The sequence below is a fragment of the Bacteroides sp. D1 genome, from assembly GCF_000157095.2.
Lineage (GTDB): Bacteria > Bacteroidota > Bacteroidia > Bacteroidales > Bacteroidaceae > Bacteroides > Bacteroides xylanisolvens.
Genome location: NZ_JH114350.1, coordinates 300844 through 358514, shown reverse-complemented (window position 1 = coordinate 358514; position 57671 = coordinate 300844). Strand labels below are relative to the sequence as shown.

General features: G+C 42.4%; 46 protein-coding genes and 1 tRNA gene (1 of these 47 running past the window's edge). 15 read left to right on the top strand and 32 right to left on the bottom strand.

What is annotated here, in order from left to right; all coding sequences use genetic code 11:
- Nucleotides 1-49 precede the first annotated feature (49 nt).
- Genes BSAG_RS03515 through BSAG_RS03525 form a run of 3 tightly spaced genes read right to left on the bottom strand, consistent with a single transcriptional unit; the run spans nucleotide 50 to nucleotide 3506 of the window.
- Nucleotides 50-793 (bottom strand): ABC transporter ATP-binding protein, encoded by a 744-nt coding sequence (locus tag BSAG_RS03515; protein ID WP_004313363.1) that lies wholly within the window; start codon nucleotides 791-793, stop codon nucleotides 50-52.
- Nucleotides 794-841: 48 nt separating this feature from the next.
- Nucleotides 842-2062, bottom strand: coding sequence for an efflux RND transporter periplasmic adaptor subunit (locus tag BSAG_RS03520; protein ID WP_004313362.1), 1221 nt, complete (start codon nucleotides 2060-2062; stop codon nucleotides 842-844).
- Nucleotides 2063-2108: 46 nt separating this feature from the next.
- On the bottom strand, nucleotides 2109-3506 hold the full coding sequence (locus BSAG_RS03525; RefSeq protein ID WP_008770963.1) for a TolC family protein: 1398 nt from the start codon (nucleotides 3504-3506) through the stop codon (nucleotides 2109-2111).
- Nucleotides 3507-3724: 218 nt separating this feature from the next.
- On the opposite strand from BSAG_RS03525, the gene BSAG_RS03530 reads away from it, so the two are divergent.
- Genes BSAG_RS03530 through cydB form a run of 3 tightly spaced genes read left to right on the top strand, consistent with a single transcriptional unit; the run spans nucleotide 3725 to nucleotide 6705 of the window.
- Nucleotides 3725-3961, top strand: coding sequence for a DUF4492 domain-containing protein (locus BSAG_RS03530; RefSeq protein WP_004313359.1), 237 nt, complete (start codon nucleotides 3725-3727; stop codon nucleotides 3959-3961).
- A gap of 20 nt (nucleotides 3962-3981) precedes the next feature.
- Nucleotides 3982-5529 (top strand): cytochrome ubiquinol oxidase subunit I, encoded by a 1548-nt coding sequence (locus BSAG_RS03535; protein WP_004313358.1) that lies wholly within the window; start codon nucleotides 3982-3984, stop codon nucleotides 5527-5529.
- Nucleotides 5530-5562: 33 nt separating this feature from the next.
- A complete protein-coding gene (gene cydB, locus BSAG_RS03540) occupies nucleotides 5563-6705 on the top strand; it encodes a cytochrome d ubiquinol oxidase subunit II (protein ID WP_004313357.1) in 1143 nt (380 codons plus the stop codon).
- 248 nt (nucleotides 6706-6953) lie between these two features.
- Here the strand turns inward: cydB and BSAG_RS03545 are convergent, their stop codons facing one another.
- The 4 genes from BSAG_RS03545 to wecB all read right to left on the bottom strand — a co-directional run bounded on the left by BSAG_RS03545 (nucleotide 6954) and on the right by wecB (nucleotide 13364).
- A complete protein-coding gene (locus BSAG_RS03545; RefSeq protein WP_008017346.1) occupies nucleotides 6954-7910 on the bottom strand; it encodes a D-2-hydroxyacid dehydrogenase in 957 nt (318 codons plus the stop codon).
- Nucleotides 7911-8057: 147 nt separating this feature from the next.
- Complete coding sequence (locus tag BSAG_RS03550) at nucleotides 8058-9329, bottom strand: replication-associated recombination protein A (protein WP_004316871.1); 1272 nt, start codon at nucleotides 9327-9329, stop codon at nucleotides 8058-8060.
- Nucleotides 9330-9335: 6 nt separating this feature from the next.
- Nucleotides 9336-11912 (bottom strand): DUF5686 and carboxypeptidase-like regulatory domain-containing protein, encoded by a 2577-nt coding sequence (locus tag BSAG_RS03555; RefSeq protein ID WP_008770964.1) that lies wholly within the window; start codon nucleotides 11910-11912, stop codon nucleotides 9336-9338.
- Nucleotides 11913-12278: 366 nt separating this feature from the next.
- Nucleotides 12279-13364: a non-hydrolyzing UDP-N-acetylglucosamine 2-epimerase gene (gene wecB / locus BSAG_RS03560; RefSeq protein ID WP_004311581.1), complete on the bottom strand. Its 1086-nt coding sequence runs from the start codon at nucleotides 13362-13364 to the stop codon at nucleotides 12279-12281.
- A gap of 92 nt (nucleotides 13365-13456) precedes the next feature.
- On the opposite strand from wecB, the gene BSAG_RS03565 reads away from it, so the two are divergent.
- Nucleotides 13457-14080, top strand: a complete 624-nt coding sequence (locus BSAG_RS03565) for a trimeric intracellular cation channel family protein (protein ID WP_004316870.1) — start codon at nucleotides 13457-13459, stop codon at nucleotides 14078-14080.
- 198 nt (nucleotides 14081-14278) lie between these two features.
- On the opposite strand, the gene BSAG_RS03570 is transcribed toward BSAG_RS03565, so the two are convergent.
- From BSAG_RS03570 to BSAG_RS03580, 3 genes are all read right to left on the bottom strand, one after another.
- Entirely contained in the window at nucleotides 14279-14776 is a 498-nt protein-coding gene (locus tag BSAG_RS03570) for a DUF4251 domain-containing protein (RefSeq protein ID WP_008022096.1), read from the bottom strand.
- Between the two features lie 182 nt (nucleotides 14777-14958).
- On the bottom strand, nucleotides 14959-15921 hold the full coding sequence (locus BSAG_RS03575; protein ID WP_008770966.1) for a M48 family metallopeptidase: 963 nt from the start codon (nucleotides 15919-15921) through the stop codon (nucleotides 14959-14961).
- A 45-nt stretch (nucleotides 15922-15966) separates the two neighbouring features.
- Nucleotides 15967-16527 (bottom strand): LemA family protein, encoded by a 561-nt coding sequence (locus tag BSAG_RS03580; protein ID WP_004313396.1) that lies wholly within the window; start codon nucleotides 16525-16527, stop codon nucleotides 15967-15969.
- A gap of 239 nt (nucleotides 16528-16766) precedes the next feature.
- Between BSAG_RS03580 and BSAG_RS03585 the strand changes: the two genes are divergently transcribed.
- Nucleotides 16767-17270, top strand: a complete 504-nt coding sequence (locus BSAG_RS03585; RefSeq protein ID WP_004311586.1) for an RNA polymerase sigma factor — start codon at nucleotides 16767-16769, stop codon at nucleotides 17268-17270.
- A 270-nt stretch (nucleotides 17271-17540) separates the two neighbouring features.
- Here BSAG_RS03585 and mtgA read toward each other — a convergent pair whose 3' ends face one another.
- The 3 genes from mtgA to BSAG_RS03600 form a co-directional block, all read right to left on the bottom strand.
- Nucleotides 17541-18284, bottom strand: coding sequence for a monofunctional biosynthetic peptidoglycan transglycosylase (gene mtgA, locus BSAG_RS03590; RefSeq protein ID WP_004311587.1), 744 nt, complete (start codon nucleotides 18282-18284; stop codon nucleotides 17541-17543).
- The gene (locus BSAG_RS03595; protein WP_008017353.1) at nucleotides 18262-18978 is read right to left on the bottom strand and encodes an OmpA family protein; all 717 of its coding nucleotides are present in this window, start codon (nucleotides 18976-18978) and stop codon (nucleotides 18262-18264) included. The genes mtgA and BSAG_RS03595 overlap by 23 nt, the downstream gene beginning before the upstream one ends.
- 162 nt (nucleotides 18979-19140) lie before the next feature.
- Nucleotides 19141-20493, bottom strand: coding sequence for an MATE family efflux transporter (locus tag BSAG_RS03600; protein ID WP_004315934.1), 1353 nt, complete (start codon nucleotides 20491-20493; stop codon nucleotides 19141-19143).
- Between the two features lie 91 nt (nucleotides 20494-20584).
- Here BSAG_RS03600 and BSAG_RS03605 point away from each other — a divergent pair, with 91 nt between their 5' ends.
- Nucleotides 20585-21970, top strand: coding sequence for a GDSL-type esterase/lipase family protein (locus BSAG_RS03605; protein ID WP_004315933.1), 1386 nt, complete (start codon nucleotides 20585-20587; stop codon nucleotides 21968-21970).
- A 192-nt stretch (nucleotides 21971-22162) separates the two neighbouring features.
- Complete coding sequence (locus BSAG_RS03610) at nucleotides 22163-24034, top strand: PAS domain-containing sensor histidine kinase (protein WP_004315932.1); 1872 nt, start codon at nucleotides 22163-22165, stop codon at nucleotides 24032-24034.
- A gap of 73 nt (nucleotides 24035-24107) precedes the next feature.
- Here BSAG_RS03610 and BSAG_RS03615 read toward each other — a convergent pair.
- Nucleotides 24108-24180, bottom strand: a tRNA-Lys gene (locus BSAG_RS03615).
- A gap of 121 nt (nucleotides 24181-24301) precedes the next feature.
- Between BSAG_RS03615 and ettA the strand changes: the two genes are divergently transcribed.
- On the top strand, nucleotides 24302-25993 hold the full coding sequence (ettA, locus tag BSAG_RS03620) for an energy-dependent translational throttle protein EttA (RefSeq protein WP_004311592.1): 1692 nt from the start codon (nucleotides 24302-24304) through the stop codon (nucleotides 25991-25993).
- Nucleotides 25994-26209: 216 nt separating this feature from the next.
- Nucleotides 26210-29455 (top strand): TonB-dependent receptor domain-containing protein, encoded by a 3246-nt coding sequence (locus tag BSAG_RS03625; RefSeq protein WP_004311593.1) that lies wholly within the window; start codon nucleotides 26210-26212, stop codon nucleotides 29453-29455.
- Between the two features lie 47 nt (nucleotides 29456-29502).
- Here the strand turns inward: BSAG_RS03625 and BSAG_RS03630 are convergent, their stop codons facing one another.
- From BSAG_RS03630 to BSAG_RS03685, 12 genes are all read right to left on the bottom strand, one after another.
- On the bottom strand, nucleotides 29503-30600 hold the full coding sequence (locus BSAG_RS03630; RefSeq protein ID WP_008017354.1) for an endonuclease/exonuclease/phosphatase family protein: 1098 nt from the start codon (nucleotides 30598-30600) through the stop codon (nucleotides 29503-29505).
- Between the two features lie 45 nt (nucleotides 30601-30645).
- Nucleotides 30646-33303 carry an ATP-binding protein gene (locus BSAG_RS03635; RefSeq protein ID WP_008770968.1) on the bottom strand — a complete coding sequence of 886 codons (2658 nt, stop codon included), beginning with the start codon at nucleotides 33301-33303 and terminating at the stop codon, nucleotides 30646-30648.
- Nucleotides 33304-33373: 70 nt separating this feature from the next.
- Nucleotides 33374-34588 carry a glycosyltransferase family 2 protein gene (locus BSAG_RS03640; protein WP_008770969.1) on the bottom strand — a complete coding sequence of 405 codons (1215 nt, stop codon included), beginning with the start codon at nucleotides 34586-34588 and terminating at the stop codon, nucleotides 33374-33376.
- Between the two features lie 8 nt (nucleotides 34589-34596).
- The gene (locus BSAG_RS03645) at nucleotides 34597-36237 is read right to left on the bottom strand and encodes an LTA synthase family protein (RefSeq protein WP_008997725.1); all 1641 of its coding nucleotides are present in this window, start codon (nucleotides 36235-36237) and stop codon (nucleotides 34597-34599) included.
- A 166-nt stretch (nucleotides 36238-36403) separates the two neighbouring features.
- The gene (locus BSAG_RS03650) at nucleotides 36404-37495 is read right to left on the bottom strand and encodes a hypothetical protein (RefSeq protein WP_004315926.1); all 1092 of its coding nucleotides are present in this window, start codon (nucleotides 37493-37495) and stop codon (nucleotides 36404-36406) included.
- Nucleotides 37496-37499: 4 nt separating this feature from the next.
- Nucleotides 37500-38351, bottom strand: coding sequence for a glycosyltransferase family 2 protein (locus BSAG_RS03655; protein WP_004315925.1), 852 nt, complete (start codon nucleotides 38349-38351; stop codon nucleotides 37500-37502).
- On the bottom strand, nucleotides 38348-39514 hold the full coding sequence (locus BSAG_RS03660) for a glycosyltransferase family 4 protein (RefSeq protein ID WP_008770970.1): 1167 nt from the start codon (nucleotides 39512-39514) through the stop codon (nucleotides 38348-38350). The genes BSAG_RS03655 and BSAG_RS03660 overlap by 4 nt, the downstream gene beginning before the upstream one ends.
- 4 nt (nucleotides 39515-39518) lie before the next feature.
- Nucleotides 39519-40664 carry a hypothetical protein gene (locus BSAG_RS03665; protein WP_004315923.1) on the bottom strand — a complete coding sequence of 382 codons (1146 nt, stop codon included), beginning with the start codon at nucleotides 40662-40664 and terminating at the stop codon, nucleotides 39519-39521.
- Between the two features lie 43 nt (nucleotides 40665-40707).
- Nucleotides 40708-42159 (bottom strand): lipopolysaccharide biosynthesis protein, encoded by a 1452-nt coding sequence (locus tag BSAG_RS03670; protein WP_004315922.1) that lies wholly within the window; start codon nucleotides 42157-42159, stop codon nucleotides 40708-40710.
- Entirely contained in the window at nucleotides 42152-43120 is a 969-nt protein-coding gene (locus BSAG_RS03675) for a glycosyltransferase family 2 protein (protein WP_004315921.1), read from the bottom strand. Before BSAG_RS03675 ends, BSAG_RS03670 begins: the two co-directional genes overlap by 8 nt.
- A 41-nt stretch (nucleotides 43121-43161) precedes the next feature.
- Nucleotides 43162-44277 (bottom strand): hypothetical protein, encoded by a 1116-nt coding sequence (locus tag BSAG_RS03680; RefSeq protein ID WP_008770971.1) that lies wholly within the window; start codon nucleotides 44275-44277, stop codon nucleotides 43162-43164.
- 74 nt (nucleotides 44278-44351) lie between these two features.
- Nucleotides 44352-44690: a hypothetical protein gene (locus BSAG_RS03685; protein ID WP_008017359.1), complete on the bottom strand. Its 339-nt coding sequence runs from the start codon at nucleotides 44688-44690 to the stop codon at nucleotides 44352-44354.
- Between the two features lie 148 nt (nucleotides 44691-44838).
- On the opposite strand from BSAG_RS03685, the gene BSAG_RS03690 reads away from it, so the two are divergent.
- Together BSAG_RS03690 and BSAG_RS03695 are read left to right on the top strand one after the other, a co-directional pair.
- On the top strand, nucleotides 44839-45807 hold the full coding sequence (locus BSAG_RS03690) for a Lin1244/Lin1753 domain-containing protein (protein ID WP_008022120.1): 969 nt from the start codon (nucleotides 44839-44841) through the stop codon (nucleotides 45805-45807).
- Nucleotides 45808-45988: 181 nt separating this feature from the next.
- Nucleotides 45989-47782 carry a bifunctional DNA primase/helicase gene (locus BSAG_RS03695; protein ID WP_008997724.1) on the top strand — a complete coding sequence of 598 codons (1794 nt, stop codon included), beginning with the start codon at nucleotides 45989-45991 and terminating at the stop codon, nucleotides 47780-47782.
- Between the two features lie 96 nt (nucleotides 47783-47878).
- Here BSAG_RS03695 and BSAG_RS03700 read toward each other — a convergent pair whose 3' ends face one another.
- The gene (locus BSAG_RS03700; protein ID WP_004315917.1) at nucleotides 47879-48136 is read right to left on the bottom strand and encodes a DUF4248 domain-containing protein; all 258 of its coding nucleotides are present in this window, start codon (nucleotides 48134-48136) and stop codon (nucleotides 47879-47881) included.
- Nucleotides 48137-48316: 180 nt separating this feature from the next.
- On the opposite strand from BSAG_RS03700, the gene BSAG_RS03705 reads away from it, so the two are divergent.
- The 4 genes from BSAG_RS03705 (at nucleotide 48317) to BSAG_RS03720 (ending at nucleotide 51420) form a co-directional block, all read left to right on the top strand.
- Complete coding sequence (locus BSAG_RS03705) at nucleotides 48317-49876, top strand: ATP-binding protein (RefSeq protein ID WP_004315916.1); 1560 nt, start codon at nucleotides 48317-48319, stop codon at nucleotides 49874-49876.
- Nucleotides 49877-50061: 185 nt separating this feature from the next.
- Nucleotides 50062-50604, top strand: coding sequence for an HU family DNA-binding protein (locus tag BSAG_RS03710; RefSeq protein ID WP_004300374.1), 543 nt, complete (start codon nucleotides 50062-50064; stop codon nucleotides 50602-50604).
- Between the two features lie 56 nt (nucleotides 50605-50660).
- A complete protein-coding gene (locus BSAG_RS03715; protein ID WP_004300375.1) occupies nucleotides 50661-50966 on the top strand; it encodes a hypothetical protein in 306 nt (101 codons plus the stop codon).
- A 4-nt stretch (nucleotides 50967-50970) separates the two neighbouring features.
- Entirely contained in the window at nucleotides 50971-51420 is a 450-nt protein-coding gene (locus BSAG_RS03720) for an N-acetylmuramoyl-L-alanine amidase (RefSeq protein ID WP_008017365.1), read from the top strand.
- Between the two features lie 94 nt (nucleotides 51421-51514).
- Here BSAG_RS03720 and BSAG_RS03725 read toward each other — a convergent pair whose 3' ends face one another.
- The 5 genes from BSAG_RS03725 to BSAG_RS03745 form a co-directional block, all read right to left on the bottom strand.
- A complete protein-coding gene (locus tag BSAG_RS03725) occupies nucleotides 51515-52657 on the bottom strand; it encodes a glycosyltransferase family 4 protein (RefSeq protein ID WP_004315914.1) in 1143 nt (380 codons plus the stop codon).
- A 109-nt stretch (nucleotides 52658-52766) separates the two neighbouring features.
- A complete protein-coding gene (locus BSAG_RS03730; RefSeq protein ID WP_004315913.1) occupies nucleotides 52767-53960 on the bottom strand; it encodes a glycosyltransferase in 1194 nt (397 codons plus the stop codon).
- 27 nt (nucleotides 53961-53987) lie between these two features.
- Nucleotides 53988-54914 (bottom strand): glycosyltransferase family 2 protein, encoded by a 927-nt coding sequence (locus BSAG_RS03735; RefSeq protein WP_004315912.1) that lies wholly within the window; start codon nucleotides 54912-54914, stop codon nucleotides 53988-53990.
- Between the two features lie 9 nt (nucleotides 54915-54923).
- Nucleotides 54924-56222, bottom strand: coding sequence for an O-antigen ligase family protein (locus tag BSAG_RS03740; protein ID WP_004315911.1), 1299 nt, complete (start codon nucleotides 56220-56222; stop codon nucleotides 54924-54926).
- Nucleotides 56212-57671: the 3' portion of a GumC family protein gene (locus BSAG_RS03745; RefSeq protein ID WP_004315910.1), read on the bottom strand. Its footprint extends 766 nt past the window's final position; only the last 1460 of its 2226 coding nucleotides appear in the window; its start codon lies beyond the right edge, outside the window; it ends in the stop codon at nucleotides 56212-56214. Before BSAG_RS03745 ends, BSAG_RS03740 begins: the two co-directional genes overlap by 11 nt.

Below are 57671 nucleotides of genomic sequence, written 5' to 3'. Positions count from 1 at the left end.
ATGCTCTAAGCATATCATCTTATAACTTCATTACTCCTTATCACATTAATTAATCCTCGTCATTCTTCGGCAATGCCGCCAGTGCTTCGGCGGCAGACAGAATTTTCGGATTGGCAGTATCCTCGATAACCTGCCCGTCACGCAGACGGATATTCCGGCTGCTATATTGCGAAAGTTCGGGATTATGTGTCACAAAGATAATCGTACGTCCCTCTGCATGAAGTTTCTGAAACAGTACAAGTATCTCGAAGGAAGTACGGCTATCGAGGTTTCCGGTCGCTTCGTCGGCAAGAATCACTGCCGGGTTGTTGACCAACGCACGTGCAATGGCTACCCGTTGCATCTGTCCGCCGGACATCTGGTTGGATTTGTGTTCCAGACGATCCCCCAATCCTACAGCCTGTAAAGACTCGATAGCGCGGCGACGACGTTCGGAAGCACTGACGGCAGAGTTATACATCAGCGGTAGTTCCACATTTTCCACAGCCGTTGTTTTAGGCAACAGATTGTAGCTTTGGAACACGAATCCAATCTTCCGGTTTCTTAGTACCGCACGTTGAGGCTTGCTCATCGTACGTACGGGAATATCGTCGAGCAGATACTCTCCGCTGGTCGGGGTGTCTAGGCAGCCTAATATATTAAGCAGCGTAGACTTCCCCGAACCGGAAGTACCCATGATGGTGACAAACTCCCCTTCATTGATATTGAACGAAACGCCCCGCAATGCGTGAACGGTCTCGTCGCCTACCTGAAAGTTACGTTTGATATTTTGTATTTCAATTACTTTTTTCATCGTCAATAATGTGCTAATGCGCCAATTCGTTATTGGCACATTGAATAATTATTTTTTCTTCTTACTTCCCGGAGGACCCGGCATGAACGGACTTCTTTCTCCGCTATTTTCCATATTTCCTTCAGGTCCCATGTTTTCACCGGGCATTACACCTATAGTAGCTTCGGTTACCACCTTTGTCCCTTCGGGAATACCACTGATAATTTCGGTGGATATGCCGTTGCTGATTCCCACTTCTACCGGATGAGCGGTGAATGTAGTTCCTTCGCGCGTCCAAAGTTTATGTTCGCCTTCGCAATCTTTTACGATGTCATTATTGCCGATTAACGGTTTTTCCGGTGTGAATCGTAAGGCTTTGTTTGGAACGGACAATACGTCTTTTTTGTCAAGGATATAGATCGTGACATTAGCCGTCAAACGCGGCTTCAGTTTCAAGTCGGGGTTGGGGGCAGAGATGACTACTTCGTAAGTGACTACTGTTGAAGTGCTGTTCGTGCTGCTCGTACTGCTTGCGTCGCCCAAACGAATCTGGGTAACGATCCCTTCGAATACATCATTCGGATAAGCATCTACCGTGAAGCTGGCACGTTGGCCTTCTATGATACCACCTATATCAGCTTCATCTACGTCGGCTACTACTTGCATCTGTGTCAGGTCGGCAGCAATGGTAAACAGTGTCGGAGTTTCGAATCCGGAAGCAACGGTTTGTCCTGCTTCTACATCACGGCTGATGACTACTCCGTCAATCGGTGAAGTAATGGTAGCGTAAGATAGGTTACGCTCCGCTTTCGCGAGCGATGCCTTACTGCTGTCATAGCTGCTTTTCGCTTTCTGATAATTGTAGAGTGCCTGTTCGAAATCCGTATCACTAATCAGTGACTTTTCGTGCAAGCCTTTGCTGCGTTCATAATTCTTTTTCTGATATTCATATTCAGCTTTCGCACCATCGTAAGTTGCCTGCTGTGAGGCCAGTTCACTTTGCAATGTGACGCGGTCCATCTCAGCAATCAGTTGTCCTTTGGTTACTACCGAGTTGTAATCTACGTAAATTTTGTCGATGATACCGGACACCTGCGTACCGACTTCTACTTCCGTCACCGGTTCGATCGTTCCGGTAGCAGTCACCGAATTTGAAATATCGCCTTTACTGACAGTAGCGGTGGCGTACGTCACTTTGTGTTTGGCGGGTGAACCGGCAAAGAGCCATATTCCTGCTCCTACAACCACAACGACTACTACGGCGATTAGAATAATCTTTTTCGTTTTCATTCGTTTATTATGCTTTTACTTATTTATAATGCTGATTTTATACTCTTTATAAAGCTAATTGATCTCCCTGATAGAACTTCAGCAACTGTGTATTCAGTATAGCCATATATTTAGCCTGAAGCTGTTCCTGCTGTGCTTGCAGCAAATTATTCTTTTCAGTAAGGAGTTCTACGGTATTCTTCATTCCCAGATTAAACTGTTCGCTAATCAACTCATAGCTGATTTGTGTACTTTTCAGCTTTTCGTTTGCGGCAGCATAACGCTGTTGCGCGCTGTTGGCATCCAGCCAAAGGCTTTCAATGGTTTTGTACAGTGCCTTTTGTTCGTCAAGCAAGGATAATATGCTCGTTTCGTACTGCAATTTAGCTTTTTGTACGGCACTTTTCGTTTGACGATTATTGAAGATAGGCACACTGACAGACAATCCGATAGAGTTGTTCCATCCGTTCTTCACTTGTTCTCCGAAGGTAAAGTCGCTGCCGCTGGTATGGTTGGTTCCGATTCCTGCGCTAAGGCTGATGGTAGGGAAATAGCTCGATTTAGCGATATTGATACCCAGTTCAGAAGCCTCTACATTCAGTTTGCTCGCTTCAATCTCCGGACGAAGGCTCAATGCGCTGATGTACACATCTCTTTTGGTAGGCAGCGGAGCCAGCACATTTTCGTCGGACAGGGCAGGGAGGTAGATGTTCATTTCATTCTCCCCATCCAGTTCGAGCAGTTGTTTCAGTTGCAATTTGTAATCTTCAAGAGTGGCTTGCGCGGTGACAAGTTGGTATCGGTCGGTGCTCACCTGTGCTTCCAGTTGCGCGAGGTCACTTTTGGCAATACTTCCGGCATTCAGAAGTTCCTGTCCTCGGTCGCGCTGCGCAATGGAAACTTGCAGGGTGTTTTCGTTTACTTTCACAGATTCGGCTGCATAAAGAATCTGGATATATACTTGAGCGATGGACTCCTGAATATTATTTTCGGAAGTCGCCACATCCAGCTCGGCCATCTGATTATTCAACTTCTCCTGTTGGATGGTTTTCAACCGTTTATTACCATTATATAGAGTCCACGAAGCATTCAGTCCATAATTACCGTTGTAGCTCGTTTTGCTGTTGCTACTGATAATCTCGCTACCGCTCACCCGGCTACTTGTCTCCTGATACGGACGATTCACCACCTGTTGGCCGGTAGAAAACGAAAGGCTGGGAAACAAGGCAGCTTTAGCTGTCTTCACATCAATCTGCGTGCTGACCGCAGTGATCCGGTTTTTGCGAATTGTAATGTTCTGCTCCTTTGCATAGTCGATGCATGACTGCAAGTCCCATTGATCCGGGATTTTCGTTTCTTTCAGCGTATCGACTTGCAGCGGAGAAACCTGGGCAGATATGCCGGACAGCATACTTGCTCCAAGAAATGTCATCACTGTCAATCTTCTTACATTTATCATATTCATACTTCTATTGATTTACTGTTAGCGAAGGTACGTACATATTATATATGCCGCAAAAACGATAGACGGATGACGTTATTTCGCCGTTAAATGATTTTTTTCTGTCGATAGGTCGGTTTTTGAAGAAAAACACGACAAATCTTGCAACTTTTTTGACTACTTGTTTGTTTTAATTATAAAAAATGTATATTTGTACTCATTACAAATTATAACGTAAACATATGAAGAATACACTGCTTACGATCTGGAATTTCTATTTGGAGGGCTTCCGTAGTATGACCTTAGGACGTACTCTATGGGTTATTATTTTGCTGAAATTATTCGTCATGTTCTTCATCCTCAAAATGTTCTTTTTCCCTGATTTCCTCGGCGACCACCCAACGGATGCCGACAAAGGTACATACGTGGGAAATGAACTGATAGAACGTGCCATCCCCGATAAATCTACTGATTTTTAACTCTTAAACTACATAGGATTATGATTGAAAGTATTGACACCTCGCTGATCGATTGGTCGAGAGCCCAATTTGCGATGACAGCCATGTACCACTGGATTTTTGTTCCCCTCACACTCGGACTGGCAGTGGTGATGGGAATCATGGAGACGCTGTATTATAAAACAGGCAACGAATTTTGGAAAAAGACTGCCCAGTTTTGGATGAAACTTTTCGGTATTAACTTTGCCATCGGTGTGGCAACGGGGTTGATTCTGGAGTTTGAATTCGGTACGAACTGGAGCAATTATTCGTGGTTTGTAGGGGATATCTTCGGTGCTCCGTTGGCTATTGAAGGTATTTTGGCATTCTTTATGGAAGCTACGTTTATCGCGGTTATGTTTTTCGGATGGGGAAAAGTAAGTAAACGTTTCCACTTGGCTTCCACCTGGCTGACGGGATTGGGAGCTACGATTTCTGCCTGGTGGATTCTCGTTGCCAACGCATGGATGCAGCATCCGGTAGGCATGGAATTCAATCCTGACACTGTCCGTAATGAGATGGTTGATTTTTGGGCGGTGGCTACCTCGCCTGTAGCAGTCAATAAGTTCTTCCACACGGTACTGTCCGGCTGGGTGTTGGGTGCTATTTTTGTAGTCGGTATCAGTTGTTGGTACTTGTTGAAGAAACGTAATCGTGAGTTTGCACTGGCCAGCATCAAGATTGGTGCAATCTTCGGACTGGTAGCATCGTTGCTTTCTGTTTGGACGGGCGATGGTTCCGGTTATCAGATTGCCCAGACACAACCGATGAAACTGGCAGCAGTGGAAGGTCTGTATGAAGGCGGAACGAATGTCGGTCTTGTCGGAATAGGAGTATTGAACCCTGAAAAGAAGACTTACAACGATGGAAAAGATCCTTTCCTCTTCCGTTTTGAAATCCCGAGTATGCTTTCTTTCCTTGCCGAGCGTAATGTGGACGGCTACGTTCCGGGCATTACGAATATCATCGAAGGTGGGTATCAGTTGAAAGACGGATCGAAGGCTCTCTCTGCTGCCGAGAAGATAGAACGTGGTAAAACGGCTATCGGCGCATTGGCCGCCTATCGTGCTGCAAAGAGTGCCGGACACGAGGAAGATGCGAAGATTGCATATAATGTATTGCAGGAAAATATTCCCTATTTTGGCTACGGATATATCAAAGATGTGAACCAACTGGTTCCGAATGTTCCTCTCAACTTCTACGCATTCCGTATAATGGTAATCTTGGGCGGATATTTCATCTTGTTCTTTATAGTCGTTCTTTTCTTTATCTATAAAAAGGATTTGAGTAAGATGCGCTGGATGCACTGGATTGCTCTGCTGACAATTCCTTTGGGTTACATCGCCGGACAAGCCGGATGGGTGGTTGCCGAATGTGGTCGTCAGCCGTGGGCTATCCGCGATATGTTGCCTACGATGGCTGCTATCTCCAAACTGGATGTAAGCTCCGTGCAAACTACGTTCTTTATCTTCCTGCTCCTGTTTACAGTGATGCTGATTGCAGGTGTCGGAATTATGGTGAAAGCTATCAAGAAAGGACCGGACGCATAATACTTAATACTTATTACTTAATACTTGAATTTTATGTATATATTTTTGCAACAATATTGGTGGCTTGTCGTTTCCTTGCTGGGAGCCATACTCGTGTTCTTATTGTTTGTGCAGGGAGGTAATTCATTATTGTTCTGTCTGGGTAAAACCGAAGAGCATCGTAAGATGATGGTGAATTCTACCGGGCGTAAGTGGGAGTTTACGTTTACTACGTTGGTGACGTTTGGAGGAGCTTTCTTTGCTTCTTTCCCGTTGTTCTACAGTACCAGTTTCGGTGGTGCTTATTGGCTTTGGATGATTATACTTTTCAGTTTTGTATTGCAGGCTGTCAGTTATGAGTTTCAGAGTAAGGCAGGAAATCTGTTAGGTAAAAAGACATATCAGACTTTCTTGGTGATTAATGGGGTAGTGGGTCCTGTGTTACTTGGCGGGGCGGTGGCTACTTTCTTCACCGGTTCTGATTTCTATATTAATAAGGCCAACATGACAGATACCATTATGCCGGTAATCAGTCATTGGGGAAATGGCTGGCACGGGTTGGATGCGTTGACGAATATCTGGAATGTAATTCTCGGATTGGCTGTCTTCTTCCTTGCCCGTGTATTGGGAGCACTCTATTTCATTAATAATATTGATGACAAAGAACTGACTGACAAATGTCGTCGTGCAGTACGCAATAACACAGTCTTGTTCCTTGTATTCTTTTTGTCGTTTGTCATTCGTACATTGGTGTCCGAAGGCTTTGCCGTTAACCCGGAAACACAGGAGATTTATATGCAGCCATACAAGTATCTCACAAACTTTATCGAGATGCCAGTAGTGCTGGCTTTATTCCTGATTGGGGTGGTACTGGTTCTTTTCGGTATCGGAAAGACATTGCTTAAAAAGACTTTTGATAAAGGTATCTGGTTTGCAGGAATCGGTACGGTGCTGACTGTTTTATCTTTGCTACTGGTAGCAGGGTACAACAATACTGCCTATTATCCGTCATATACCGACCTGCAAAGCTCATTGACATTAGCCAATAGCTGCTCCAGTGAATTTACACTGAAGACAATGGCTTATGTTTCCATTCTTGTTCCGTTCGTGATTGCTTATATTTTCTACGCTTGGCGTAGTATCGACCGGCATAAGATTACCGAGAAAGAAATGGATGAAGGAGGACACTCATACTAATATATTATTTGTATATTAGTCTTGTGTCTGTGTACTAATAACTTTGTCCATACACTCATACATTGTCCATATAGAATTTCGAAATAGAGATTCTAGTCGGAATAAATAAACTCCCCTTATTTAACATCACTCTAAGTCATGGTAGAGAGATAAAATAAGGGGAGCTTTTTATATATTTTATACTTAACGTGTGTGCCTAAACACTTCGGGCATTATGACACCCTCGTTATGAATTACACTAATGCTAATTATTTATTGACTACATTCTCTGGTTTGCCAGAAATGTAAGCCTGAAGATTGCTGATTGCAATATTCATCAGACGTTCACGAGCCTCTATGGTTGCCCAGGCAATGTGCGGAGTGATGTAGCAGTTCTTTGCTGTCAGCAATGGATTGTCGGCACAAGGCGGTTCGGTAGAAAGCACGTCTACACCGGCTGCATAAATCTTACCGCTGTTCAAAGCATCTGCAAGATCTTGTTCGTTGATAAGCGGTCCGCGACCGGTATTGATTAAGATAGCTGTCGGCTTCATCATAGCAAGACGGCGTGCATTCACCATTTCGCGTGTATCCGGTGTAAGCGGGCAGTGCAAACTGATAATATCGCATTCGCTGAACAATTGATCCAAATCCATCTTTTTGATTTCCGGTGGCAACTGAAAGTGAGATTTAGAAGTCAATGCGTACACTTGCATACCGAATCCGATAGCAACACGCGCTGTGGTATATCCGGTGTTTCCCAATCCTACCAGACCGATTTTCTTATCCCGAAGTTCCATCAACGGAGTGTCCCAAAAACAGAAATCTTTGTTGTTTGTCCAACGGCCTTTGTGCACTTCTTCGGAGTGGTGTTGCACTTGTTGAGTGATGTTCAGGATATGCGAAAATACCATTTGAGCAACGGAAGCGGTGCTGTATGAAGGAATATTAGTAACGACGATTCCCCGTTCTTTGGCAGCAGCTGTGTCTACCACGTTGTATCCGGTAGCCAATACACCGATATATTTCAGTTCGGGCAGTGCAGCCATGTGGTCTGCATTGATGATTACCTTGTTAGTCAGAATTGCTTCTGCACCGGCTGCACGTTCTAATACCTCTTCCGGAGCTGTACGATCATAAATTGTACATTCTCCAAGAACTTTCATACCTTCCCAGGATAAATCTCCGGGATTGGCGGCAAAGCCGTCTAAAACTACAATCTTCATTTCAATTTCAATATTAATAATAAGTTATACGTGTTTTCTTAACAACATATTGATATTATAGGCGCGGATTACACGGATTTCACGTTTTCTTAAAATATGCTTTGCATGAAGCATCTGCGTAATCCGTGTAATCTATGCCTGAAAATATCATTTCTTGAATTTGTCTCCCCACAACTGTATCATCCGTTCGGCATGCTTCTGCTCTGCCGGATTGTTTTGCGGTTGCCATATCCGTTTGTCTTTCAGTTCGTCCGGAAGGAATTGCTGTTTGACAAAGTTACCTTCATAGCTGTGTGCATATTTATATTCCTGTCCGTAGCCCAGTTGCTTCATCAGTTTGGTCGGAGCATTGCGCAGATGCAAGGGGACAGGCAGATTACCGGTTGAACGGACTAACTCCAGTGCGTCATTGATCGCGCTGTATGCCGAATTACTCTTCGGACTGGTAGCCAGATAAATCGTTGTTTCAGCCAAAGGAATCCGTCCTTCGGGCCAGCCGATTTTCATCAATGTTTCAAAGCAGGCGTTAGCGAGAAGCAGTGCGTTCGGGTTTGCCAAACCAATGTCCTCGGCAGCCGAAATCACCAGTCGGCGGGCAATGAAAGCAGGATCTTCGCCTCCTTCCACCATACGGGCAAGCCAGTAGATCGCTCCATCGGGATCACTGCCACGAATAGATTTGATGAAAGCGGAGATAATGTCATAATGCATCTCCCCATCCTTGTCGTATGCCAGCGGATTTTGTTGCAACCGTTCGGTCACCATTTCATCGGTGATGACGACAGTCTCTTCCGTTTCCGATTGCACAACGAGTTCCAATATATTAAGCAGCTTGCGGGCGTCTCCACCGGAGAAGCGCAACATGGCTGTTGTTTCTTTCAATTCAATTTTGCGCTCTTTCAATACGGCATCCGTGGTGATGGCACGTTGCAGAAGTTCCAATAAATCTTCTTTCTCCAAAGATTTGAGCACATAAAGCTGGCAGCGGGACAGGAGAGGGCGGATGACCTCAAACGACGGATTCTCCGTTGTTGCGCCAATCAGCGTGACTGTTCCGTTCTCTACCGCTCCCAACAGAGAATCCTGCTGCGACTTGCTGAACCGATGGATTTCATCAATAAACAGAATTGGGCTGGACTGTGAAAAGAAGCGGTTGCTCTTGGCACGTTCTATCACTTCGCGCACATCCTTCACACCGGAAGTCACGGCACTTAACGTATAGAAAGGTGTTTCCAGTTTGTTGGCAATGATTTGCGCAAGGGTTGTTTTACCCACTCCGGGAGGTCCCCAGAGAATAAACGAAGAGATGCGTCCTGCGTCAATCATTTTCCGCAAGATAGCCCCCGGTCCAACTAAATGTTTCTGACCGATATAATCATCCAAAGTCTTTGGCCGTAACCGTTCTGCTAGTGGTTGCATAATTTTTTAGAATACCATTAATACCATGAAGCGGATACCGTTTTTGTTGATACCCGGATTATCACGATAAGTGAAACGATGTACATACTCAACGTGCAGCAACTTGAAAATGTTGTAGATACCTACACTTGCTTCGACATACGGCACTTTCGGGTCCATCACGAAACTGGTGAACTTACCGTCACGTGTCGGGAAACGGAACAAATCGGGATTGTTGCTCTTGAACGGATTATTCTTGTCCGTCAATGTTCCCCACAAAGCACGTACACGGAACATTTCCCTCCATTTCAGGTTCTTGATAAGAGGAATACGGTTGAAGAGTTTTCCATTCATGTCGTAGGATAATGACATGGAAGCGTAACGGTCGTTCAGGAATTCCATGTTATTAATCAAGTTGAACGTTTCGCGCTGGGTGATGTAGGACAAGTTGGCTTCCGGCAGGATTAACAACGGGAAAGGAACTGTGTTCCATTCTGCACCTGCTTTCACGCTGCAATCAATCTTTCCCCAGGAAGCCGGGAGCCAGAAACGTTTCCACACACTTGCTTCCGTACGGTTAAAGTTGTAATCCCCACCCAATACTCCTTTGAAACCCATGGCATGAGTGATCGTAAAGATAGGAGCGTCCAGCGACACAGGCACGCGGCGTTGCTTGGAGTTGACAAATGATTCGCCCGGCGCATAGCGCAGCGTCAGACTAGCTTCGGAAGTCGTGACATCGTGCACACGGGTTTGTGCAGCATCATTACGCAGATATTCCAGTTTGCCGGTAGGCTCGTCGTTACGGTGTCGCAACATGGCTTTCACTCCGAATCCGGTCAGCGTTTCGAGTTCATAATTAATGGTGGCGTCGCGCATATACGACATTTGGTCTACTGTCGTTGTCTTGACCGACAGGAAGATATTATCTTTATCCGTAAACAGGAATTTGTCCATCGGAGACATTACGTCATAACTGTACGTTGCCGAAAGATAATGTTTCGGGAACTCCCAAACCACATAATCGCGTTTGTTGAACGAATAAGTCACCGTTCCGCTATATTTCCAGCGTTCGTCTTTCAGACCGTACGCTCCGTATCCGCTCAAGAACCAGTGCTTGTCGAAATGAGCCGTAGTCATACCGCTCAACCGGAAACGGGTACCATCAATGTAATTGCTCGAAATCATGGTGTTGATAGGGCCGATGTCCACTTTGCTCGGATGCTCTTTGCTTCCTGTCTCTACAAAGTTCTCAATCAGTGCTTTCGCTCCGAAGATGATGTATTTGAATCCCGGAATCTGTTCGAGACGGTTGACGAATACGTCCATCGAACTTTCTTTCTTTGTCAATGGTACTTGACGGACACTCGCCCAGTACTCATCGCTTTTCGAGAGCATATCCGCTTCTTTTATCACGCTGCCTTTCAACCGGAACAGTCGTTGTTCAATAGGATCGAATTTATAGTTACTATATTTCGTGGTTCGTTCCACCTGCAATCCACCTGCTGTTTTGTTAGAATTCCAGGAAAGGTCTACGGTCATGTCATCATCCGCCAACACCCAGTTGCCGTTGGGCAGTTGCTCATACTGTTGCGTGATGTCCATGCGGTTGACAAAGTTGACTCCGGTCTTTTTAGGCAGGTTCATTGTACATTTCTGAACGGCGTATGTAGAATCATTCAATACATACAGATGTCCGGTGAATCCGAAGTCTTGCGAGTTTTGCGGAACAAAAGTGAGGTGGACACATTCGCGTTTGTTTACCATCAATGTGTCCATCAGATAATATTTATAAAATGAGATGGCATTGTTACCGATCGGACTGACGAAACGCTGCTGAAGCAACCGGATATCATCATCGTAGATATTGATGTCGGCAAATACGTCTTTCAGTACGGTGCCAAGCATATCTCCCGTAGAGAAAAATTCTTCTATACCATTGGAGTTCTTTCCTTTGATAATCGTTTTCTTGTTTTCGGGATTTTTGCGGTAGATGGTTTGCGAGGACGTTTCCTGTACGGAAATAGGGAGAATCAACTTATTGGTTGTTTCCGACACTTCCACTTGGTCTCTTAAGAATGAATATTTTTTGTAGATACCTTTTTCGAGCTTTTCCGGTGTGAGGTCGTTGATAGACATTTTCATTTTCTCGTACTTGTCGTACTGATAGTACTCGTTCACTTCGAGGACTTGTGCCTTTTTGTGTTCGATTACCTTCTTCATGAATTCCACTGCCGGATTGTTCTTGCGGGAATATTTCTCCTTTTGAGGTTTCACGACAACCTCGTTCAGGAGCACATTATCCGGAGCTAACTTAACGTTCACTGTCTGATTGTTGGAACCAACCCGAACCGTTTTACTGATATAACCTACAGCGGAGAACACCAGTGTTCCTCCGTTTCTGCGGGTGTCAAGACTGTATTCTCCGTCAATATTGGTGATGGTACCCATATCTCTCTTTTCTTGGTAGTAAACAGAGATATACATCAATGGCTCGTGGGTAATCGAATCAGTGACTACCCCTTTAATTTGCTGCGCAAAAGCATTGGAAGCTACCAATACGAGTAAGAACAGTATAAGTATTTTGTTATATCGTTGTATCATAACGTTCGTAGTAGGGCTGCAAAGTTAACAAATAACTCTAAGGATAACAGAATATATAACTTTTTTTACCCATCGTTTTTTGTTGTTTACAAGCATATATCGTCCGATAATTCAAGGAACATCCCGCTGTTAATCCTTTTGATAAGGGCGTTTCCGCATTTCGTTCTCCCGGTTTCGGTATTTGAAACCTTTGCTCCCGTTGTAGGGCACTTTTTGTTTCGACCCTTGAAACTTTTTGTTTCCCGGCATGAAACTGTTGGTTTCTCGGTGTGAAACACTTTGTTTCTCGGTGTGAAACTATTAGTTTCATTGCTTGAAACTAACAGTCCCATGCCGGGAAACGGAATGGAACATGCCGGGTAAATATTATTTGCTCGTAAGTATCTGTACAATACGCTCTGCGGTACGTCCGTCCCAACGTTCGGGAAGTTCGCCACGTTTCCATTCACCGTGCATCAGTGTATCCATGGTTTTGGCAAGCAGGGCAGGATCTTCTCCGACAAGTTCGTTGGTGCCCATGCGCCACGTTTCCGGATGTTCGGCATACGTGTTGAGTGTGATACAAGGAATACCCAGGAAGGTCGCTTCTTCGGCTACGTTTCCCGAATCTGTTATGATTCCTTTCGCCTTGTTTATCAGATAACCGAAGAATAGGTAGTTCTGCGGTGGCATGATATGGAGATTCGGAGCTTCGATGTCCAACTCTTTAATGGCATTACGTACGTAGGTATGTAGCGGTGCAACGATAGGCATACCGGCGGACTTGTCGATGATTGTTTTCATCAACTGACGCAGATTCTCCTTATTGCCGAGTAATACACGACGGTTGAGAGTAAATAGGAGATAATTTCCTTCTTGCAGTCCCAGGACGGAGAACCATATCGGTTTGAGCAAGCGGTTCCGGTTATAGCGGATGGCATCAATCAGAATGTTGCCTACATAATATACGTTTTCGCTTTCCGTTCCCGTCTGGTTTAGGTTGCGGTTGGCAACCATGCCGGCTGTGAACAGATAGTCGGATAGTCCGTCTGTAATCATGCGGTTGACTTCTTTCGGCATTTTCATATCGAAAGAACGGGTTCCGGCTACGAGATGCGCTACCTTGATGCCTTGTTTCTTGGCAACGATGGCACAACTCATGGTTGCGGTCAAGTCGTCTACCACAAGGACTACGTGTGCCGGATTTTCCGTCAGTTCTTGTTCAAAGGCTACCATGATTCCGGCTGTCAAACTCGTTGGATTACTGCTTTCCACTCCCAGATATACATCAGGAGCTTTCATGTCGAGATCCGAAAAGAGAGAAGCATCCAGACTCGTATCGTCTTTCCTTCCTGTATAAACCAGTCGGTAAGAGATACTTTTACCCAGCGCCCGTGCGGCTTCAATAGCGCGTGTAATGGGAGCTATCTTCATAAAATTGGGGCGTGCCCCCGCAACAATTGTTATTTTCATATTGTTTCTACCTAATTCGGTTTAATTCGTGAAGCAAAAGTACATTTTCTTACGGAATTTATTCGTTACTTTGCATACAAAATAACAAATATATGCCCACATTCGTTCAAATTCTTGATTTTATAGGCACATTTGCCTTTGCTATTAGTGGTATCCGGCTAGCTTCGGCGAAACGTTTCGACTGGTTCGGCGCTTATGTGGTAGGACTTGCTACGGCTATCGGCGGCGGTACCATCCGTGATGTACTGCTCGACGTGACACCGGGATGGATGACTGACCCTATCTATCTGATTTGTACAGGACTGGCTTTGTTATGGGTCATCTGTTTCGGACGCTGGCTCATCCGGCTCAATAATACTTTCTTCATTTTCGATACCATCGGTCTGGCACTGTTTACCGTGGTAGGTGTAGGCAAGAGCATTGCTCTGGGGTATCCTTTTTGGGTGGCGATTATCATGGGTAGCATTACGGGAGCAGCCGGTGGGGTGATTCGTGACGTATTTATCAATGAAATACCTCTTATCTTCCGAAAGGAGATTTACGCAATGGCTTGCGTCGTAGGCGGTATTGCATATTGGATTTGCGATCTCGCAGGTCTGGAGTCCTACGCTTGTCAGTTGATTGGCGGATCAGCCGTGTTTCTGACTCGCATCTTAGCTGTGAAATATCACATTTGCCTGCCTATATTAAAAGGTGGGGAAGAGCCGGAAGAATAAAAAAAATATTGCCCGAGTGAATGTGTTCATCTTATTTTTATCGGATAGCTAATAATTAATAGTTTATATTATAAAATTAGGCACGGATTACACGGTTGCTGTATGGTAATCATCATTCTAACAACTGTGTAATCCGTGCAATCCACGTCTAATAATACAAAATTATTTAGCCCGTTTTTCTTACTTGTTTTTTGTTTCTTACTTCTCTTCCTTTATATACAGCTCCCCCTGAAAACTAATGGACTGACGGTTTTGCATATTGACATCAATGCTTGCCGAACCATTGGGGAATACTTTGACTCTGTATTCATACCTGTCTTCGGGATTGCGTGCGATAAACTCGATGACGGCATTTCCTTTCTTATCCATTTCCATACTGTATTCTTTGAGCACAGCTTTAAAATTTAGCCCGTCGCCTCCGCCATAGGGGATGCTGTAAGCCCGTCCATAATAAGGCAGATAAGAAATGACCGAATCGTTTCTGATTTCCAGTGAGTAGGAAGATGTCAAAGGGATGGAGCGTCCGCGCATCGGCATGGCGGTGTTGACATCTATCTTGTAGTTTTCAGATTCAATCAGCTTCTTTACGGCTTCTTTCTTCTGTTCTTTCTTTTCCTTTTTACTTTGAGCCGAAAGGGTAGGGATGCCCACTAGCAAGGCTAGTAACAGCATAAAGATTTGTTTCTTCGTTCTCATATCAGTTGTATTTAGGTTGATGTATATATGTATAACAACCAAATATAAGAAAAAGACAGGGATAGTTCTGTTTCCTTTAATGAAAATTAAACAGAAATCCCTGTTATTTATAAGTTTAGACCAATTAAGGGCATAATCAACTTTTGAATAAAAACGCTTGGGAAGAAAATTAGAACAGGCTTTTAGAACTGTTCCAGTATTTCAATTCGTTTTTCAATGGGAGGATGAGTGGCAAACAATCCGTTGATTCCGCTGAATATACTTTTCGATTTCTTTTTAGGATTCTGTATAAATAATTGCGCCACGTCTTTCCTCTCTACTGCCTCGATAGCAGGATCTGCTGATATTTTGCGGAGAGCGCTGGCCAGTGCCAACGGATTCTTTGTCATTTCTGCCGATCCCGCGTCTGCCATGTATTCGCGTTTGCGTGAAATGGCAAAACGCATCAGGCTTGAGAAAAGATAACCGATGGCGGCTATCACTAAAGCGAGTAGAATGAAAAGAAAAATGCCGCCACTACCTTTGCTGTTGCTGCGTACACGTATGTGTGTGATGGTATATAGGGTGATTTCTGTCAGCATGGAAAAGATACCGACAAAGACGATGGATATTATCAGCAAGCGCACGTCACGGTTGCGGATATGACTTAGCTCATGCGCAATCACTGCTTCCAGTTCTTCATCATTCAGTTTTTTGATGATACCTTCCGAGAGGGTAACAGTGTATGTACGTTCATTGATGCCGCTTGCAAATGCATTCAGAGAACTGTCATAGATGATATTGATTTTCGGCATCTTCATGCCTTGCGACATACATAGGTTTTCTACCAGGTTGTAAACGCGCTTATTCTCTATACGATCCAGCGGTTTGGAACCGGTGGCAGAATTGATAATGCTTGTGTTGGCCCAGTAGGCAATCAGAAACCAGATGATTACGATCCCCATGCTGTATGGCAACGAAGAGAGAAAGAAATGATTGACCATTGGCATTATTTCTATTTCCATACTCTTTCCGTATCCAAAAAGAACCAACAGGTAGCAGGATAAATAGAGGAGTGCTGCCACGAGACAGGGAAACAGGAACAGTAGAAACGCAGAGCGCAGATTATTCCGGCTCTGCTGTGTTTGGATTCCGACGTATTGCATGCGTGTTCAACTTTTGTAATTGAGTGGACGGTGTGAATAAAGAGTTTAGAAACTTATTTTAGGTGCCTGATCCAGATTCGCACGTTCATTCTTCCCCAGGTCGAACATGATTTCTCTTTGGAATCCGGTCATTCCTGCTACTATATTCGATGGGAATGTCTGTACGGCGTTATTATATTCTTTAGTTGCCGAGTTGAAGTAACGGCGGACAGCAGCCAGTTTATTCTCTACATCAGCAATTTCTTCCTGTAATTGCAAGAAATTTTGATTAGCTTTCAAATCGGGATAAGCCTCGAGAGTGATTTTCAATCCTGCAAGAGCAGAGCTTAACTGGTTTTCGGCAGCTATCTTATCATCAATCGTTTTTGCGCCCACTGCACCGTTACGTGCCTGAATCACCCGGTCGAGCGTTTCCTTTTCATGTGCGGCATATCCTTTCACGGTGTCTACCAGTTGGGGAATGAGATCATGGCGTTGTTTCAACTGTACATCGATGTCGGCGAACGCATTTTCACGATTGTTTCTCAATTTCACTAATGAGTTGTACATGGAAGCAAAGATGATGCCCAGTAATACAATAATCCCTACAATAATAAGTATGGTCATAGCTTTTTGTTTTATTTAATAATATAAAATCAAAAGTAATCTATTTGGTTCTTTTAACCAAGCAGTAGGGGATAAATTTCGCAAATACCACCTAAAAACTGTCAGAAAGCACCTAAAATCTGTCATTTGATAGAATGTCCCCCTAAAAAATAACGGATTCTACCCTGCTTGATAAGCAAAATACCTTTAAACTTGCAAACATCGAGAAAAACGAATATTAACCATAAAACCATTAAAGTATGAAAAGTTTAAGTTTCAGAAAAGATTTAATTGGAGTACAGGAAGAGTTGCTTCGTTTTGCTTATAAATTGACGGCCAACCGTGAAGAAGCAAATGACTTATTGCAGGAAACATCTTTAAAAGCATTAGATAATGAAGAAAAATATGTTCCGGACACAAATTTCAAAGGATGGATGTACACTATCATGCGTAACATCTTTATAAATAACTACCGTAAAGTAGTACGCGATCAAACTTTTGTTGACACAACCGATAATTATTATCACTTAAATCTGCCACAAGATTCAGGATTTGAGAGTACAGAAGGTGCTTACGACCTGAAAGAAATGCACCGTATCGTCAACGCACTCCCCCGGGAGTATAAGATTCCTTTCTCTATGCACGTATCTGGTTTTAAATACCGCGAAATCGCAGAGAAATTAGGATTACCATTAGGCACAGTGAAGAGCCGCATATTCTTCACACGTCAACGTTTACAACAGGAATTGAAAGATTTTGTATAAATGAGGATAGCGCATACAAACAAGCTTATTAGCAGAAGGAGCAAAGAGATAGATTCTCATTGCTCCTTCCTTTTTTATAACCTAATTTTATTTACGATTAAACGATTTACGATGTACGATTGAAATTTGAATTGTGAATGAGGAGATACTTATGCAAAGATAAGTACTTATAATTCCAAAAGTTATTTCAATCGTACATCGTAAATTGTCTAATCGTAAATCACCTATTCGTCTAATCGTAAATTAAACTAGGTTATAAATTCTTTCTTGTTATTTGCTTTTCTTTTTTTTGCTTTTTTTCTTTTCAACGGCCTTCTCTTCCGGTGGGAATTTAGGAACCAGATTCATCAGCCGTAATATCTGACTTTGTCGTTTTAGTATGTATGACGAAGGTTTCGCCGAGTTAAATCGTATTGGGTTGGGGAGGGTGGCGGCGATGAGTGCACATTGTCCCCGGGTCAGCTTGTCGGCTGTTGTTCCGAACTTATTTTTTGCGGTTGCTTGTGCGCCGTAGATGCCATTTCCCATTTCTATAGAGTTGAGATAGACTTCCATGATTCGCTCTTTCGACCAGAAGAGTTCGATGAGAAACGTAAAGTAGACTTCGAGCCCTTTGCGTACCCACGAAGATTGCGGCCATAAGAATACATTCTTGGCTGTCTGCTGACTGATGGTGCTTGCTCCCCGTTTCCGTTTGCGTGTTTCGTTTTCTTTCATCGCTTTCTTGATTTCTACGAGGTCGAACCCGTTGTGTTCGGCAAAACGGTTGTCTTCGGAGGCTATGACCGCCATCGGCAGGTTGGGAGATATCTTATCAAAAGAAACCCACGTGTGCTTCCACGTGGGTTTATCTCCTGAAAAAACTTGCTGAACGCTTCGGATAACCATCAACGGAGTTACATAAACCGGCATGAAACGATAAATAATCACTGCCAGTAGTGTTGATGCAAAGAAGAAAATCAGCAGGTTGCGCGTATAGCGCAGTAATTTTTTAATGAGTAGCTGCTTGTGCATCTCTAATCATTTGTTCACTTGCGTACATGTATACTTCTACACGACGGTTTTGTTCGCGACCGGCAGCAGTGTCATTGCTTGCAACGGGATCGCTTTCACCCATTCCTTGTACACTCTTGATTTGATTGGTGGAAACACCGCAACTCAACAAGTAACTGGACACACTTTGCGCACGTTCTTGTGATAAGTTCAGGTTCTTTTGCTGGCTTTGTGCAGCAGTACTGTTCTTCCAGCCCTGGTTGTCGGTATATCCGTAGATAGACACGTCCATATCCCGGTTCTGGTTGAGCACATTGTTGGCAAACTTGCTTAAAGCAGATTTAGCAGCAGCACTTAGATTTGCATTACCGGTAGTGAAAAGAATACCCGAGTCGAATGTTACTTTCACGGCTTGCAATCCGTTGTTGTCTGTTATCTGTTCTACTTGTGCGCCTTCAATTTGTTTTGCTTCTGCTGCTGCTTTGTCCATCTTCTTACCGATAAGAGCACCTGTACCTGCACCTACTGCCGTACCAATAGCAGCACCGATAGCAGCACCTTTACCTTTACCGATAACACCTCCCAGGATCGCACCTAGTGCAGCACCCGAACCACCACCGATAGCAGCACCTTTACCAGTGTTGTTCATACTTCCACAGCTACCAAATATCATGGCAATACTCATGAAGAGAACCATAAATTTCATCTTGTTCATAATGTTGATGTTTTTTAATTGGTTTATAAAAAATGTTTTTATACGAATCACTTCGCATTATTAATAACAATGCAAAGATACATATTATTTGGCAAGCGTGTACTTTTTAAGTTAAAATAACTCGGAAGAGCCCCTTTGTTTGTTAATAAAGGGAAATGATAATTATCCTTTTATCGTTGAAGGAACACTCAAACACTTCTTTTTAATAATAATGAACCAACTCAAAAGAATTAACCCTTTGGCAACCGTGGTGACGCAGACTGCCCACCAGATTCCTTCCACTCCCATGCCCATCCGTACAAACAGGATGGCAAGCGGAATACGCATATAGTTGCAACTGATGCTGATAATGGCAGGAGGGATGGTGCGTCCGATGCCGTAGAATACTCCCTGCATGGTGATTTCGAGCATCATAAAAAGTTGCGAATATCCGTCGATACGGAGGAACACACCTCCGGCTTCGTAGGCCGCCTGTTCGGGGACGAATATGGCAAAAACTTCATTCCCGAAGAAAACGAATAGTAATGTGCAGAATGTACCGAAGATTCCCGTCATCCATAAAGTCGTATACCAGGCTCTAAGTACCCGTTCCACTCGTCCGGCGGCGTAGTTTTGGGCGATGAAGGCACTTAGAGCGGTGGAGAATCCCTGTGAGGTATTCCAGGTGATTGCTTCAATTTGTCCTCCGGTGGTAAAAGTCATCAGTCCGATGTGTCCTCCCTGTTCCGAGGCGGTGCGGCAAAGGAACATATTGACGAAAGCAAATAACGTATTCAAAGTAGCCACGGGCAATCCCAGTTTAAAGATTCTCCGTGTATATTTTTTCTTTAGCCGCGTGAAGAAAGGGAAACCGCCAAGCAGGGCATCCCGGCAACGCAACTGATAGACGAAAATCAGGAAAACGCTTGCTTCCGCAATCCAGGTAGCGTATGCCGCACCATTGGTTCCCAGCCCGAAACCGAAAATGAAGAGCGGGTCCAGAATGATGTTCAGTATCAATCCTGTGCCGCTGATAAAGAACGGGACTTTACTGCGCCCTGCCGCATTATAAATTCCGGTGAAAGCAGCGGAAAGGAAAATAAAAGGCAATCCGGTAGAAATAATCCGTAGATATTGGATGGCATTGGCCGTAATATGATCTTCGAGTTCATAGATGCGTATGATAGGTTCTGCAAATATAAAAAGGAGTGTGCCCCAACAGATGGAAATAATCAAAGCAATCGTGATGTTATGAGACGCGAAACTGCGGGCATCTTCTTGGCTTTGCGCACCGATGGACTGTCCGACACTCACTTCAGATCCTACCTTATTTAATAAGGAGATAGAACCGGACATCCAGGTCAGGATTCCGACAGAACCGATGGCGGCTACGGCTTCACTTCCCAGTCTTCCTACCCACGCCATATCAGTGAGGCTATATGCCATTTGGATAAACGACGTTGCCATGATCGGCATTGCCAGATTAAATAGTTGACGATTGATAGGACCTTGTGTCAGATTCTTTATTCCTTGCATATAATTTTTCTAATCAAAATGAGCTGCAAAGATACGCAAAATTACTATCTTCGCGCATCTAATTATTCATTAATCAAAGTACATAGATACTATGAAACAGAAATTCTCTACTATTTTTATCTTGCTGCTTCTCTTTTTTGCTGGTTCACGAGTGGTAGCGCAAAATGCTCCGAAACCTTTTGATATTGAACAACCTTCACTTCGCGTATTTCTTCCTGCGCCGGAACTGGCTACAGGACGTGCTGTGGTTGCGTGTCCGGGAGGTGGATATTCACATTTGGCATTCGAACACGAAGGCTGTGATTGGGCGCCCTATTTCAATAAACAAGGTATTGCATTGATTGTGCTAAAATACCGGATGCCGAACGGTGATCGTACATTACCCATTTCGGATGCTGAAGCAGCAATGAAATTGGTGCGTGACAGTGCCAATGTCTGGAATTTGAACCCGAATGACATTGGTATCATGGGCTCTTCTGCCGGTGGACATCTGGCTTCTACCATTGCCACTCATGCTAAGCCCGAACTTCGTCCGAACTTTCAGATTCTTTTTTATCCTGTGATTACGATGGATAAATCTTATACCCATAGGGGCTCTCACGACAACCTTTTGGGAAAAGATGCTTCTGCTGAATTGGAACTTGAATATTCTAATGAAAAGCAAGTGACGAAAGATACACCGCGTGCTTTTATCGTATATAGTGATGATGATAAAGTCGTTCCGCCTGCTAACGGAGTTAATTATTATTTGGCGCTGAACAAGAACAATGTTCCTTCGGTACTTCATATTTACCCTTCCGGCGGACATGGATGGGGAATTCGCGAGGGTTTCCTCTATAAGAATGAAATGTTGGACGAACTGACGTCTTGGCTCCGTAGTTTCAAAGTTCCTCATAAAGATGCTATCCGTGTAGCTTGCATTGGAAATAGTATTACGTATGGAGCACGTATCAAGAATCGTGATCGTGACAGTTATCCGGCCGTGTTGAGCCGTATGTTGGGAGAGGCTTATTGGGTAAAGAATTTCGGAGTCAGTGCCCGCACTCTGCTGAACAAGGGCGATCATCCTTATATGAATGAAAAAGCTTATCAGGATGCGCTGGCTTTCAATCCTAATATCGTTGTTATCAAGTTGGGTACGAATGACAGTAAATCATTCAACTGGAAATATAAGGCCGACTTCACGAAAGATCTGCAAACAATGGTCGATGCTTTCAAAGCGCTGCCAGCTCAACCGAAGATTTATCTTTGTTATCCTTCTAAAGCCTATCAGACCGGTGATAATATCAACGATGATATCATCTCTAAACAAATCATTCCGATGATAAAGAAGGTTGCCAAGAAAAATAACTTGTCTGTCATCGATCTTCACGCAGCAATGGACGGAATGCCCCAATTGTTTCCGGATAAGATCCATCCGAATGAAGAAGGGGCTAAAGTGATGGCAAAAGCTGTTTATCAGTCCTTGAAAAAGTAAAATAAGGAACTTGACGATTGTAAAATTTCCGGTTGAAATAATCTCTTTTAGAGAAAGTTTCAACCGGAAATTTTTTAGTTTAATCACAAATAATCTTCTTATAATATGCTAAAAAAGTGTCTTTCTGAAAGTTAGATTTGTCGCTAATCTATATTTTTGCGCCCGAAAAATAATAAAATGATAAATAGCGTTATGAATAGACTACAAGATTTTACCTTTTTCTCGCAGTTGATGGCTAACGCTAATATGGGATGGTGGAAAGCCAATTTATCAACTGCGAATTATGAATGTTCTGACTTTATAGTAGAGTTATTAGGTCTGGATCAGACCGGAGTTATTAGTTTTGAAGATTTCAATAAACGTATTCAGAAAGAGGAACAACTTTCTACAACTGTTCATTCTTATGGTGTGTATCAACGGCCGGAGGTGGTGTATTTGCTTGATACGGTGAAAGGATCTGTTTGGGTACGTAGCAAGGTATGCTTTCAAGAAACGGATGAAGACGGAAACGAAATCGTCTATGGTATATCTGAAGTGCAAGATGGTCCTGATATGGCATCTGCTTACCAAGCTTTGCAATACAGTGAGCGTCTCTTATCTAACATTTTCAAGTATTTGCCTATTGGTATCGAGTTATATGATATGGATGGGGTATTGGTGGATCTGAACGATAAGGAATTAGAAATGTTTCATATAGAGAAGAAAGAAGACGTATTGGGTATCAATATTTTTGATAATCCTATTTTTCCGAAAGAAATGAAAGAACGGCTGAAGAAAAATGAAGATGCCGACTTTACTTTCCGTTATGACTTCTCGAAGGTCGGATCGTATTATCAGAATACCCAAAAACAGGGTACGATTGATCTGATGACTAAAGTGACTACATTATATAATAGTGAGCATCAGCCAATAAACTATCTATTGATTAATGCGGATAAGACAGAAACAACGGTAGCCTATAATAAGATTCAGGAGTTTGAGGAGTTCTTTGAACTGGTCGGTGATTATGCCAAGGTCGGTTATGCCCACTTCAATATTTTGAGTGGACACGGCTATGCCCAAAAAAGTTGGTACAGAAATGTGGGTGAAGCGTATGAAACTCCGTTGTCCGACATCTTTGGCACATACCGGCATTTCCACCCCGATGACCGTGCCTTGTTGATTCGTTTTCTGGACGACGCACGAAATGGACTTACCACCCAACTTAGCAAAGAGATGCGTGTCCTTAGGGAGGATGGCACATACACATGGACGCATGTCAATCTGTTAGTGAAGAAATATGCCCCGCAAGACCGGATTATCGAAATTATCAGCATCAATTATGATATCACAGAACTGAAAAGGACAGAAGAAATGCTTGTCAAGGCACGTGATAAAGCTGAAGCGTCCGATCGGTTAAAGTCTGCTTTCCTGGCTAATATGAGTCACGAAATCCGTACTCCTTTAAATGCTATTGTCGGCTTTTCAAGCCTGTTGACTAGTACGGAAAATGCAGCGGAAAAGGAACTATATAATTCTCTGATTGGACATAACAACAAACTATTATTAAATCTGATTAATGATGTAATTGATCTTTCTAAAATAGAATCCGGTTATCTGGAATTGCGTCCGGACTGGGTTAATCTTACCGAGCTTCTTGACGAGAGTGTAGCGGAGTATGCTCATCAAGTACCATCCGGCGTTGAACTTCTGACTAACTATCCGGCACATGATTCTCTGGTAGAACTGGATAGACTGCGTATCAAACAGATCTTGAGTAATTTCCTTTCGAATGCCTTAAAGAACACTACCACCGGACACGTGGAAATCTTCTATGAGGTAGATCACCAATCTGTCAGAATCGGTGTTAAAGATACCGGTCGGGGCATCCCGCAGAATATGCTTGAAAAGATATTCGAAAGGTTTGAGAAATTGGATTCCTTTGCTCAAGGGGCCGGTTTGGGCTTACCTATCTGCAAATTGATCGTCGAGAAGATGAACGGGCGGATATTAGTCGATTCCCAACTGGGGATAGGTACTACTTTTATAATCGAATTACCGTGTCGCTCTATGCTTGTAGAATAAGTATATGTGAAGAATATTAAAATAAAAATCCCTTGATAACGACTGATTATCAAGGGATTAATTTTATGTTTCGTGATCCGCCTGGGGCTCGAACCCAGGACCCCAACATTAAAAGTGTTGTGCTCTACCTGCTGAGCTAGCGAATCAATCCTTCAGTGCTTTCTTTCGAATGCGGGTGCAAAGGTAGAACATTTTTTTATAACTCCAAAAGAATTCAAACATTTTTCTTATCTTTGTGCCATTATCAACAATATATAATCATACATTATGGCTGCTGACGATAAAAAAATTATCTTCTCAATGGTAGGAGTGAGCAAAGCATTCACTCCTAATAAGAATGTGCTGAAAGACATTTACCTGTCGTTTTTCTATGGAGCGAAAATCGGTATTATCGGTTTGAACGGTTCTGGTAAATCAACGTTATTGAAGATCATCGCCGGTTTGGAGAAATCCTTTCAGGGAGAAGTGGTGTTTTCTCCGGGATATTCCGTGGGGTATTTGGCACAGGAACCTTATTTAGACAACACAAAGACAGTAAAAGAAGTAGTGATGGAAGGTGTGCAACCCATTGTTGACGCACTGACAGAATACGAAGAGATCAATCAGAAATTTGGTTTACCGGAGTATTATGAGGATCAGGATAAGATGGATGCTCTTTTTGCTCGCCAGGGTGAATTGCAAGATATCATTGATGCAACTGATGCATGGAATCTGGATAGCAAGTTGGAGCGTGCGATGGATGCTCTCCGTTGTCCGCCTGAAGATCAGCCGGTAGAAAATCTCTCCGGAGGTGAACGTCGCCGGGTAGCTCTTTGCCGTTTGTTGCTGCAGAAACCGGATGTGCTTTTGCTGGACGAACCTACCAACCACTTGGATGCAGAGTCTATCGATTGGTTGGAACAACATCTACAACAATATGAAGGTACGGTTATTGCTGTGACGCACGACCGTTACTTCCTCGATCACGTTGCCGGATGGATTCTTGAACTGGATCGTGGTGAAGGTATCCCCTGGAAAGGTAACTACTCTTCCTGGCTGGAACAGAAGACCAAACGTATGGAAATGGAAGAAAAGACCGCCAGCAAACGTCGTAAAACACTGGAACGTGAGTTGGAATGGGTACGCATGGCTCCGAAAGCCCGTCAGGCGAAAGGTAAGGCACGTCTTAACTCTTATGACAAATTGCTGAATGAGGACGTGAAGGAGAAAGAAGAGAAACTTGAAATCTTTATTCCGAATGGTCCCCGTCTGGGTAATAAGGTCATTGAAGCCAAACATGTGGCTAAAGCATACGGTGATAAATTGTTGTTTGACGATTTGAACTTTATGCTTCCTCCTAATGGTATTGTCGGTGTGATTGGTCCTAATGGTGCGGGAAAGACGACATTGTTCCGCCTGATTATGGGATTGGAAACAGTGGATAAAGGAGAATTTGAAGTAGGAGAGACTGTAAAGGTGGCGTATGTAGACCAGCAACACAGAGATATTGATCCGAATAAGAGCGTATATCAGGTAATTTCCGGTGGTAATGAGTTGATCCGCATGGGTGGACGTGACGTGAATGCGCGTGCATACCTTTCCCGTTTCAATTTCTCCGGAGGCGATCAGGAAAAACTCTGCGGTGTATTGTCCGGTGGTGAAAGAAACCGTTTACACTTGGCGATGGCTTTGAAAGAAGAAGGTAATGTACTGTTGCTCGATGAGCCTACCAATGATATCGACGTAAACACTCTGCGTGCTTTGGAAGAAGGTTTGGAAGATTTCGCCGGCTGTGCAGTAGTTATCTCGCACGACCGTTGGTTCCTCGACCGTATCTGTACACATATCCTTGCTTTTGAAGGAGACTCCAATGTATTCTACTTCGAAGGTTCATATTCAGAATATGAAGAAAACAAAATGAAACGTTTGGGAAATGAAGAACCAAAACGCGTTCGTTATAGAAAGTTAATGACTGACTAGTATAAAGTAATAGATTGAAGCATTTATAATGCTTTCTGTTTCAAAATAAAAGGCTCTGCAAATATTGTAGAGCCTTTATCGTTTTATAACAAGGGAAAACGTTTATCTCTCTTAAAAAATTGTAGTATAATCGTAATGTAGTTCTAAATATTATTAATTATATTTGTGCACAGTTTTTAAAAGCAAACAATTTATATTAACTAATCAACTACATTTATGTTAAAGAGAATGCGATCTTTTTTAGTAGCGGCGATGCTCATGGTCATTGCTACCGTTAGTGCGCAGGTTACCACTTCTAGTATGAGTGGTAAGGTTACAGCACAAGATGAACCTATCATTGGAGCGACTGTGGTTGCAATCCACGAGCCGTCAGGTACACGTTATGGTACAGTGACTAATATCAGTGGTCAATTTAATTTGCAAGGTATGCGTACCGGTGGTCCTTACAAAGTTGAAGTTTCTTATGTTGGTTATCAGACTGCTATTTATAAAGGTGTAAATTTATCGTTAGGAGAAGTATACACTTTAAATGTAGTTTTAAAGGAAAGTTCTGAATTATTGGATGAAGTTATAGTAACAGCACAGAAAACAGTAGAGAAGATGGGGACTGTAACGAATGTGAGTGAGCGTCAGTTAACGACATTGCCTACTATTAATCGTAGTATTACTGACTTTACTAAACTTTCTCCTTATGCGGGTGGCAGTAATTCTTTTGCCGGACGTGATGGACGTTATAATACAATAACTGTGGATGGTGCAGCTTTGAACAATAATTTTGGTTTGAGTACTAATAATTTGCCGGGTGGAGATGCGCAGCCTATTTCACTTGATGCAATTGATGAAATTAGCGTTAATGTTTCTCCTTATAGTGTTACGTATTCCAATTTTACGGGAGCTTCTATTAATGCTGTAACCAAGAGTGGTACAAACGAATTAAAGGGAACAGTTTATACATATCAGAAACCAAAGAATTTTATAGGAAAATCTATTAACGATGTTGACGTTCCTAATGTGGAAAGTTATAAATCCAGTTTGTATGGCTTTACATTAGGAGCTCCGATAATAAAAAATAAACTATTCTTTTTTGTAAATGGAGAATTAGAAAATAGTACTAGCCCTGGTATTTTGTGGACTCCTAGTCAAGAAGAAGGTGGAAGTGGGGATAATCAAAATCATATTTCTAGAACTTGGATAAAGGATTTGAAGACAATAAGTGATTTTGTAAAGGATAAATATGGATATGATCCGGGAAGTTATGATAAATTTGATGATTTCGAGAGTAAAAATTGGAAGCTTATGGCTCGTTTGGATTGGAATATTAATAAAAGTCATAAACTGTCATTACGTTTTAACACAGTGAAATCAGAAAATGATGCTAGTATTAGTTCAACCTCTTCGGTAATCACTAAAGCTAATTCAAACCGTTATGGGGTTGATGCATTTGCATTTGGAAATTCCAACTATGGTTTTAGAAATATTGTAACGTCTCTTTCCGGTGAGTTGAATAGCAATTTTTCTTCCTCAGTACAAAACAAATTATTAGTGACTTATACCCATATCCGAGATTCTCGTACAACTAAGGGAGATGCGTTTCCAATGGTTGATATTTACAAGGACGGTAAGCAGTATATGACATTGGGTACAGAATTGTTTACTCCTTTTAATGATGTCGAGAATAATGTATTTAGTGTTACTGACAATGTAACTATTAATAAAGGAAACCATTTGATAACTGCCGGTGCAACATTTGAAAGACAGTATTTCATGAATTCATATTTACGTGCTCCTTATGGATATTATCGTTATGCTTCAATGGACGATTTTATGACGGGAGAAAAACCGATGCTGTATGGCATTACTTATGGATATAATGGAAAAGACGCTCCGGGAGCTGAACTGACATTTGGTATGTTGGGAGCTTATGCACAAGATGAATATTCTATTACACCTAATTTAAAATTGACATATGGATTACGCTTTGATTTACCGTTATATTTTGATGATTTGTTAGGGAATGCGGCTATCAAAGAACAGTCATTTAATGGAACGAATGTTGACGTATCCGAATGGCCGAAAAGTAAATTGTTAATATCTCCTCGTTTAGGATTTAATTGGGATATAAAAGGTGACCGTTCTATTGTTTTGACTGGAGGTACAGGCTTGTTTACAGGGTTATTACCATTTGTATGGTTCACTAACCAACCGACAAATGCAGGTCAGATGCAAAATATGGTTGAATTTGAGACTTCGGAATTACCGGCAAACTTTGCTTTTAATCCAAATTATAAAGAAACTCTTACCCAAAATCCGGATATGTTTCCATCAACTCCGGGAAATGAGGTCCCCGGTGCTATAGCTTATGTGGATCCGAATTTTAAAATGCCTCAAGTTTGGCGTAGTAATGTAAATGCAGAGTTTCAGTTACCTTATGGATTTATGCTTTCTGTTGGTGCTATGTATACACGTGATATATATAATGTTGTTCAGAAGAATATGAACGAAAAGGCCCCTTCTGGAACCTATAATGAACAACCGGGACGTGTATATTGGACTAAGAATAATTACTATGACAATCCTAAGACGAAAACCGTTATACAGTTGACTAATGGGGATGAAAAAGGTTATCAATATTCTTTTAATGCAGTATTAACGAAGAAATTTGATTTTGGCTTTACAGGTTCATTTGGGTACACTTATACAATGGCTAAAGATATGACGGCAAATCCAGGTTCATCGGCGGCTTCAGTATGGCAGAATAATGTTGCAGTTAATTCATTGAATGATCCGGGTGTCTCTTATTCTTTATTTTCTACCCCGCATCGTTTGATAGCTAATGCTTCTTATGAAGTTGCTTATGCGAATATGAAAACGACTGTTTCTTTGTTCTATACAGGTTACCAACAAGGACGTTTTTCTTATACCTATTCTAATGATATGAACGGTGACGGAAACTATTCCGATTTGATGTATGTGCCTGCTTCTAAAGAAGAAATGACATTTGTGGATATTAAAGATAAACAAAATAATGTGACTTATTCGGCGGTAGACCAACAAGAAGATTTTTGGAACTATGTAAATAATGACTCTTATTTGAATGATCACAAGGGGCAGTATGTAGAACGTGCTTCTTCTTTAGAACCGTGGATTCACCGTTTTGACATGAAGATAGCACAGGATTTTTATGCTAAGATTGGTAGCCGTAAGTACGGTATTCAAGTAAGTCTTGATATGTTGAATATTGGTAACTTATTAAATTCGAAGTGGGGGGCTTATCGCTCTTGCGGTTTGCAGAGTTATGATAATGTAAGGTTGTTAAAAACAGCAAGTAAGGTAGGAGAACCTCTTACTTATCAGATGAATGCATCTTCTCGCGAGGTGTTCCAGAAAAATTCTAAATGGGATTATACTGCTTCTACAGGTAGTGCATGGCAGATGCAGTTAGGCGTTAAGTTTACATTCTAGAATATTTATATAAAAAGATGCTTCGTTCAATAAACGGAGCATCTTTTTTATTTCATCCTCATCACCACCGGATTATGGTCGCTATAATTAAGATCCGGCGAGAAGTAATCCGTGCTATTCAGTTCCGGTGAATGGAGAATATAGTCGATTCTCAACAGATGCTTGAAGTACTTGAAAGTATACATATACCCATGTCCGCTCGTTTGAAAGCCATCCTGCAACTTATCACCTTTTATAGTGTGATAAACATACGAAGACGGCAGAGAGTTAAAGTCACCGCAGACTAGAGTTGGATAGGGGGAGGCGGCTATCAGTTGCTTGAGAAGATCAGCTTGTACGGCCCGTTTCCGGAAATTCTCATGTAAGCCGTCGATAAGTCCCAGGGTAGCATGTTCCACTCTTTGGGAATCATCCGTACGAAGTCCCTTTTCCAGTTTGCGCTTGTTCTGGCTTACTTCCGTTGTTTGGAGATGATTGTTGAACAGGCGGATGGTGCGACCATTGATTTCAATATCACATGCAAGACTGCAATTTTTCGAATCAGGATAGATGATAAGATGCTCCTCCTTGATAGGATAACGGCTGAAAACAGCCAGTTGCAACAGATTTTTCCCTTCGGGCGAAGAAGGAATATAATGATACGGCCAATTAGAAAGAGCTGCGGATATACTATCGATGCCAAACTCATCGTTTATGCCAAATTCTTGAAAACAGAGAATATCTGCTTGCAGGTTTCTCATGTAAGAAGCAATCTCCTTGCATGAGTAGCCGGTATGCTCGTGGTTAAAGGCATCGACGTTGTAAGTAGCAACCGTCAACACCCCCGGAGTATATACATTCATTTTAACCATCGGTGACGAAGCCGGACTGAAAAAAGGCGATTGTAATACACAGCTCATATACCCCCAATTGCTGAATATAGCAATCAGAGGGATGAAAACCCAGCACCGCCAACGAATCGTCCAGTAGATAGCAGAAGCAAGATTAGCCAATAAAAGTATCGGCAGTATCAAACCGATGAAAGGCATAAATTTGAAACTATCCGGTGCGGCATTGCCTACGAAAGCACCCGCAATGGTAACTCCTGCCAAAATACTGGTCAGCACGATGGATATGTAATAAAACAGTCTGTAAAAGGCTTTCATTTAATCTAAATTATTTGCTGGTTATATCATGAGGGATTAAGCTCTCTACGAAGGAAGCAACCATTTATGAATCATTGCTTTCAACTTATCATCCGCTATTGGTTTAGCTATAAAATCATTGCATCCCGCTTCTTCAGCCGCTTTCCGGTCCTGTTCGTATGCAAAGGCACTTTGAGCAATAATAGGAACAGTGGCAGACAGTTCACGGATGATTTTTGTAGCTTCCAGTCCGTCCAGATTCGGCATCTTGATATCCATCAAGATAAGATCCGGTTTCACTTCATCGAACATCGTGACAGCTTCCATTCCGTCATGCGCACGTATAAGCCGGTGATCTTTACCTAAAATAGCCTCCAATAAGTCGAAGTTACTGTCCGTATCTTCGGCAACCAAAATACAGGCATGCCGTGTATTTGCAGAACTGTCAACACTCGAATCTGCAGTTTTTCCGGCAGATGCTATTCCAGCAATGTTCCCTTCACCATTCTCTTTCTTTGAAGAATCCACATTTGCAGGATTTGCAATCGTGTATGGTAAAGTAAATGTAAACGTCGTCCCCTTGCCAAATTCGGAGTTGACGGAAATCTTTCCACCGAGCCGTTCAACAATAGACTTACAGATAGATAACCCCAATCCTGTACCCTGCGCATGATTGTTCAGCTTTGCGAAACGCTCGAACACACGCCCCACTTTCTCCGGTTCAATTCCTGTTCCGGTATCCGTTACGTGGAATACAATCTGATTGTCCGCCAGTTTGTAACCATAACTGATGCTTCCTTCCTTCGTAAACTTGACAGCATTTCCAATCAGATTTGAAATCACCTGGAATACCCGGTTCTTGTCCGTTTCAATCATCAGACTTTCGTCCGAGGATTCATAGACAAGGCTTACTCCCTGCGGAGTACGGAATATATGAGCATCGTGCACTTCCCGGCAGAGATTATGGAGACTAGCCGGTCCGAAGGAAAACTCGATGGTTCCCGATTCAATCTTCGAGAGGTCGAGAATCTCGTTGATAAGTTGCAGGAGACGTTCGTTGTTCGCGTTTACGATGTTATAATACGTCTTCCGTTCTTCCGCATCGTCGCTTTCGGCAATGAGATGCGAGAAACCTACGATAGCATTCAGCGGCGTACGTATTTCATGACTCATATTGGCGAGGAAGGCCGACTTCAGGCTATCAGACATTTCCGCTTTCTCTTTCGACGATTGAAGTTCCCGTTTTATCATTTCCAGCTCCGTGATGTCCCATTCGATGCTGACGATGATAGGCGAAGACAATTCGTCACCGTCCACCCGGATTTTCCGTTTGTCGAGGATAATCATGTTTCCGTTTCTGTCCTTTCCTTCAGCAGTCCAGTGCAGACCTTTTCCGGTGGTGGCCACCTGGATATCTTCTTGTCTCTTCTTTTCGGCTACGATAGGCGGGTAGAAATCGAAGTCATTCTTGCCGACAGGGTCGTTCTTATAAAGATCGCGGTTGTAGGCCTCCCGATTCCGGTAAATGTATCGGAAGTCGTTGTTGATTTCCTTCACTACAATCCCGGCAGGGAGATTGTTGATGGTTGTATCCATGATTTGGTTGAGCCGTTTGATTTGGGCTTCGTACCGAATCCTCTCGGAAATATCATGGGCAAACGACCAGTAACTTTCTTCTCCGGAATCATTGGTCACGTTGTACATCGTGCCTTCATAAGCCAATATACCTTTATTGATTTTAGATGGGTGATGAGCCACAAAGTTACTGCTGCCACCGTGTATGACATCTTTGCAACGTTCGTTCCAAGCCTCTTGTGTAGGCATATCTGCGGCGACATTGTAAATCTTTAATTGACTGATGTCTTCGTTTTCTGAAATACCATGATTGTACAGGAAACGACGGTTGGCAAAGATAATCGTGCCATCGGGCTTGGCGGCAAAGATACTTTCTTTGGCGTTGTTGATGGCATGAGTCAGTGTATTGATGTCATTTCTACGATGCTGTATGTCCGTGATGTTCTGGATATAGCCTTCGATATTGAAACTACCGTCGGAGCGTTGTTCACGCAGATAAGTCTGGATACGCATATAGAAGATTTCTCCGTTCAGGCGGACACGGTAGCTGATGCTTTCCATGTTGAGTTCTTTTTCGTTCACCCGACACCATTCCATAAAACTCTGACGGTCTTCTTCTACAATCAGTTCCACATATTTCTCAATGGCAAGGTTTTGCACATTTTCCTCGCACAAAACACCGGTATATCCAAGATAATGAAAAATATTCTGTTTCGTATTGTACGTCCATTGTCCTATCTGGGCTACCTTTTGGATAGCCCGCAGGGTGAGATTTGCCTGTTCCAACTGTCTTTTTACGTTGCTTCTTTGCGTGATGTCGCGATATTGGCAAAGCACCATACCGTCATAAGGGAACATGAGGCATTTGAAGTAAAAAGTTTCGCCTTTCAGCACCAACTTGAAGTTCTTGCTGATGCTTCTTTGTTCTTCGAGTACAATCTGGAAGATGGGCATCACCCTCTCTCTCGTATATTCTGGTAAAAGCTCAAATATATTTTTTCCTAAAAGTATATCCTCTTGCAGAAACCATAGATCACAATGAGGCTCAATGTCTACGCAGACTCCGTGCCTGTCAACCAATAGCATTGTATCTGCCGTCAGTTTCAATATTCTTTGTGCGTTATTCGCATCATGTAATATTCTGTTCATGTCTGTTTTTTATTAGATGATAGAGACTAATGTCTTATAGTAAGGATAACAAAAGATAATAGCATTTGTTTTACTTTTCAGCGCGTTTCGCCTTTTCCCAGGCTCCGCTTCCTTTTTTCTTTTTCAGATAACGGATGCCTTTCAGCACATTGACATTCATAAATAGGAAATAGTAGGGGATAAAAAGCAACTTGTTTTTTATCTGTTTGGTGGATAGATAATATCCCCAATATCCCAATCCGTAAAAAAGAACCTGCATGGCAAGCAGCACTCCGTAGAATATCGCGGAACCGCCTAACAGCAGAATCGCAATATTCAGCGGGAAGAGAGCAAACAACAGGAACGGAGTAATAGACCATCGCAATACCCGGTGAGACGTATATTGAAAGCTAAGTGTCCCGTAGCGGAAAGGATTCAGCAACGGACGAAGTCGCCAGATGGACTGCAATCCTCCCGCAGCGATGCGCACTTTCCGCTTTTCTTCTTCGCGCATATCTGCCGAACCGCTTTCGATGGCGTAAGCATTGGTGCAATAAGCAATGGTATAACCTTTCATGGTGATCCGGAGCGAAAGAATAAAATCATCGAGCAACGTATCCGGTTCCATTGCTTCGAATAGTTCACGACGCACGGCAAATAGTTCGCCTGCTGCTCCTACAGCAGAATAGAGGCGGGCGTCAAGTGCTTTCAGTGTTGATTCGTATTTCCAGTAAATACCTTCCCCACCGGCAGCGGCTCCGTCTTTGGTCTGTACGGCGATCCGTTTTTCGCCGGCCACGCAGCCCACTTTCGGGTCTTGGAAAGCAAGTACGATTTCCTGTATTGCTTCCCGGTTTACCATAGTGTTAGCATCCGTAAAGACGACGAGCGGAGTGTCCACCAGCGTCATTCCACGTGTCATTGCGGCTGTCTTACCCTGTCGTAGGGGTTGGAAGTGTATGGTCGCTTTTCCCTGCCAACGGGTTTTCAGTCGTTCGTTCGTACCGTCGTTGCTTCCGTCTGTCACCCATACGATATGCAGTTTGTCCGCAGGGTAGTCCAGTTCAAGACTGTTCTCCATCTTTTCGTCTATAACATCTTCTTCATTGAATGCTGTAATGAAGAGAGTCACTTCCGGCAAACCAGCGTCCGATGCCGGCAACGAACGCTTCACAGGCTTCACGAAAAGTTCTTTCAACTTGACGAGAACGTAAAGCACAATTCCGTAGCCCAGATATGTGTAGAACACAATGAACAAGGCAAACCAGAAAATTATTTCAAGACAAAGAGTGATGATTTCGTTCATAGCTGTATTTATTTAGATATTTTCTTTCCTTTAAAATAATCACTATCTAATATAATATCAGAAATTTTTTCTCTATATATTATTCGTTTTTTTTCTCTTTCGGTGTTCAAAATGGAATCAGGGCAAAGTAAGCTATTTCCTACTCCTCTCCATTCAGAATGAATACCCCCCAAATCAAGAAGGGTTGGAAATAAATCAGCTTGCGTGATAACATAATCGCTTGTTTTGTCGATCTTTTGTGGAGAGTTTACAATATACAATGGGATTTGAAAAGAAACATTATCTTCTTCTTTGGATTTAAGCCAGTCATTTGAAATGGAATGGTCACTGGCTATTATAATTAGAGAATTGTGGTAAAGATGATTTTCTTTTAAGAAATTCAAATACTTACCTAAGTATTTATCCATATAATGCACATTAGATAGATAATTTTTTAATTCTTCTGAATATGTGTCAGGGAATGGAATGAGGTAGTCTTCAACTGCTTTGGTATATGGAGAATGCGTTGATGATGTGAGGATAAGTGAGAAAAAAGGTTGTTTGCTATTTTTGTCTATGCTTGCTGCATATTCAAAAAGAAGCTTATCATTTAACCAATTTTCTTTATAATTACTCAATGTATATTCCTTTCGTGAATAGAGTTTATCAAACCCATATTGGATACATACTCCATCTTGTCTCCATGTTTTAGATGAAGTAGGAATAACCATTCTACATTCGATTCCAGGTTTTTGTTTCTTTAAAAGTTTGGGCAAGGACACGAAAGTATTATTAAAATAATCGTAAATGGTAACACCTTTTGTTTTGGGTATAAGTCCGTTGAGGTATGTGAATTGTCCGTCGCTCGATTCGCCTAATTGTATCAGAGAAGTCATGTTATTATTGTAGTATGCTCCTTTTTCTACTAATTTGTTGAGGGTAGGAGTAATTTCTATTCCATTTATTTTTAGATCTGTAGGGAACGAAAGAAGGGATTCTACTATAATGAGAATAATATTTTCTTTTGGTGGATATTCAATACTATATTTTGATTCGTAAAAGAATGGTTCCAGTTTTGCCACTTCCTCTGGGTTACAGCCTTGTTTGTTGTTTGATGCACATTGTATAATGGTCCCATAAATTATTCCGAATTTGAATATACTTTCTGTTGGACTATTTTTAAAAGGGTGAACATACTTGTAGTTTAATGATGACCAATGTATTGTTGCTGTAGCTATTAATCCTCCTAATAAAATAAATGCAATTCCTAATATGTAAAGGGAAAAGATTCTTCGTGTCTTTCTTCTTATTTCAGAATAAGCTCTATGAAATTGTTTATAAGATAAGATACTTGCAAGAGTTGTTATTAGTATTGTAATGTCAGAGAACCTAATAGTTGCAAATACGTTAGCTGATAGTCCGTCAAGATTGTTGAATTCTCCATATAATATTGGAGGCATATATGTGTAGAAGAATCTACTATAAGATACATTTACAATTACCAGTATTGTAATGATAGTATATGGAATGAAAAATAAATAAGTCTTTTTTCCAATTAGATAAAGTGGAATAAAGAATAATAGGCATATATCGATAAAAGCATGAATGATATTCTCCAGATATGAGAATGGAGTAAGAGAATATTTATCAATAAGAATTGAGTAGTGCATGTATTGTAAATTAATATAGCATAGTAATATTAACGACAAGGGGAATGTAAATTGTTTGATTAATAATTTTATATTCATATTTCTATCTCACTATTTTGTCTGCAAATACTTTTAAATACGCTTAAGGTGCCGCCAATCATAATTATATTGTTTGTTTTCAACTATGCTATTGAAATAATTCCTTTAGCGACTGTTTTTTATTCCTCAAATATACAATTGGAAATTTGCAGAAAGATATAAAATTTCCCTCTGCAGAAGTAGCATGTAATGTACTTATTGAATTTCCTTCCATTAGTCCTATAGCAGTTTTTTTCTCAAAAGCACTAAAATATAGCTTATATTTTTCATTGTCCTTAATAAGTGAACTTCGATATAAACCATAGGAATAAAAAGAACCCAGCATTGGAGCTTTGGATAATATATATTTTTTGTTGTTAAATGATAAGCCGTCGGAACTGGAGTATAATACTAGGTTATTAGTATCATAATCATATATAACTAGATAATATATTTTGTCTATATATGCTAAATCAATATGCCAAGGGGTAACAGAATTGTCAGGTAGATGACATGTTTCTTTTTTGCTCCACTTTTTCCCATCTGTAGAAAAACTTCTACAGATTTCTCTTGGCTTTTCTATACTGTTCACATACCACATTACATATCCATTAGTACCTTTATGTATCGCAGGGCTTATAACCATATTACCTGTTTCATTTTTTATGATAGAGGTATCTTGTAGATTTATCATCACCTCTCGGGGAGACCAGTCTTTTCCATTGAGAGTATATTTGCGTAATATATAAGTAGCATTATTTTTTTGATGGCTGATGCGGTACCAGCACTCTAAAGTATCTTTATAAAAGACTAAATGTGGGTCTGAAAAATAATCTTTATTTATAATATTGTTTTCGTCTAAATCATCTATTGGATTTTGAGAGTCCTCAAAATCGTTCCAATGTATTCCGTCTTTAGATACATGCACACATGGATTTTCCCATCGTTCTCTATATGGAGGCAATCCTTTCCAATCACCATCCTCACCTAAGGGATATGGAGTTTCCGCCATCCAGTATTTATATCCATTCCATCCTTCCGGAATGTATATTACTGATGGGTGATAGGGTTGGTTACTACCTTCCGGAGTCTTGATAATTAATGGAGCCTGATTATACTTTTGAAATTGATTATACTGGTATATATAGTCAACTAATATTACACAAATAACAACTAGAATAATTTTTCTTATTATTTTCATTTGCTTATTTGATTAAATTATTGTCTTTATCTTTATATTTTTTCTTTCTGGTGAATAATCCTCCAATACCTTTTAATCCTTTGATAAAACGCACTTTGAAGCTTTTAAACAGTCCTCCATCTGCTCCTACTGTTCCATATCCGGTTATAACCCGTGCTTTTGAAGAATGGATAAAGACGAGTTTTCCGTAAGGTTTCATCGCTAAAGCCAGTGAGCCGTCTTCACCACGAATGATATCTGTGCGGAATCCTAACTGCTTGCCTAATTCTGTTTTGAATGCGAATGTCATGCCGCGTACACAAAGTTCCGGACGCTGTATGGCTTGAATGCGCAGGTAAAAGTCTCTTAATGATTCATACCACCATAATCCCCATTTAGAGTGTTGCTCATCAGGAATAAAGCTCCAAAGGCTGAACGTGCAGACTACGTTTGGTTGCATTAGTTTTTTTACATGTGTCTTGATGTAATTGTTCGGGTACATGGTATCGGTGTCAATACAGATATGGTATGTTCCTTTTGCTTGGTTTAATCCGCATTGGCGGGCATGTCCCGGTCCTTTCTTAAGCTCATTGAAATAAGTGACTCCCAACTGTTGGAGCACACTTTCAGTTCGATCGGAAGAATTGTTGTTGACAGCCAGAATTTCAATCGGAAAGTCACAGATGTTGTCACAAAGCGACCATAAGCAACTTAGCAAACGCTTTTCTTCATTATAGCAGATGAGAATGACAGATGCTAAGGGTTGTTTGTTTTCCGATAATTTCTGTAATTTAGTTTTTACGAAATCTACTGCTTCCTTTGGTGCTGAATCGAAAGGTTGTTCGTAAACTTGCAGATATTTAGTATACCATTTCATAAATCTTTATTTTTTTCAATGATACTTTCAAACAATGTTTTCCATTGTTCTGCGATTGGTTCGATCCTGAAACGTTCTATATCCATTCGAGCTTGCCGTCCCATTTCTCGTCGTACATTTTCGTTTTCTATCAGATAGCAGATTTTCTCTGCTAATCCCTCTATATTACCGTTTTCTACTAATAGTCCGTTTATTCCGTCGCTGATGATATCACGCGGTCCGCAGGGGCATGTAAATGAGACGGGAGGTACTCCACATGCCATTGCTTCTATAATAACCATGCCAAATCCCTCATAACGCGAAGAAAGGACGAAGATAGAACTTTTACAGTACTTATCGACAATATCCGGTGTGCTATGCTCCAGAATACAACTGGGGCTAATTCCTAGTTCGTAGATTTGGTTCTGAAGTTGTTCCCGCATACCATCACCATAGATACGGAGAATCCAGTCCGGGTGTTTTTTATTGACAATGCTCCAAGCAGATATTAAACGGTCAAATCCTTTTTGAGGGACATATCTGCCTACGGCAATGACCTGTTTGGGGGTGTTATCCGATTGTTGTTCCGGCAAAAACGGGAGTGGATTGTAGATTACGGTTACATTATTGAGCTCTGTCCATTCGGCAGCATCTTCATGGCTAAGGACGACAAAACTTTTGAGTTGTCGCACCTGCCTGATGAGTTGCCACATCCAGTATTGCTTGACGGCACGCTGAATGATACCAGGAAGACAGTTGTCGCTGAATTCCCGGTAATTGGACTTGTTGAAGTGGATTTCTCCAAGCTTAATGCTTTTGTCTTTCATCTTATTGATGAAGTTTATATCACGTCGTAAGAGAGAGATGGTAATGTCCGGTTCAATCTCATTGAGGCATGTCTCCAGCCTTTTTTTAAACAATTTCTGTTTGCTCCAATATCGGTGAATTCGTTTCGGTAAGGAAAGGCCATACAATTCGTCATAGTTGATGTCGAGCTGATGGGTGGTGATGGATGGATACAATTTATAGTAAGGTTCTTTTCCTTTTCCATCGGTCAATATGATGTGTATGTCATACCCTAAATGTTCTGCAAAATAGTTTGCTTTTAGTGTAAGTACACGTTCCATTCCACTAGGATAATAGAGCGAGGGGATGCAATAGGCTATTTTTACTTTTTTATTCATCGGATTACTTTTCAAGTATTGTATGCTGTGGTCTGATGTCCAATTCATCGATGACTTTTTTCATTTGCGCTGTCCAGGACAATGGACGGATAGATTCTCTAATATTCTGCGGAGTCATAGTCAGAGACTTTTGAAAGCTGATTAACTGTTGAATATTAATAGGTGATTCATCTGGTGGTGCTTTCCAAATGTAAGGCATCTTATCAAAATCTTCGTCGATTTCTGAATAAGTAAATGCCAATCCTCGTGCAGCATATTCGCGATTTTTTAAAGTTTTGATATGTGTGATACCACTGCGGTGTCGGCCTAAACTACCGATAGCAAAATCTGCCTGCTCAAACATGGCGTCAAGTTGCTGATCATGCTGTGGTCCATGGAGGATAACATAAGATTCTAGTTTATTATCACGAATGACGGGAAGGATTTCTTGCTTTTCACGTTCGCCGGATAATGGTCCCACGATATGAAAATAAACTTTGTAGTCAGGATTCGTACAATAATATTCAGCTAATCCACGGATAAGTCGATCGAATCCATGCCAATAGTGTACTTCAGCTACTCCTATTAAATGTAGCTCATGTGTCGTGTCATTCATTTGTTTCTTCATAGGAATGGCATCAAAATCAATTCCGTTAGATATGCGGATTGTTCGTTCGCCAAAGATATTTTTAGCGTTTGAAAAGGTGACTATTCCATTAAGGAAAGAGGCCAGGCGATGACGAAAACAACGATCTGTGAGCCTTTTGAATTTCATAGGCCATGTGATGTACTCTTGATCGTAAGGAAAAGTCGGTATCTCCATGACCACTTTTGCTCCTTTTTTCTTCATACGTTTCACCATATTTATGGTGAAAGGGTTTGCATTATGATATGAACGGATGTAGACAAAATGTATATTTTCGCGAAGTACGTAGTTTGCTATGCAGTTTAGGCCCAACCGTTTCCGAATTTTCGCAAACACTCCTTGTCCCAATTCAGCAATCACTGCATTGTCTGCCATCCAGCGGCGTTCACCGGAAGGGCTTATGTCATAATAACATAAACGAACATCTAACCCACATTCTTTGAGGGCTTTTACCTGATAGTGTATTTTTTTGCTAATTCCGTTGGCTTTGTCGAAGCCGTGGAATATAAGGAATAAGGCTTTCATTGGTTGCTCAAATCTCTATATATTGTTTATTCTGTTCTTTTTATTATCTCTTACACAGGATGCTTCGCACTTTGCCGATAATGTCATACTCATGCGTCATTTGTATATAAATGCCAAAGATAATAAAACTAACGATACTTTTGGCTATAATTGTCACAAAAATATTCATCCCTTCCAGTGCATACTGCATGGGAATGAGGGCTAATGCTATCAAAATGCTAATGATGAACGGAGAAATAAGCTGACGAATGAATGGCCACGCACTTCGACGGAAGGTTATCCGGTACATTTGCCAGTAACATTGTATAAAGTTGATGGAGAACGTCACCACAATGCAACTAGCCACTGCTGTCAGCGTTCCGAAATAGAAGATTCCGAGCAGTATGCCTGTCACGTTGAGCACAGACGAGAACACTCCGCATACAAATAAGCTCCGTGTATCGCCTGCCGCCTGAAAGATGGAACCGGACGAGGAGAGTATGATCTGAATTCCTACGGACAGGGAGAGTAGCCGAAAAACGGGTACGGAGGGCAGCCATTGGACTCCAAAAATAATCAACGTTACTTCCTCTGCTGTAAAGAAGAGCAGCACGCTAAGAGGCAATCCGATGAAAGCGAGGAATCGGAGAATACGTTCATAAGAGGTGGCTAGTTTTGCTTTGTCATTTTGGAAATCACTGAAGATGGGGTGCATTACAGGAGTGATGACCTGGGTGATGTTTTGCAAGGGAAGCATCATCAGGCGATAGGATTTTTCGTAATATCCGAGGTCGGACATACTCATGTATTTGCCAATCAGTAATTTGTCCAGATTGCGGCTGAAGTAGTTGATGACGTTGAATAGAAACTGGTAGGCGGAATAGGAGAATATCTTCCGGAGCGCCGTCAGCCCCAGCGTGAAACGCAGTCGTTGCGGATAGCGCTGGTAGGAGATGACGAATATGAGTATGCTGGATATTATTGGGTTGATAATCAGTGCATATAATCCTGCTCCGCAGAGGGCGGCAGTCACGGCTGCCGCACCTGCGGAAATCTGGATAACGAAACTACGGATAGCGATGAATTTGAATTCCTTGTTCCGATAGAATAGTGCTCCCGGCACGATGGTGGCGGAGGCAAAGAATAGATTAACGGACAGCAGTTGACACAGTGTCCGCAGGATTTCGCTTTCGTAATAGTCGGCAATCATCCATGAAGCTGCAAAAAACAAGATGCTGATTCCGATGCCGGTCCATACGGTAAACGAGAAAATAGTTGATAGTTCATCTTTTGTCAGTGATTTGTGCTGTATGATAGCGGGAGATATTCCCATATCGGTGAGGAGGCTGAAAAAAGCGATGATTACGGTGGCAACGGCTACGATTCCGAAGTCGTCCGGAGATAGGAGGCGGGCCAGTATTCCTGCTATTACAAGAGAAATGACAATGCCGCTGTATTTGGCCAGTGCGGTATAGAACACTCCTGAAAAGAGTTGATTTTTAATGTTGCTAGCCATTGTCGACCGTTTTTTTATGGTTTATAAATAGGAATTTGAAAAGTAATGCCCCTATCGTTTTTGTCGATACATACTTTTTATATTTTTGCAGGCACAACCGTGCGAGTTTGATCCGCTCCGGTAATTTTAGTGAATGTGCTTGCCACATGGCAGCGTCAAGCATTTGAGATAAATATAAATCAATAATTTCTTTATTTTTATCTTCGGTAGTCTGTCTTCTAAAGCTAAGAATCTCTTCTGTGACGACAAGATATCCTTTTATGTTCCGCATTGCGAATTTACTCGTCATTGTAGAATCTTTTCTCATACGACGATGAAAAAAAGTTCGTTTAATGCAAGCTGCTTTCGTGCTTTGTAGATAAAGCAAGGTAGTAAACAGTTGGTCTTCGTGTACGATTTCGGGATAAAATGATAGATTATGTTTTTCTATCACGTTTCTATGAATAAAGTGCAGGCAAACGGAAGGAGTATATTCTTTATTCTGTAATTGAATTTCAAGTGCTTCCTGGCCGGTATAGATTTTGTCTTCTAATTTCTCTGTATGTTTGTAATTCAGTGTTGGAGCATTTTCAACGTTGTTTTCAAAGAAAACTAAAGCATCAAAAAATACAAAATCAAGTTTTTCTTCTTTGCATTTATGATAACACAATTCCAAAGCATCTTCTTCCAGCAGATCGTCGCTATCCATAAAATAGATATATTCTCCGTGTGCGTGTGAGATCCCTCTGTTACGCGCAATTGATTGTCCCTGATTCGCTTGTGTATATATTTGTATACGTTTGTCAGTGTCACCCAGTTTTTCTACTATACTTAAACTTTTGTCTGTTGATCCGTCATCTACAACTATTATTTCCAGTTCTTTCAAGCTTTGATACATCACGCTTTCTACTGCTTGACGAACATATTTTTCAGTGTTATAGACAGGAATGACGACACTGACTTTTATTTCATTATATTTCATGCATTTCGTATTCTGATAAATTATTGATACTGGCAGCAGCATTACAATCTGCTGTTCAAATCTCTATATACTTCGGCATATTGTTTGCCCACTTTATCTATACTCATGTTTTCTAGTGCATAGGTATAGTTCATTTCTCCTTTTCCCCAAGTAGATAACTGCCAGGCCATTTTCAGTGCCCGTATGATATCGGCTTTATGATTCGGATTGAAAGTCGGATTGCCTGTGTTTTTTAATAGTTCGCCTATATTGCCGGTATTTGGTCCTACGACTATCTTGTGGAAAAGAAAAGCAAGAGGAATATTTACGGAGTTTAGTGCATTTCTTTCTTGGATGAATATCACGTCAGAGGCAGACATATAATAAGGGAGGTCGCACTCGTCTATCGGTTCGTCGTTGGCTCCCGCTTGTAGTCTGAACATACGGTTTAACAACGGCATGAGGACATAGTAGCCAATTCGGGAAGCCCATCGTTTGAGGATATTTCTGCCATAGTTATTGCGCCTTGAAAAGGGGCATAAGCGAGGGGCTATCAGTAGTTTCCGTTCTTTGTCCCAGTCGCGGAACGCTCCGAGCAGCATACGTCTTTCTTCCCGGTTGCGGAATTTCCCGAAGGCGGTGACGACGAATGCTTCTTGTGGCAGGTTCAGATATTGGCGCGCGCGCTCTATGCTGATATCTTCTTTGTAGGTGTATTGGTAGATGTGGTACGGGATGATGACGTTCCTACTGTCGGGATATTTTTGTATGAATTCTGTCTGGCTGTAATGTCCCATGTGCACTACGGTGTCACTCTCCGATTCGATTATGTCGTAGACCCGGCTGATGATATCATTTGCATAGTGGGGGTGAATGTTGTGCCGTGTGTATATGAAATGAGTTCCTCGCGAGCGGAAAAAATCAATGCGTTCTTTCAGGCAGCGGATGACGTCGGGGTCTTTGCATGTCCATCCCACCAGTTCTTCCGGCCATTGGAAATGGATGATGTCATAAGTCGTATCCGATTCCCAGAATTCTTTTTGGGAGTATCTTACATTGATTCCAGCCATTCTGATAGCATCGCATAAGATAGGAACAAATAGATTGTCGGTTTCTCCGTTTTCTCTGAAAACGATCAGTGCTTTTATTGATGGGCTGTCTGTTTCGCTATCACTCATTTTTTAAGTTTTAAAGACCTTTATTACATTGCAAATGTAATAAAACTTATGATAAGTTTCTCCTTTTCTGTGTTTTAATTGCAGTTTAAGTTGCTATTTGAGGAAATCTGAAACAGGTCTAATGTTTTTATAAGCCGTTTTTCTTCTTGGGTATAAGGAATGTGGTGACTTTCAATATATTGCTTGAGGAAGAGACAAGCATGTATGAAAATGTCTGCTTTCATATAGCTGGTGAAATTTATGTAACGGTAGTAGGAGGCTTCACTGATGTCGATATGCACGCAGAGGTCTACTGTGGCTAGCCGTGACGTTTTCAAGAGCTTTTTTATCAGCATTACTCTGTTCTGGTAATGCTCGTTCACTATTTTATTTTCTTCTATTTCTTCCAACGTTTGGTTGCGTTTTGTGTCCATATTGTTTGGGATTATTAATAATTTTTGGCAAAGGTCGGATAAAAAATATATAATCCCTCTCTCATTTTTGCGATAGCTGGAATAAAATACATTTTGCACCTTTGCGCCCCGGAAGTATTAAATGTGGAATAATAAATGATAAATGAAAATGAAGAAAGATCAGTATTTCAATTTGGAGGTAAATTTGTTGAATGACGACAATATTGCCTGTATGATGTCAGAGATGAATGCCGCGGAAGCACTCGGAATTTACGTGATGTTGCTGTTGCATCTGCGCACTAAAGATGCTTATGAGGCGTCGTGCAAACCGGTTTTACTGAAGGCCATGGCCCGGCGGTATGATGTGGATGAAGTTGCGGTGGAGCGGGTACTTCGCGAATTCGATCTCTTCGAACTGGATGAGGAACGACAGATGTTTCGTTCTTCCTACTTGGATAGGGTGATGAAAAGCTTGGAAGAGAAGCGGAAAATGGACATCGAAAACGGTAAAAAAGGAGGGCGTCCGAAAAAGGTGGCAAAAAGTGCTGAAACGCCCGTCAGTAAAGGGAGAAAACCCACTGAAAACCAGAAGAGGAGAGAAGAGGAAAGTAAAGAAGAGGAGAGTAAAGGAAGTGTTTCTGTTGTAAACAATAATAGGAGTAATATAGAAACACCGTCTCTTGTGAGCCGTTTGGCGGATGAAGGCAATCATGGCCCGTTACAACCCGTGTTGCCTTGGGAAAAGTTGGTGGACCAACTTTCTACTTTCCAGTCATATATGGAATTGGCCGGGCAGCATTCCGGTTTGGGAAAGCTTTTTGTAGACCATCAAAAACTTATTTTGGAAATCTTCAAAAAACATATCCGCCTTTATGACAAAGGAGCGGGACTGCTTTTTCCGGAGGACGTGAAACGGTATTTTTCAAATTATATCGCGGCCGGTTCCGTTACTTGTCGCACGTTGAGGGAAACCTTGCTGAAAGAGCTTGAGAATACGGTCGACAAGGATGTAAACCGCTTTGAAAGCGTCGTCGACGGGCGGCGAACGTATCTGGGACATCTTATTCCGGTTGATGCGCCGCCACGTCCCGATGCATCAGCTGTGTGGGATGATGTGAAGAAAAGATGGGCGCATTAATCCGGCAGATGACTGGCTTCGTCCGGTAGGTTGCCGATGTTCGTCTGGTAGGTTGTTGATGTTCGTCTGGCAGGTAACGGAAGCTCGTCCGGCAGGTGGCAGACACTCGTCCGGCAGGTAAGTCCTCTGCGTGTGAATGATTATTTTAAACTATTTTTTAATTAGAAAAAAGGAAAAAAATATGAGAAATTTTGCCAACTATGATGTCGACATCCACGGTAAATCGAGTGGAGTCCTCAAGACGATTTGTAAAAAATGTCTTCCTACCCGCAAGAATAAGCGCGACCGTTCGCTACGTGTCAACGTCGACACGGGCCACTGTCACTGTTATCATTGTGGCGCTGATTTTTATGTTCCCGATGATGTGGAAGAGCGCAAGAATGCCGAACGTGTGGCAGCCCGCAAGCGTCGTGCAGCAGCCATTCCGCAGCATTTTCAGCGTCCAGTGTTTGATGCCTCGAAAACCACGCTTTCCGAAGACACGGAGCGTTGGCTGGTGGAGACGCGTTGCATCCCGCAGTCCGTCATAGCCGCCCTACGCATCACCGAACAGGAAGAATTTATGCCGCAATCCGGCAAAAAGGAACGTTGCATCTGCTTCAACTATTTTGAAGGGGAACAACTGATAAACACCAAATTTCGCGCTCTCCCGAAACTTTTCAAAATGGTGCAGGGTGCCGAACTGATTCCCTACAACATCGACTCCATCCTGGGGCAAACCTCCTGCATCATCCACGAGGGGGAACTGGATGCTGCTTCTTCCATCGCCGCCGGATTCAAAAGCGCCATCTCCGTGCCGGCCGGAGCCAATTCGAACCTCTCCTGGCTCGACCGTTTTATGGAGACGCACTTCGAGGACCTGGAAGAAATCATCATTGCCGTTGATGCTGATTCTGCCGGAATCCGGTTGCGCAATGAACTCATCAACCGGCTGGGAGCTGAACGCTGCCGGGTGGTGACTTACGGTCCGGAGTGTAAAGATGCCAACGAGCATCTCTGCAAATATGGTATCGCCAGTCTCCGTATCGCCATCGAACAGGCAGCAGAAGTTCCGCTCGAAGGTATCTTCACCGCTGCCGACTTGCATGACGATCTGCGGGCTCTTTTCGACAACGGCTTCGGTCCCGGAGCGGAAACGGGATGGGAGGAGATGGATAAGATCTGCACGTATGAACGTGGGCGAAGTGTCTACGTCACCGGAGTTCCCGGTGCAGGAAAATCCGAGTGGGTGGACGAATTGGTGTTGCGTCTCTGCCTGCGGCATCAATGGAAAATCGGGTTCTTTAGCCCGGAAAATACCCCCATCGTCTATCATCTCCGCAAACTGATTGAGAAACTCACCGGACACCGTTTTCAAAACGGCTGTGGCATGACGGAGGGACTCCTTGCGAACTCGGAAGATTTTCTGACTGAAAACGTCTCTCATATCTCTCTGAAAGGTAATGTTTCTCCGGATCGTGTACTGGCTAAGGCTCATGAACTCGTTGTCCGCCGTGGCTGCCGCATCATTGTCTTCGACCCGCTCAACCGTTTCGACCATAACCCGCAGCCTGGACAGACGGAAACGCAATATATTTCGAACCTGTTGAATAAATTTACAGAATTTGCCGTGCAACATAATTGCCTGCTCGTGGTCGTAGTCCATCCTCGTAAAATGAACCGTAATCCTGTCACGGGCATTACCCCTCGTGTGGAAATGTACGACATCAACGGCTCTGCCGATTTCTATAACAAAGCGGATTACGGTATCATTGTGGAACGTGACAAGGAGGTTGGTGCCACACGCGTATACGTGGACAAGGTGAAATTCAAGCATCTTGGTGTCGGTGGAATGGCATCCTTTGTCTACGATCCCGTAAGCGGACGATACCTGCCCTGTGAAGAATCTCACGACCCTTCTCTCTCCGCTGACCAGCGTGTCCGAAATACAATGTTCGACAACTCCTGCTGGCTACCTGAAAAAGAGCTGTTTTAAAGTATTAGGTATTAAGTATCAAGTATTAAGTATTATGATGTTATCCATTGTTGCGATGCGTTTACCATACTTGATACCTAATACTTAATACTTCAATTAGGGTTCTTGGAGTACTTCGACGATGAGCCTTACTTGTGCGGGAGTGTAGTATCTGGCGCGTGGATTCATGCCGGTGGCCAGGAGCCGTTCTTTTAGTCCGGGTGCAGCTTCAATCCATTCGTTGAATCGGTCTACTGCGCTTTGTTGCAGGATATTGGGGAGGTACAACAAGGCGAGCTCGCCTTTCCCATAGGTGCGGTATTGGAATGTTTTTTCTTCTTCTTGTTCGGGGAGAATCTTGTTTTTTGTTTTCATTTATAGTTGTGCCTTTAGATTGTTATATTTGAAGTAAAGTTACTCATTTTTAGTGGAATAGGCAAATTTTGAGAGCGGATGTTCGGGCGTATTCATAAAAGAATTGATACTAATAGAATACCGATTCTTGAAATTTATCGTATCTTTGTTTACGTTTCACGTTAAAAGCATAGAAAAAGGATGGAAGGAATATTCAGGCGTTATCCGATAGGGATACAGAGTTTCGAGAGACTACGCAATGATAATTGTGTGTATATTGATAAGACAGAGTTGATTTATCGTTTGGTAAATACACATACGACTTATTTTCTTAGCCGTCCCCGACGCTTTGGAAAGAGTCTGTTAGTTTCCACTCTTGAAGCCTATTTCTCTGGTAAAAAAGACCTGTTCAAGGGGCTGATGATGGAACAGTTGGAGAAAGACTGGACGGTTTATCCCGTGTTGCATATTGATTTCAGTATCAGTAAGTATATGAATGCGGGGATGCTGCGCTCCGCTATCAACAATCGCTTGGTGGAATGGGAACGAATTTACGGATGTGACACGAGCGAAGACACTTTCAGTCTCCGTCTGAAAGGTATTATCAAACGTGCTTACGAGCAGAGCGGGCGTCAGGTTGTGTTACTTGTAGACGAATATGATTCTCCTATGTTGGATAGCAACAACAATGAGGAGTTGCAAGCTGAAATACGTGGCATCATGCGCGACTTTTTCAGTCCGTTGAAAGCGCAGGGAGAATATCTTCGTTTTCTTTTCCTGACCGGTATCAGTAAATTTAGTCAGATGAGCATCTTTAGTGAATTGAACAATCTTCAGAACATAAGTATGCAAGATGCTTATAGTGCCATTTGCGGTATAACGGAAAATGAATTGCGTACACAGTTGGAAGAAGATATAAGAAGGATGGCCGAGGCGAACGGTGAAACGTATGATGAAGCTTGTATACATTTGAAACAACAATATGATGGGTATCATTTCAGTGAAAATAGTGAAGACATTTACAATCCGTTTAGTTTGTTTAATGCATTTGCTCAAAAGAAATATGCCAATTTCTGGTTCTCTACCGGCACTCCCACTTTCCTGATAGACATCTTGCAGCAAAGCGATTTCGATATTCGTCAACTGGATGGCGTTTCGGCTACTGCCGAGCAGTTTGATGCACCTACCAATGTCATTACAGACCCGCTTCCGGTACTTTACCAAAGCGGTTATCTCACTATTAAAGAATATGATCGGGATTTTCAGATCTATACGTTGGCTTATCCTAACAAAGAAGTTCGGAAAGGCTTTATCGAATCATTAATGCCGGCTTATGTGCATTTGCCTGCTCGCGAGAATACATTTTATGTAGTATCGTTTATCAAAGACTTACGGGTCGGCAATCTGGATCAATGTATGGAGCGGATCAAATCATTTTTCGCCTCTATCCCCAATGATATGAATAATAAGGAGGAGAAACACTATCAGACCATCTTCTACCTCCTGTTCCGGTTGATGGGGCAATATGTGGATGCAGAAGTAAAGAGCGCTGTTGGCAGGGCTGATGTTGTGATAAAGATGCAGGAGGCTATCTATGTATTTGAATTCAAAGTAGACGGTACTCCTGAAGAAGCGTTGGCACAGATCAATAGTAAGCAGTATGCGATTCCTTATCAGGCAGATCATCGGAAAGTTATCAAAGTGGGAGTTAATTTCGACAGTAGTACGCGAACTATTGGAGAATGGATCATTGAAAACTAGGGAATAATCTTACATATTCCTACATATTTCCACATATTTCGGTATAATTCGGTGTAATCCGTTTTAATCCGGCATAATCCGGTGTAGTCCGGTGCAATCCGGTAAGTCGTCAATGTGTTGTCGTATCTTTGTTTCATCAACAGAAAGGGAGAATGTACTTCTTTTCGTAGAAACAATTTTTAAATATGGCAACAGTTACAGTTGTGCGCTACAAGCGCAGAAAACGGCTCGGTGATGATAAATCACCGATGATGTATCTTCTCAAGCCTAAGGCTGGAGAGTCGAAAATCTATTCAATTGATTCACTGGCACAGGAAATCGAGTCTATCGGGTCGCTTTCGGTGGAAGACGTGTCGCATGTGATGAAATCCTTTGTCCGTGCGATGAAAAAAGTGCTTGTGGCAGGGAATAAGGTGAAAGTGGATGGACTGGGTATTTTTTATACCACGCTGACCTGTCCGGGTGTGGAACAGGAAAAGGATTGTACGGTGAAAAATATCACTCGCATCAATCTCCGTTTCAAAGTCGACAACTCATTGCGTCTTGCCAATGACAGCACGGCAACTACTCGTGGCGGGGATAATAACATGATGTTCGAATTGTATACGGAGAAGAAGTCCGCTGCCGGAGGAAACGGCGGTGACGGCTCCGATGATGATGGTAAAGGCGATGGGGGAGAACCCGGTGGTGGTAGCGGTGGAGGAGAAGCTCCGGATCCGGCAGCATAAACCGCTTTGATTGACTCTGTTCTCAATTTATTAATTTATCATCTCAATCTATTAAAATGTTAGATAAAATTATCGAAATCATCATGACGATTCTGCCTTTTCTGGGCAGTAGCCGCAAGAAGCGCCAGATGATGGCGCAAGAAGTGAAAGAGTTCAGTGAACTAGTGAAAGACCAGTATACTTTTCTGATGCAGCAGTTGGAGAAAGTGTTGAAGGATTATTTCGACCTTAGTTCGAAAGTGAAAGAGATGCACGCGGAGATTTTCTCGTTGAGAGGACAGCTGACGCAAGCTGCGGCTCTGCAGTGTAGTAGCAAGGAATGTGTGCAACGAGTACAGATGGTCACTGAAACGGAGGGATGAATTTATGCGAACCATCAACTTGATTGTGATCCACTGTTCCGCCACAAGGGCGGACAGGGATTTTACGGAAGATGATTTGGAAGTGTGCCACCGTCGGCGTGGTTTCAACGGGACGGGGTATCATTTTTATATCCGTAAAAATGGAGATATAAAGACCACCCGTGAGATTGAACGAATCGGTGCGCACGCAAAAGGACACAACCAGAACAGTATTGGCATTTGTTATGAGGGCGGACTTGACTGCCACGGTCATCCCGCCGATACACGTACCGAATGGCAGATTCATTCGATGCGGGTGCTGATCCTTGCACTCCTGCGCGACTATCCCGGTTGCCGGGTGTGCGGACATCGGGATCTAAGTCCGGACCTGAACGGAAACGGAGAGATCGAACCCGAAGAGTGGATTAAAGAGTGTCCGTGCTTCGAAGTGAAAGAATTCTGCTCAAAAATGTAATGTACTCTATAGAAAGACTTGTGACCGAGTACATAAATACTTGTCACAAGTCTTTTCTCGTTTTATCATTTCTTAGGTTATTTTCCGGTGAGTTTTACTTAGACACGGGGCAGATGTTTGATAAAGAAAGTTCCTTATATATACTCAATAACGATTCTGCTGTGTTTCTCCACGAAAACATCTGGCTGCGCTTAAGCCCGTATTCCACTTGTTGCTGGTAGAATGTCCCGTCATTTTCTAGTTTCAAGATTTTTGCTGTGATATCTTCGGGACTGAATGGATCAACCAATAAAGCCCCATCACCTGCAATTTCGGGCATTGCTGAAGTATTTCCTGCAATGATTGGTGTTCCGCAAGCCATCGCTTCCAGCATCGGGATACCGAAACTTTCGCGAAGTGAGGGATATAGAAATGCGAATGCACCACTGTAGAGCGCTGCAAGGTCGGTATTCTCAATGTAGCCGGGGAAGCTGAGATAACTTTTGATATCCATCATCTTTTCTTCTTCCAATATCCGGTCAATGGCATCTTCTTTAAGGTCGGCAATCAGTAATGGTAACTTCTTTGCCGATTTTTTCAAATATCCGCTGTACGCTTTCAGTACTCTCGGAGTATTCTTTTTCGGATCCGTGTTTCCTAGAAAAAACAGATATTCGTCTGCATCGATATATTTCCGGGTAATTTCCGGAGCTTTGGGCTGCAAATGGAAATGACTGTTGAACCCGTTATATACAGCTACTAATTGCTTTTCCGGCAGATGTAACGCTTCAAGAATCCGTTTCCGTTCGAACTGCGAAACGGTAATAATTTTCTCGCACTTGGGGAGTATGCGCGGAACGACTAACCGGCGATAATGCCATCCCATCTCTTGATACCACGACAGGCTGGACGACTGGCGCTTTTCCAGATAGATTATATCGTGCAATGTTAGAACCAGAGGCACAGGGCAGTGTAGAGGAGCCGTGTTGCTGGTGCAATGCAGCAAATCGGGCTTGATGCTTTTTACTGCACGCGGGAGTGCTACCTGTTCCCACAATGGATAAGTAGGGCATTTCAGCTCGATGATATGTACGTTATCGGAACTTTCCAGACACTTGTCTTCACCGGGACTGACAAAAATGAAATATTCATTTTCATGATCCATTTTTTGTAGTTCCCGAATTGTTTCAAGAGCAACAAAATCCATTCCATGCTTGTTGGGGCGGAAAATGCGCTGTGCTTCAATGGCTATTTTCATATTCTTTCTTTTTTAGTGGTGGTGATGTTTTCTCTTTTATATAAGTTTTTTGTTTCTAGGGAGTCTCATTTTTTTATAAATATTCTCTTGCTTTTCAAGAAAATTTTCTTTAAAAATGGCCTTCTCCATGTTCTGTATGGATAAATTTTTTATAAGCTCCTTTCAACTTGAACAAATTGCCGATGGTAGTGAGTGCCAGTATTGGGATTTTTATAATTGCTTTACCCAATCGTTTGTTTAGCAGATTTCCAGGTATGGGCAATATCATTGCTACTATCTGGGCTATGGATAATATCCACCATTTTATGGCTATCATCCATTCGTTTCCGGAATCGCCTTTCAGACTTAGCCAGATACCGATGGCTGTGAAAATAAATGTCAGTCCGAAAACACCTGCTATTTGGATCAGTCTTGGGGGTAGCATCCATTGAATTATCTTGTCGCAGTAGTCAATGTTACCTTGGCGGATTGCTTTCTGTAATCCGGACAATGAACTGCGGAGAATGCCGAATTGTGCAGCTATCCAGCGTTTTCGCTGATTGCTGATGGCTTCTTCTTTCTGCGTTTTTTCGTCATAAATTGGTATTTCCGGTAGGTAGGTGGTGTGAATGCGCTGTTGCAGAAGAAGTACTTCTAATTCCTTGTCTTCGCCTGCCGTTTCAAGAAGTCGGACGTTTTTCCGGAACCAGTCGGCTTCAAAAGCCATTCCTGAACCGGATAATGCGGCTGAAAGTCCTAGTGCATTGTGTCCGCTGCGGAAGATGCCATTATTAATTTCTTCGCTGATGCCATCCAGAACAGAAATGTCAGTATTCAGATTTTGGCCGGTTCGGTGGGCTTGTATGCACCGCACACCGCTGTCGAATGCACGGTTTACCGCTGTCAGGAAGTGCGGGGAAGTCAGATTATCGGCGTCCATGATAACTACTACATCGTAGGGTATTCCGTCAATGGCATCCATTGCCATTGTCAGTGCTTTGGCTTTGGAGCTGTCTTTATAGTCGGCTATCAACAATCGGATAGGCAAGGAACGCAAGAGCTCGTTGGTGGCAGACTGCATCTGGTCGGAGATAACGATGATATCAAACATTTCTTTCGGATATTCCTGTCTCAGGAAACTGCGTACGGAAGAGACGATTACCCGGTCTTCTTTATAAGCCGGGAAGAGTATGACGAAACGTCGTAGGGTGCGGGCTTCCGGAAATTCAGGGACCCGGTAGAACTTGGAAGCAATGGCGTATAGCAACAGATAACATACGCAAAGCGCGAAAAGTACAAAAAGAATCCAGTCGACGATATTCATAGTATTTGGAATTTATGACACAACGTTTTATTTATCGGGTGAGACAACGCTCTTTTTGTCGGATGACGGGCGAAGAAGTCCGGAGTTTACTCCATAGAATATGGCTGCCGCCAAGTCGAAACGCCCTTTGAGGATGAAAGCCAAACTATTCTTTGTAGCAGCTACGGTGCTCTGATAAATAATGGAGGCGATGCGGTTGAACCCTTTCAGATTGCGCCGGGCATAGAACAGGCGGTTGCGTGTCAGATAATAAGTACGCAATTTACTAAGTTGCCCAGTGCTCTGGCTTTCTTTATGAAAAATGGTACAGCAGGGATCGTACCACAGTTCATATCCGGCACGGGTCATGCTTGTGCTCCAGTCTAGTTCTTCATAGTAGAGAAAAAATATCTCGGGCATCATTCCTATCTTTTCAATGACTTCCCGTTTAAACATCATTGCTGCCCCATGCAGATAGGGGGTGGTGTGGGGAGTGTCGAATGTTCCATCGTCTGGACAATCGAAGCCCAGCATATGGTTACGTAGGGTGATTTGCGACAAGGGAGTGAATCCGGCAAATTGTATATGCTGGGGTGGAAATGCAAAGCGTATCTTGGGGGATACACCTCCAATCTCCGGTCGACTTTCAAGGCGTTCTACGAGATAGGCGATATGGTCTGATTCAATATATGTATCATTATTAATAAGGAATATGTATTTACCTTTTGCTACCTGGATGCCGATATTATTTCCACCGGAAAAACCACTGTTCTCATTGCTGCGGATAGCGACAACGGTGGGATACAGTTGATGTATTTTAGCTGCTTCGTTTTCATGTGAAGCATTGTCTACGACGATGATTTCATAACTTACAGAATGTATTTTATTCTGTAGTGATTCTATTAGTTCGCATGTGTCTTTGAATCCGTTGTAGCAGATTGTGATAAATGATATGTCTGGAATATTGTTTGTCATATTTGTTCGTCAGTTTTTTTGAGTGGCTACTAGTTCTTTTTCTTTCTCTTCTTCACTGATGCGCTTGTCTATATGAGGAGCGGCAAAACAGAGTGCGAATCCTATATATACAGTCAATGGATTGGGATACTGCATTACGTCGTTGACATAGGCCGCTATGAAATAACCGGCATCCATACAAAGCCAGGCTGCCACTAATCCGCGCAAGCTCTTATTGCGTACTTTAAACATCAGTAGCCATGAGCACCAAGCGAATAGAATGCCATGTATACCCAGATAAAGAATGAGTCCGACAATTCCTGTTTCTACCCATACGCCGACTAACCATGAATCCGGAGGATAGGGCATTTGCTCTTTCGGTTCGAAATTTCCGGTTGAAAGCCCAACACCATATCCGATAGGCTTCTTTGCCATCAATTCTTTCATTCGCATCCTGTTTTCGACACGTACGAGGTATGAAGCATCTTCGGTAGGATGGAAAGAGGAACGCATTTTGTGAATGTATTGGTTTCCGCTCCCGATGTTGGTATAATAGAAAAATGCGAAAATGCTGATAGATATGAATATACCTCCCAGTAATGCTTTCCAATTCTTTGCTATGACGGTTATCATCAGCATGCCACCCATAAGAACGCCCATGGCAGAGCGTGTTCCGGAGATTCCCATTCCATAAATGCCGCAAAAAGCAATAAAAAGGAAGTAGATGCGTTTCCATCTGGAGTCAACAAAGAATGAGGCAATGGCAAAGGTCACAGTAGACATGGCAGCATGAACACCATAATTGGCTGCATCAGAGAAACAAGAGAAATAGCGAATGCCTGACCAGATAATGTGAGTACGTGCACCTCCCACTACGTGTAAGAAATAAAGATCTTTAGAACTGAATCCATGATTCTTCTGCCAATAACCTTTTAGGGTGAATATCAAAACAAATATTGACCATATAATTAATAATAGTTCAATATCTTTTTTGGTACGTATTACGATCGGAACGACGAATGCACAGATCAAGGGGGTGAGAGCGTATGGAGTGAGGTTAATATTCCAGGCTGCCATAACATTGTTTGGATTCAGTATTTCCAGTATATAAAACAATAACCAGACAATGAAGAAATAGGTCATTATATTTTGTCCGGGTTTCCAGTTAGTGCGCTCGTCATTGCCGAGTTGTATCAGACAGATCGTAGTAAACAATAAGATAAGCACCATTGAGAATAATCCTATCTTGATGTTTACGAACATACTTGCTGCGATTAGCGCGAACTGTGCGGCAAGCAGGAGGTGGAAAGCGGTTACTTTATTCGTCATCGTCCTCGTCTGCTGCTTCTTTGGCTTTTCTTCTGAGATTGAATATGATTTTTTCTGTTAATGATAACTGACTGAGACGATAGCCGATTCTACGCAGTAATGTATGGGGTGGAAGTTGTCCGGTAAAGTCTTCTACTGCGTCACGGTTCGCATTTGTGAGGCATATACGGAATGGGACATCCGTCTTACTCAGTTGCTGCGTAAGTTGTTCGCAAAGCTGTTTATCAATAGTTTTCCAGCCACGGTCTGCCGAAGCTACTAGAATATTGGCGTTGGCATCATGTAACAGAGCACTCGGAATATTGCTGGTCGATAATGGCGGATAAGCAACTATCAGCACATCTTCTCCTTGCAAAGTGTAAAAGTCTGTAATACTCTTGGCTAGCAGAAATTGGGTCGAGTCTGTATTAAAATCTACTCCATAGGTGATAAACCTGGCATTTAACATCCGGCTTTGCATATATCCACAGATTAAATTTCCCAATTCTTCTTCTCCGGAATTGTCACTGGTGCTGAAAAGGTTGATGATGAATACGCCGGGAGACTTGCGCTTAGTCAGGAAGCGAAGTAGCGAATTGCTCAATTCTTTTACGGAAAGCTGAACATAAGTCTTGGTCAGACCTCCATAGCGAGAGGGGCTTGTATTGGGAATAGCGCCTATTACCTTAAACCCGGTGACTCGCCTGGTACGGCTGGCATCTCGTAAAGTTCTGTCAAGCATTTCGACTAGTAACAACAAAGCGACTATGATGAGAAAACTGACTGCACAGGCAGCTATAACAATCTGTTTCCGATTGGTTGAGTTGGACGAAATCGGATAAGTCGGCTCGTTGAGTACTTTCAAAGTGGCAGAAGTCATTTCTAGATTTTTCTTTCTCAGTAAGGCTTCATTATAACTTTGAAGTACAGTGAGGTAGTTGCGTTCGGTGAAATTTATCATGCGCTCTTTTTGCTTGATGGTAGTACCTACCGGTGCGAAAAAAACATATCGGTCATTCAATTCACTGCGTGCATTCTGTACAATCTGTAATTCAGCTTTGGCTTTCTCGTATAGTAGCGTTTGTTCCAGCCATTGGTCGATGATATTGGTTCTCGAAGCGCCCTCTTTGGTATATTTATGGCCGATATAGGAGGATGTTAAGTCATTTAATTCTTGTTTGATTTCAGAGAGCCGTTTCTTTTCATTTATCAAGGTCTGATCGTCTGTTTTTGAGGAAACAGTCATCGCTTCAGCCTCCGATATTCTGCCGGTAATGCTGGAAGCTTCTCTCAGTTTGTCTACAAATTCCATGTTCTTGAGCACCTGTTTTGCATTACTGTCCATATGCTTTTCTAGTTCTTCAAGCATGGATTTGCTACTATTAAAAGCAAAAAGTGCGTCTTGCTCTCTCAGCTCGTATTCTTTACTGATGGCGGCTATTTCTTTGGTCTCGTCAATGTAGTTGATAA

Coding starts and splice junctions, on each gene's coding strand:
- BSAG_RS03515 (WP_004313363.1), bottom strand. CDS start 793: ATGAAAAAAGTAATTGAAATACAAAATATCAAACGTAACTTTCAGGTA.
- BSAG_RS03520 (WP_004313362.1), bottom strand. CDS start 2,062: ATGAAAACGAAAAAGATTATTCTAATCGCCGTAGTAGTCGTTGTGGTT.
- BSAG_RS03525 (WP_008770963.1), bottom strand. CDS start 3,506: ATGAATATGATAAATGTAAGAAGATTGACAGTGATGACATTTCTTGGA.
- BSAG_RS03530 (WP_004313359.1), top strand. CDS start 3,725: ATGAAGAATACACTGCTTACGATCTGGAATTTCTATTTGGAGGGCTTC.
- BSAG_RS03535 (WP_004313358.1), top strand. CDS start 3,982: ATGATTGAAAGTATTGACACCTCGCTGATCGATTGGTCGAGAGCCCAA.
- cydB (WP_004313357.1), top strand. CDS start 5,563: ATGTATATATTTTTGCAACAATATTGGTGGCTTGTCGTTTCCTTGCTG.
- BSAG_RS03545 (WP_008017346.1), bottom strand. CDS start 7,910: ATGAAGATTGTAGTTTTAGACGGCTTTGCCGCCAATCCCGGAGATTTA.
- BSAG_RS03550 (WP_004316871.1), bottom strand. CDS start 9,329: ATGCAACCACTAGCAGAACGGTTACGGCCAAAGACTTTGGATGATTAT.
- BSAG_RS03555 (WP_008770964.1), bottom strand. CDS start 11,912: ATGATACAACGATATAACAAAATACTTATACTGTTCTTACTCGTATTG.
- wecB (WP_004311581.1), bottom strand. CDS start 13,364: ATGAAAATAACAATTGTTGCGGGGGCACGCCCCAATTTTATGAAGATA.
- BSAG_RS03565 (WP_004316870.1), top strand. CDS start 13,457: ATGCCCACATTCGTTCAAATTCTTGATTTTATAGGCACATTTGCCTTT.
- BSAG_RS03570 (WP_008022096.1), bottom strand. CDS start 14,776: ATGAGAACGAAGAAACAAATCTTTATGCTGTTACTAGCCTTGCTAGTG.
- BSAG_RS03575 (WP_008770966.1), bottom strand. CDS start 15,921: ATGCAATACGTCGGAATCCAAACACAGCAGAGCCGGAATAATCTGCGC.
- BSAG_RS03580 (WP_004313396.1), bottom strand. CDS start 16,527: ATGACCATACTTATTATTGTAGGGATTATTGTATTACTGGGCATCATC.
- BSAG_RS03585 (WP_004311586.1), top strand. CDS start 16,767: ATGAAAAGTTTAAGTTTCAGAAAAGATTTAATTGGAGTACAGGAAGAG.
- mtgA (WP_004311587.1), bottom strand. CDS start 18,284: ATGCACAAGCAGCTACTCATTAAAAAATTACTGCGCTATACGCGCAAC.
- BSAG_RS03595 (WP_008017353.1), bottom strand. CDS start 18,978: ATGAACAAGATGAAATTTATGGTTCTCTTCATGAGTATTGCCATGATA.
- BSAG_RS03600 (WP_004315934.1), bottom strand. CDS start 20,493: ATGCAAGGAATAAAGAATCTGACACAAGGTCCTATCAATCGTCAACTA.
- BSAG_RS03605 (WP_004315933.1), top strand. CDS start 20,585: ATGAAACAGAAATTCTCTACTATTTTTATCTTGCTGCTTCTCTTTTTT.
- BSAG_RS03610 (WP_004315932.1), top strand. CDS start 22,163: ATGAATAGACTACAAGATTTTACCTTTTTCTCGCAGTTGATGGCTAAC.
- ettA (WP_004311592.1), top strand. CDS start 24,302: ATGGCTGCTGACGATAAAAAAATTATCTTCTCAATGGTAGGAGTGAGC.
- BSAG_RS03625 (WP_004311593.1), top strand. CDS start 26,210: ATGTTAAAGAGAATGCGATCTTTTTTAGTAGCGGCGATGCTCATGGTC.
- BSAG_RS03630 (WP_008017354.1), bottom strand. CDS start 30,600: ATGAAAGCCTTTTACAGACTGTTTTATTACATATCCATCGTGCTGACC.
- BSAG_RS03635 (WP_008770968.1), bottom strand. CDS start 33,303: ATGAACAGAATATTACATGATGCGAATAACGCACAAAGAATATTGAAA.
- BSAG_RS03640 (WP_008770969.1), bottom strand. CDS start 34,588: ATGAACGAAATCATCACTCTTTGTCTTGAAATAATTTTCTGGTTTGCC.
- BSAG_RS03645 (WP_008997725.1), bottom strand. CDS start 36,237: ATGCACTACTCAATTCTTATTGATAAATATTCTCTTACTCCATTCTCA.
- BSAG_RS03650 (WP_004315926.1), bottom strand. CDS start 37,495: ATGAAAATAATAAGAAAAATTATTCTAGTTGTTATTTGTGTAATATTA.
- BSAG_RS03655 (WP_004315925.1), bottom strand. CDS start 38,351: ATGAAATGGTATACTAAATATCTGCAAGTTTACGAACAACCTTTCGAT.
- BSAG_RS03660 (WP_008770970.1), bottom strand. CDS start 39,514: ATGAATAAAAAAGTAAAAATAGCCTATTGCATCCCCTCGCTCTATTAT.
- BSAG_RS03665 (WP_004315923.1), bottom strand. CDS start 40,664: ATGAAAGCCTTATTCCTTATATTCCACGGCTTCGACAAAGCCAACGGA.
- BSAG_RS03670 (WP_004315922.1), bottom strand. CDS start 42,159: ATGGCTAGCAACATTAAAAATCAACTCTTTTCAGGAGTGTTCTATACC.
- BSAG_RS03675 (WP_004315921.1), bottom strand. CDS start 43,120: ATGAAATATAATGAAATAAAAGTCAGTGTCGTCATTCCTGTCTATAAC.
- BSAG_RS03680 (WP_008770971.1), bottom strand. CDS start 44,277: ATGAGTGATAGCGAAACAGACAGCCCATCAATAAAAGCACTGATCGTT.
- BSAG_RS03685 (WP_008017359.1), bottom strand. CDS start 44,690: ATGGACACAAAACGCAACCAAACGTTGGAAGAAATAGAAGAAAATAAA.
- BSAG_RS03690 (WP_008022120.1), top strand. CDS start 44,839: ATGAAGAAAGATCAGTATTTCAATTTGGAGGTAAATTTGTTGAATGAC.
- BSAG_RS03695 (WP_008997724.1), top strand. CDS start 45,989: ATGAGAAATTTTGCCAACTATGATGTCGACATCCACGGTAAATCGAGT.
- BSAG_RS03700 (WP_004315917.1), bottom strand. CDS start 48,136: ATGAAAACAAAAAACAAGATTCTCCCCGAACAAGAAGAAGAAAAAACA.
- BSAG_RS03705 (WP_004315916.1), top strand. CDS start 48,317: ATGGAAGGAATATTCAGGCGTTATCCGATAGGGATACAGAGTTTCGAG.
- BSAG_RS03710 (WP_004300374.1), top strand. CDS start 50,062: ATGGCAACAGTTACAGTTGTGCGCTACAAGCGCAGAAAACGGCTCGGT.
- BSAG_RS03715 (WP_004300375.1), top strand. CDS start 50,661: ATGTTAGATAAAATTATCGAAATCATCATGACGATTCTGCCTTTTCTG.
- BSAG_RS03720 (WP_008017365.1), top strand. CDS start 50,971: ATGCGAACCATCAACTTGATTGTGATCCACTGTTCCGCCACAAGGGCG.
- BSAG_RS03725 (WP_004315914.1), bottom strand. CDS start 52,657: ATGAAAATAGCCATTGAAGCACAGCGCATTTTCCGCCCCAACAAGCAT.
- BSAG_RS03730 (WP_004315913.1), bottom strand. CDS start 53,960: ATGAATATCGTCGACTGGATTCTTTTTGTACTTTTCGCGCTTTGCGTA.
- BSAG_RS03735 (WP_004315912.1), bottom strand. CDS start 54,914: ATGACAAACAATATTCCAGACATATCATTTATCACAATCTGCTACAAC.
- BSAG_RS03740 (WP_004315911.1), bottom strand. CDS start 56,222: ATGACGAATAAAGTAACCGCTTTCCACCTCCTGCTTGCCGCACAGTTC.